We start from the raw sequence: 56,841 nt of genomic DNA on the forward strand, positions 1-56,841 counted from the left end.
CGCAACCAGCACGCCAGACCCGTCCGCGACTTCGCAGTCGGATCCAAGATCCGCCGACCGGATTACCTATCCAACGTTGCCTGACGCGGCACTAGGGCCTGTCCTCAAAGCCATATGAGCAGGGTGGCCAGGTCGAGCATGCCTCGGTAGGAGGTTGCTGTCTTGTCGTAGCGGGTGGCGATCGCTCGGTACTGTTTGAGCCGGTTGAAGCAGCGTTCGACCACGTTGCGGCGTCGATAGGCGATCGGGTCGAACACCGGTGGACGGCCACCGTTTCTGCCTCGGCGACGACGGTTGGCCTGCTGGTCGATGCGTTCGGGAATCGTCGCGGCAATACCGCGACCACGCAGGTGCTCGCGGATGGCGCGGGTGGAATAACCCTTGTCGGCCAGGACTCGCCGCGGCCGTGTCCAGGGCCGGCCTCGGCCAGGCCGCGGCATTCGGATACCGGCCAGCACCCGGGTAAACACGGTGCAGTCGTTGATGTTGCCCGCGGTCAGCACGACCGCCAGCGGGCGGCCCAGCCGATCGCAGGCCAGATGAATTTTCGTGGTCGGGCCACCGCGTGAGCGGCCGATGGCATGATCACCTGGTTCGGTGTGCCCTTCGCCGGATTGGTTGTCCCCCTGTGTGAACCACGCGTGCGCGCGCGCCGGCAGCGTGCTGGTGGGCACGCACGAGCGAGGAGTCCACCGATACCTCCCGGTCGAGTTCGTCGACCGCGTCGGCGATCACACGCACCTGCTCGACCAGCATGGCCAGGGTGCCGTTGCGGGTCCAGCGCCAGAACCGGTTGTAAACCGTCTGCCACGGCCCGTACCGGTCGGGCAGATCCCGCCAGGCCACACCGGTCTTGGCCTTGTACAGCATCGCGTTGATCACCCGCCGGTCATCCACGCGGGGGCGGCCTTTCGCTCCGGATACCGGCAGCAAGACCTCGATCGTCCGCCACTGCTGCTCGGTCAACTCGTGCCTGCGAACCACACGGGCAATCAAATCAGAACCGCTGCAGCAACTTTGCAGATCAGCAGAACTAGCTTTGAGGACACTACCTAGGGTGTCCTCATGGGGAGAGATGACATCCTTACCGGGTTCCGCCAGGAGGCGAAGGCACTGGTCCACGTGGCATCAGGGCTCTCCGAAATCGAATTCGCCAAGCCGACACCCTGCGCACCGTGGACGGTCACCGAGTTGCTCGCCCACGTGGTCACCGGGATCTAGCGCGTGACCGACGGCCTGACCGTCCCCGAACCGGCCACGGCTCCCCTCAACGCCGTCAACTACTACAACCCGCGAATCTTCGACGCGCAGGCCAATATCGAACGCGTGGCACTCGCCCAGCGGAGCGCCACCGCCTACCCCTCCGGCCTAGCCGTCGTCGCCGCACTCGACGCCGCCTGGCCGCTGGTCCACGACTCCGCCCGCCGCGAACCCGACGACCGCCGACTGATGACCCGCTGGAACATCGGCATGGGCCTCACCGACTTCCTCATCACCCGCGTGGCCGAACTCGCCCTCCACGGTCTGGACCTCGCTACCGCTCTCGACCGCACCCCCTGGACCACCCCGGAGGCCGCCGCCATCGTCACCACCCTGCTGCTGGTCTCCGGCAACCCCGACGACCTCGCTCCGCTGGGCTGGGACCCCATGACCTATCTCGCCAAGGCCAGTGGCCGCACGCCACTGACCGCGGACGAGGCGGCCCACATCGAACAGGTTGGCGTGGAATGGATTCCACTCGGCTGAGCCGCGCGTCCCCGCGTCAGCGGTCCCAGATGCGACTGCCGAGGAAGACGTCCCACTCGGAGCCGTCGAAGAACAGTTCCGGGCCACCGGGATTCTTCGAGTCGCGAACACCGACACGATCATCGTCCTGGTAGACCTCGACGCACTGGTTCGAGGTTTCACTTCGGGTGGACTTGTACCACTGCCGGACAGGCGGATTGTTCACGCCGCATACTCCTTCGCCACCTCGAGCACCATGGTCCTGGTGTCGTCCTCAGTCAACGCTACCGTTTGCAGAGCGGCGATCGCCTCGCGATAGCGGTCGATCACGTCGGTTCGATCGTGATAGAGGGCCCCTACAGCGCCCTCGAGGTAGACGACGGGCGGCTCGGGCAGGCGACTCTGAAGGCTGTCGAAATCCAGCAGGGTGAATGACTGCATCACAAGGCCTCGGTGGGGACCGATTCCGAATGGAATGACGCGGATACCAACGTTTTCCCGCTCGCTCACCTCCGCGAGCCAGCGCAGCTGAGCGGCCATCACGGCGGGTTCCGCGGGGCGATGCCGCAGGACCGCCTCCGACAGAAAGACCTTCAACTGGAAGGCTGGGTTATCGAGCCGGATCTGCCGACGCTCCATCAATTCGATCCGCCGCTCGGTATCGACAATCGACAGCTCCGGCGCATCCAGCTTGGCGACCGCCCGGCGATAATCAGCGGTCTGCAACAGACCGTGGACCAGCACGAGCTGATGTGTGGTCATGCGATCGGCTGCCGCTTCGAGCCGCAGGTAATGCGGAAAATGCGAAGGCAATTGATCCGCGTACGGCTGCCAGAAACCCTTCGAATTGCCTTGCAACTTATCGGCTTTTGCCTGCTCCCTGACTTCTCGCCAGAGACTCAGCGCCTCCGCCCGACTTGCCTCGTCTGCCTGATAGAAGGTGAGCAGACTTTCGAGCTGCATGGTGGTGATCTTCGTGAGCATGCCGTCTTCCAGCCGCACGATGGTCATGCGAGAGGTTTCAGCGTGCAGTCCAGCTGCCAGTGCAGTCTTCTTCGCCCCTTCCCGCATCTGACGCAAGAAGTTTCCAAATGCCCTGCGGGAGACCGTTGATCCGGCCATGTTAGTTAGCCTCGCAATCTACGGATTGCTCAGAACCGGTGCGCGCTCATGGTGAGCATGCACACCATGAGCGTGCACAGCCTGAGCGTGCACAGTGTGTGCACCCATCGTAATTCGCGTGCAGCACACTGTGAACGGCTCTCTTCGGCCATTCTGGGTGTACCGAGAACCGGCGCCGAGCGACAACGCCCGCGACGCTGTTCGGGAATCAGGCCATTCGGGAACCACGCAATTCGAGGGGATGCCGTAATGCTCTGGGACACATGGGCGCTGCTGTCGATTCTCGCTCTCTGCCTGGCCGTGATCGGCTGGAGCGTGTGGGGTTTCTACCGGGATGAGCATCCGGGTGGTGAGGCCCGGTTTCTCCGACTGTGTCTCGACGGTTCGAGGTATGTGGAGGCGCCGGCGAGCGGGCGGGCGGGGCACCGTCACCGCGGGCGGCATCGGACCGGGTCATGGCGTGGGGGTTCGTCGTTCCCCGCGTCGCGGACGTAGGGCGGTGAGGATGTTGTCCTGGACCACATCTCGCGTGAGCCATCACCGACTGCCGCTGACGCCGTCGATGCAGACTTCCGACAGCGTGAAGATCATGCTGTGGCCACATCGGCTGTGCACCGAAGGCGATGGCCACCGGCCCGGTTCGTGCAGCGCGCGCAGGCAGCTACTGGGAATCGCCCGCCAAGCCGGCTGGCCCTGGATCGACGACCTTCCGGACAACTCGCGAGTTCCTTCGATCCCGGGTAAGAGAGAGAAGGTGATCATGGATGAACCGGCGCAGATACTGGGTGTACAGGGAAACTATTCGTTGGTCAGGTGGGAAGGTCGCCGGTTTCCCGGTTTGAGCATCCAAGGCGACAGCCTCCATATCCTGCGAGGCGTGCTGGAGGAGGCGGAATCAGAGCTGACCTGCGGAAGTCTCGAGGACGCCCTGTTCGCGGTCAGGGAGGCGTTGGACACGGTTATCGCGATGGATCTCTCGTACCAGGAGATGATGGGGCAGCGAAACCTACCGCTGCCCTACTTCTACTGATGCCTCATGGTGCTATTCGCCGCCGAAGACTCTCTCCACCACCGTTTTCGCGCGGCGGGTGACGCGCATGTAGTGGTCGAGGAATTCGCTGCCGTCGTCGTTGGGCCAGCCCGCGACGCGGGCCACCGCCGACAGGAGGGTGCCCGGGCCGGGGAGTTGGTCGGCTGGTTTGCCGCGGACGAGGACCAGGGCGTTGCGGGCCTTGGTGGCGGTCAGCCAGGCGTCGCGGAGGAGTTCGGCGTCGGCGGTGTCGATGAGTTCGGCACGCTCGATGGCGTCGAGGGACTGGAGGGTGGAGGTGTTGTGGAGGTCGGGGACCTCGTGGGCGTGCAGCAGCTGGAGGAGCTGGACGGTCCATTCGATGTCGGCCAGTCCGCCGCGGCCCAGTTTGGTGTGGGTGGCGGGGTTGGCTCCGCGCGGGAGGCGTTCGGAGTCGACGCGGGCCTTGATGCGGCGGATCTCGCGGACACCCTCCGGTGACATGCCGCCCTCGGGGTAGCGGACCGGATCGATGGTGCGCAGGAAGCGGATTCCGAGTTCGGGGTCGCCCGCGACCTGGTGCGCGCGCAGCAGCGCCTGGACTTCCCACGGCTGCGCCCACTGCTGGTAGTAGGCGGCGTACGCGGCCAGGGTGCGGACCAGCGCGCCGTTGCGGCCCTCGGGGCGCAGTCCGGCGTCGACCTGCAGCGGCGGGTCGGTGCTGGGCGCGCCGAGCAGGCGCTGCACCTGTTCGGCTACGCCGACAGCCCATTTCACGGCGACGGTCTCATCCTCGCCGGGCCGCGGGTCGCAGACGAACAGCACGTCGGCGTCGGAGCCGTAGCCCAGTTCCATGCCGCCGAGCCTCCCCATGCCGATGACGGCGAAGTCCGCGGGCGCGGGTCTGCCGAGTTCGGCTTCACTGGCCCGGATCACGGCCTGCAGCGCGGCTTCCAGGGTCGCGATCCACACCGAGGACAGCGCCTCGCACACCTGCTGCACGTCGAGCATGCCGAGTACGTCGGCGGAGGCCACGCGGGCCAGTTCGTGCCGGCGCAGCGAGCGCGCCGTGGCGACCGCGCGCTTGGGATCGTCGTAACGCCGTGCCCCGGACAGGATTCCGCGCGCCACGTCCGAGGGCTTGGTGGCCAGCAGCAGCGGCCCGTTGGGGCCGTCGGCGTACATGCGGATGGTCTCGGGCGCGTTGATCAGCAGGTCCGGCAGGTACGCCGAGGAGCCGAGCACGATCATCAGCCGTTGCGCGATGGCCCCTTCGTCGCGCAGTTCGCGCAGGAACCAGATCTCGTTGTCGAGGCCCTCGGACACCCGCCGGTAGGCGAGCAGGCCCGCGTCGGGATTCGGTGTCTCGCCGAGCCATTCGAGCAGGGTGGGCAGCAGCAGCGCCTGGATGCGACCCTTGCGCCCGACCTCACCGGTCAGCGCCTTGAGGTGGCCGAGCGCGTTCTCCGGGGCGACGTAGCCCAGCGCGGCCAGCTGCCGCACGGCCGCCTCGGGGCTCAGGCGCAGCTGGGCGGCGTCCATGCGCGCCACCGAGTCCAGCAGCGGGCGGTAGAAGAGCTTGGCGTGCAGCCGCCGCACCCGCACCGCGTTGCGTTTGATCTCGCTGGTGAGCACCCCGACCGCGTCCTGGCGGCCGTCCGGACGCATGTGCGCGGCGCGCGCCAGCCAGCGCATGCCCTCCTCGTCCTCGGGGGCGGGCAGGGTGTGGGTGCGCTTGAGCTTCTGCAGCTGCAGCCGGTGTTCGAGCAGCCGCAGGAATTCGTAGGAGGCGGTGAGGTTGGCGGCGTCGTCGCGGCCCACGTAGCCGCCCGCGGCCAGCGCGCCCAGCGCCTCCACGGTGCTCTGCACGTGCAGCGACTCGTCGGCCTTGCCGTGCACCAATTGCAGCAGCTGGACGGCGAATTCGACATCGCGCAGACTGCCATGCCCGAGTTTGAGCTCGCGTTCGCGCAGATCGGCGGGCACCAGGTCCTCGACACGGCGGCGCATGGCCTGCACGTCGGCGACGAAGTCGGGTCGCTCGTTGGCCGCCCACACCATGGGCATGAGGGCCTTCTGGTATTCGCGACCGAGGTCGAGATCGCCGGTGGCGGGCCGCATCTTGAGCAGCGCCTGGAATTCCCAGGTACGCGCCCACCGCTTGTAGTACGCGATGTGCGAGTCCAGGGTGCGGACCAGCGCGCCCGCCTTGCCCTCGGGGCGCAGCGCGGCGTCGATCTCGAAGAACGCGGCGCTGCCCACGCTCATCATCTCCGCGGCGAGCCGGGTGGCGGTGGTATCGGCCGGTTCGGCGACGAAGATGACATCCACGTCGGAGACGTAGTTCAGTTCCCGCGCACCGCATTTGCCCATGGCGATGACGGCCAGGTGCACCGGCACCTCACGGTCCTGGCACACCCGCGCGACCGCGACCGACAGCGCCGCGGTGAGCGCGGCGTCGGCCAGATCGGTGAGGTGCTGACCCACCTGCTGGTACGGCAGCACCGGTTCGTTCTCGACGGTGGCGGCCAGGTCGATGGCGGCCAGCAGCATGAGCTGATCGCGATACCGCTTGCGCAGCAAGGCGATCGCTTCGGGCCCGGAGATCCCCGCCCGGTACATCATGGGCCCGGCCGCGGCCCCGTTCTCCGGGACGGCGTGCACGGCGTCCAGCAGATCCGCCAGCACTTCCGCGCGGCTGGGCAGTGTGGGCCGCCGCAGCAGCCGCCACGCGCCCGGATCGGCCACCAGGTGGTCGGCGAAGGCGCTGGAGGAGCCGATCAGTGCGAACAGCCGCCCGCGCAGCGCGGAGTCGCGGCGCAGTTCGGAATCCACGGCCGCCCAATCGCTCCCGAGTTGCTCGCGCAGCCGGATCAGCGTCAACAGCGCCAGATCGGCGTCGGGGGAACGCGACAGCGCCCACAGCAGGGGAACACTGTCCACGTTGTCCCACGCCAACTCTCGCAGAGAGGCGGCGGCCGACGGCTCGAGCAGACCGAGCCGCCCGACACCGGGCACAGCGGAACGAGCAGTCGGAGGCCGAACCATGTCCTTCAAATTACAGGTCGTGCCCACCAGACATGTCACCCATCCCGCCCAAACCAGACACTGTGTCCAATCCGCCTCCAGTCCGCGACGCCGCCGAGTGGCCGTGGTGACGTGCCGATCCGGGCATGAGAGTGGTGGGGGGGAGACACGAATAGGGCCGCAATCGCGAGGATTGCGGCCCGATTCGGGTGTTTCGCCGGGGTCAGAGACCCAGGTACTCCTTCAGCTCATAGGGCGTCACCTGGGCGCGGTAACCGGCCCATTCGCGGCGCTTGTTGCGCAGGAAGAAGTCGAAGACGTGCTCGCCCAGGGTCTCGGCGACCAGTTCGGACTTCTCCATCGCCTTGAGCGCCTCGTCCAGCGACGCGGGCAGCTCACGGAAGCCCATGGCGCGACGCTCGGCCGAGGTCAGCGACCACACGTCGTCCTCGGCCTCCGGCGGCAGCGTGTAGCCCTTCTCGATACCGCGCAGGCCCGCGGCCAGCAGCACCGCGAAGGCCAGGTACGGGTTGCAGGCGCTGTCAGGGCTGCGGATCTCGACGCGACGCGACGCCGACTTGTTCGGGGTGTACATCGGGACGCGCACCAGCGCAGAACGATTCGAGCGACCCCAGGAGGCGGCCGTGGGGGCCTCGCCGCCGTGGATGAGGCGCTTGTAGGAGTTCACCCACTGGTTGGTGATCGCGGAGATCTCGTGCGCGTGCTCGAGGATGCCCGCGATGAAGGCGCGCGCGGTCTCCGACAGGTTGTCCGGGTCGTCGGGGTCGGCGAAGGCGTTCTGCTCGCCCTCGAACAGCGACATGTGGGTGTGCATGGCCGAACCCGGGTGGTCGGCGAACGGCTTGGGCATGAAGCTCGCGCGCACGCCCTCGTCGATGGCCACTTCCTTGATCAGGTAGCGGAAGGTCATGACGTTGTCGGCCATCGACAGCGCGTCGGCGTAACGCAGGTCGATCTCCTGCTGGCCGGGCGCGCCCTCGTGGTGGCTGAACTCCACCGAGATGCCCATGGACTCCAGCGAGTCGATGGCGTGGCGGCGGAAGTTGGGGGCCTCGTCGTGCACGGCCTGGTCGAAGAAGCCGCCGTTGTCGGCCGGGATCGGCGAGGTGCCGTCGTGCGGGCCGGGCTTGAGCAGGAAGAACTCGATCTCGGGGTGCACGTAGCAGCTGAAGCCCAGGTCACCGGCCTTGTTGAGCTGACGCCGCAGCACGTGCCGGGGGTCGGCCCACGACGGCGAGCCGTCGGGCATGGCGATATCGCAGAACATGCGCGCCGAATGCTGGTGGCCCTTCGAGGTGGACCACGGCAGCACCTGGAAGGTGGACGGATCCGGCTTGGCCACCATGTCGGCCTCGGAGACCCGGGCAAACCCCTCGATGGCCGAACCGTCGAAGCCGATACCCTCCTCGAACGCACCCTCGAGCTCGGCGGGCGCGATCGCCACGGACTTGAGATATCCCAGGACATCGGTGAACCAGAGACGCACGAAACGGATGTCCCGCTCTTCGAGCGTCCGGAGCACGAATTCCTTCTGACGGTCCATGACCGCGAGCGTAGGGTCCCGGAGTTAAATCCGTGTTACATACGCCGACAGATTCAACTCTCGGAACTGTCAGCAGTGACGACCCCGAACCGCGCGGAGATTCCGGCGCGCGGCCCGGGCGTCAGCGATCAGCAGGTGAGGCCCTGGGCGGGCTGCTTCAGGTCCACGAGATAGTCGATGACGGGGTCGTCGACGCATTTCACACCGGACAGCGACACCGTGTGGCGTGTCCCGTTGAAGGTGATGAGCGAGGCGCCGAGCTGCTGGGCCAGGTTCACGCCCGCCTGATAGGGGGTGGCCGGATCCTCGGTCGTGGAGATCACCACGACCTTGGGCAGGTTCGGGATCGAAATCTTGTGCGGGGTGCTGGTATTGGGGACCGGCCAGATGGCGCACAGTTCCAGCGGGGCGGCATCGCTGCCGTGACCGTCGTCGAGGAAAGGCGCGACGCGGCGGTAGTCGGCGTCCTGCTTGGCGGCGACGGCGCGGTCGGTGACGGCCGGATCGTCCACGCAGCGGATGGAGTTGAAGGCGTCGGCGCTGTTGTCGTAGGTGCCGTCGTCGTGACGGCCGTCGTACATGTCGGCCAGCGCGAGCAGCGTGTCGCCGCTGCCCTGGGCCAGCTCGCGCAGGCCCTTGGTGAGGGCGGGCCACAAGCGGTTGGAGTACAGGGTCTGCTGGACGCCGGTGATGGCGTCGCCGTAGTGCAGGCCGCGACCGTCCTGGGTGGGCACCGGCTTGTCCCACAGCGGGTCGACGAGGGTGCGGAACTTCTTGGTGGCCTGACCCGGGTCGTCGCCGAGCGGGCAGTTGGTCTTCTCCTTGGCCGCGCAGTCCGCCGCGTAGGCGTCGAACGCCTTCTGGAAGCTGGCTGCCTGCGCCACCGACTCCTTGACCGGATCCTGTTCCGGATCCAGCGCGCCGTCGAGGACCAGGGCGCGCACCTTGTCGGGGAACTTCTCGGCGTAGGCGTAACCCAGGCGGGTGCCGTAGGAGTAGCCCACATAGCTGAGCTTGGGGTCGCCGAGCGCGGCCCGGATCACGTCCATGTCCTGCACGACCTCGCGGGTGCCGACGTGGCCGAGGAACTCCTTGCCGGTGCGCTCCACGCACTTGCCGGCGAAGTCCTTGTTCTCCGCCTCGAGCGCGGCGATGCCGGCGGGCGAGTTGTCCCAGTTCGGCTCGGCGCGCTGGGCGTCGTTCTCGGCGTCTGTCCGGCATTTGATCGCGGGCTGCGACGCGCCGATACCGCGCGGATCGAAGCCGATCCGGTCGAAGCGGTCGGCCAGCGCGGTACTGTCACCGAGGGCGACCATGCTCAGGCCGGTCACGCCCGGTCCGCCGGGGTTGAACAGCAGCGAACCGATCTTGTCGCCGCTCGCCTTCACCCGCGAGATGGCGATCTTGGCGGTGGTCCCGCCGGGATTGGCGTAGTCGACCGGCACGGTCACCCGGGTGCACTCGGCGTCGCGCGGCATCTGGTCTTCGCTGTACTCGCGGCAGCTGCCCCAGTTCAGGGTCTGGTTGTAGAAGGATTCCATCCCCACCGGTGCCGACGCGGTGGGATTGCCGTCCACCACACTGGTGCACGCAGCCGCGGTCATCGCCAACGCCGTCGCCATGAGCACGACCCGGCCGGTTCGCATCAACGCCATCCCACGATCGTGCCATGTCACGGTTTCGGCCATGGTGGAGGTTCGGTGCGGGTCCTCCCCGGTCCGTGGGTGTTCGCACGGAAAGTCCCCAGGCCGCTCTCAGAAACCGCATGCTTAATGGGAGAGAACCGGGGGGCTCTACGCACGAGGGGATGCCATGTCCGTACAACCACTTTCGCCGAATCGGTCCACCACCCGCTCATCCCGCCCCCGCGCGCTGCGTATCGCCGCGGCGGCGGCGGTCGCGCTGACCGCCACGCTGGGACTGGTCGCGTGCGGGCCCTCGACCCTGCCGGGTGCGCCGATCGCGGAATCGCCGGGCGGGGTGACGAAGAGCCAGCCCATCGACTTCACCACCGCGCCAGCCGATCTCGACGTGGCCGCGCGAAATGTGGTGCCGGGCATCGTGGATATCGACACCGAGCTGGGGCTGCAGAACGGCGAGGGCGCGGGGACCGGCATCGTGCTCGGCTCGGACGGCATCGTGCTCACCAACAATCACGTGGTGGAGGGCGCGACCAAGATCTCGGCGACCGATCTCGGGAACGGGCGGACCTACGAGGCCACCGTGGTCGGGTTCGACCGCAGCGAGGACATGGCCGTCATCAAACTGACCGGGGCGTCCGGATTGCAGACCGCGCCGCTCGGCGACTCCGACAAGGTGGCCGTCGGCGACCCCGTGGTGGGTGTCGGCAACGCCGGCGGCCGCGGCGAGCCCACTCCCGCCCAGGGCACGGTGACCGCGCTGAACCGGTCCATCACCGCCAGCGACGACGCCACCGGCAGCTCCGAGCAGCTGACCGGCCTCATCCAGGTCGCCGCGAGTATCGAACCCGGCGACTCCGGGGGCCCGCTCGTCGACGCGACCGGCAAGGTGATCGGCATGGACACCGCCGCGTCCAAGGGGTTCCGGTTCAGCATCGGCGGCGGTCAGGGCTTCGCCATCCCGATCAACAAGGCCGCCGGGGTGGCCAAGCAGATCCAGGCGGGCCAGGGCTCGGACCGCATCCACATCGGCGACACCGCCTTCATCGGCGTCTCCGTGACCTCCGCCGGGGGCGGCGCGCAGATCCGGGGCGTGGTCCAGGGCGGGCCCGCCGATCAGCTCGGGATGGTCGCCCGCGACGTCATCACCGGCCTCGACGACCACACCATTACCACGGCCACCGACCTCACCGCGACCATGGACCTACACCACCCGGGCGACACCGTCACATTGAAATGGACCGACGCGAGCGGGCAGAACCGGTCGGAGCGCGTCCAGCTGGCGAAGGGACCGGTCGGCTGAGATGTGAGCAATTGCATCGCTGGGGTGAGCGGCCGCAATGGCAGACTGAGGACGTCAGAACAACCCGGGGACCCGGCACGGGCCTCGAGGAACGACGAAAGGGACGATGATGTCCGTATCCGATGCGGAAACCCCTGTGTACGGTTCGGCGCCGACAACTCCCGCGCGGCGGAAGACGCGAGTGCAGCACCTGCAGCAGATGAAGCAGGCGGGCGAGCGCTGGTCCATGCTCACCGCCTACGACTACTCCACCGCTCGGCTCTTCGAAGAGGCCGGAATTCCGGTCCTGCTGGTCGGCGACTCGGCCGCCAATGTGGTGTACGGCTACGACACCACCGTGGCGATCACCGTCGACGAACTGATCCCGCTGGTGCGCGGCGTCGTGAAGGGCGCTCCGCACGCGCTGGTCGTGGCCGACCTGCCGTTCGGCAGCTACGAGTCCTCCCCCGAACAGGCGCTGGCCACGGCCGTGCGGTTCATGAAGGAGACCGGGGCGCACGCGGTGAAGCTGGAGGGCGGCGAGCGCGTGGCCGACACCATCCACACGCTGACCGCCGCCGGCATTCCGGTGATGGCGCACATCGGGTTCACCCCGCAGAGCGTCAACACGCTGGGCGGATTCCGGGTGCAGGGCCGCGGCGACGGGGCCGAGCAGCTCATCGCCGACGCCATCGCGGTGCAGGAGGCCGGGGCCTTCTCCGTCGTGATGGAGATGGTGCCCGCCGAGCTGGCCGGGCAGGTCACCCGCAAGCTGACCATTCCGACCGTCGGCATCGGCGCGGGCGTGGAATGCGATGCGCAGGTGCTGGTCTGGCAGGACATGGTGGGCTACACCGGCGGCAAGACCGCCAAGTTCGTCAAGCAGTTCGCGGATGTGGGCGGGCAATTGCGTACCGCCGCAGCCACTTACGCCGACGAGGTACGGCGCGGGGTGTTCCCCGGCCCGGAGCACAGCTACTGAGCGGTCCGGCCGCGCAGTGAACGGGAACGCCCCCGCGATGATCGCGGGGGCGTTTCGCCGCTCGGTGGGCCGATACGGAGATGCCGCGGGCCGACACGGCGACGCCGTGGACCGATGCCGGGACTCGAGGTCACCCACCGACGCCCTGCCCGGCACTTTTCATAGCTTCCGGCTATCCCCCAGCCTTCGGGGCCCGTCATCTCGGTCCACAGCCCGATTTTGGTGGCAGACTCGAAAGCCAACGAGCTGGAACGACCAAAGGGAATTCATGGATCGTGGAACTAGTCGCTGGATCCGCCGTACCTCGCTGCTGGGCGCGGCGTTGGCCGCCGTCGCGCTGACCGCCGCGTGCGGGGACAACACCTCCACCGGGTCGTCGCAGCCCAAGGGCTCCGGCTCATCGCTCACCTCCGCACCGTCGACCCCGCCGAGCACCGCCGCACAATTGAACATTTCCGAGGATCAGGCCAAGCAGCTGTGCGACATGCTGCGCCCGCAGCTGTCGGACTGGCGGGTGCAGGGTCCGACGCTGGGCAAGATCGCGTTCAACGCGACCGTCGCCCAGTGGGCGGTGCAGAACGGCCTGTTCATTCCCAGCGAGCGGGGCGTGGTCGACCGGGTCACCACCAAGAGCTGTGCGGATGTGCGCGATCAGACGCTGTCCGCGCTGGAGATCCCGAACATGGCCGCGGGCCTGGTGGCGGGCTGATGCGCACTCTGTACCCGGCGATCGAGCCCTACGAGCAGGGCAAGCTGGATGTCGGCGACGGTCAGTCGCTCTACTACGAGGTGAGCGGCAATCCGGACGGCAAGCCCGCCGTCTTCCTGCACGGCGGACCGGGCGGCGGCACCGCGCCCTACCACCGGCAGTTCTTCGATCCCGAGGCGTACCGGATCGTGCTGTTCGATCAGCGCGGGTGCGGGCAGTCGACGCCGCACATCGCCGACGCGGCGAGCCTCGAGCACAACACCACCTGGGACCTGGTCGCCGATATCGAAAGGCTGCGAACGCATCTGGGCATCGAGCAGTGGCTGGTGTTCGGCGGATCGTGGGGTTCGACGCTGGCGTTGAGCTACGCCCAGACCCACCCGGACCGGGTCACCGAGCTGGTGCTGCGCGGCATATTCCTGTTGCGGCGCAAGGAAATCGATTGGTACTACAATGGCTCCGCGGGGTACGTGTACCCCGACGAGTGGGAGAAGTTCCTGGCGCCGGTGCCGGAAGCCGACCGCGGGCGTGACCTCGTCGAGGTCTATCACCGCCTGCTGCACTCCCCCGATGCCGCTCTCGCCACCGACGCGGCCGTCGCGTGGTCCACCTGGGAGGGTGCCACGAGTTCCCTGCTGCCCCAGCCGGATCGGGTCGCCGAGACCGCCGATCCGCGCTTCGCGCTGGCGTTCGCGCGCATCGAGAACCACTACTTCGTCAATGGCGGCTTCCTCGACGAGGGACAGCTGCTGCGCGACATCGACCGCATCGCCCACATTCCCGGCGTCATCGTGCAGGGCCGCTACGACGTCGTGTGCCCGGCCACCAGCGCCTGGGATCTGCACCGGGCCTGGCCCGGCTCGGAACTGCACCTGGTGGCCGACGCCGGCCACGCGGCCCTCGAACCCGGCATCACCCACCACCTGGTGGAAGCCACCGACAAGTACAGGACGTAGATGAGCACCACAGCCGGTCCCGCCTTGGTCGACGCAGTAGCCGCCGATGTGGACCGGCTGTGTACGGCCGAACCCGATGTGCGCCAGGACCTTCCGGACTCGGTGCACAAGATGCGGGTGGCCACCCGGCGGCTGCGCAGCGTGCTGAAGTCCTACCGGCGGGTGCTGCGCCGCGCACCGGTCACCGAGATCACCGATGAATTGCGCTGGCTGGCGGGATTGCTGGGGGTGGCCCGGGACGCGGAGGTACGCGCCGAACGCTTCACCGAGCTGCTCGCCGCCACCGGGGCACCGCGCGAGCAGACGGTGCCGATGGACGAGAGACCCACTCACCACCAAGGTTTCGCCCAGCGGCTCATCGCCGAGGAGCGCAATACCTATGCCGGAGCCCACCGCGCGGTGGTCACCGCGTTCGGCGACCACCGCTACGCTTCGCTGATCCGCGGTCTGCAGGATTTACTCACCGACCCGCCGCTGAAGGACTCCCGCGCCGGCGAACCGGCGGAACCGGTCTTCACCAAGGTCCTGCGCCGTGACCTCCGGAAGCTGCGCCACCTCGTGCACGCCGAGCACGGCCTGTCCGGGGACGAGCGCATCGAGCGCCTGCACGATATTCGCAAGGCCGCCAAACGATTGCGCTACTCCGCCGAGGCCGCCACCGCCGTCCTCGGCAAACCCGCCGAGGACCTCGGCAAGAAGGCCAAACACCTACAGGGAGTGCTCGGCGACCACCGTGACGCCGTGGAAGCGCTCAACACGATCCGCACCCACGCCGTCGACGCCGACTACACCTACCAACACCTGTGTGACGCCGAGGCGGCAGCAGCCGCCCAGGCCCTCGACCAGTACCCCGACGCCGTCGAATTCGTCCACCACCACCCGCTGGGCTGACCCGGACGAGCGGTTCGCACCCGCGAAATGCAGTCAGAGCAAGTCGATCTCGGTGAGATCGATCTCCAGCTCGAACGGAACGGTCAGCCGAAGCCGATCATGGTGGATTCCGGTGAGCGCGTAGGCACCCGTGGCCGGGTCGAGCTCATAGACGTAGACAACCGGCCGCCCATCCGCATTCTCCACGCGCCAGAAATGCGATATTCCAGCCTTCGCGTAGAGCTGCGGTTTGCGTTCCCGATCTCGTGTTCGCGACTCGGGCGATACGACCTCGACAGCCAGCAGGACATCATCAGCCCGGTACGTCGTCAGTGCGGGACCGCCCGCGCGATCGGCACGCACGGCGATGACAGCTGGCTCGGGTCGCTGGTTGCGATCCAGCGTCACCGTCATCTCGCGCCGAATTCGAACGGTGGAGGGCGCGCAACGCCGCAACGCCGTTTCGAACATGCTGACTGCCAGCGCGTGAAACTGGGCTTGCGGGCTCACGAAGACGAGGCTCCCGTCGATCAGCTCGGTGTGCGGGGGCAGATCGGGCAGGCGATCGAGGTCCTCTGCGACGAAGCCGCCCGGCGGCGGGCGTAGCCACTGCGGAAACGGTTCGACGGTCATGACGTCGAGTATGGCATCGAAAGCGTAGGTCCAGTGGCGTAGCTGAAGGTGACGGTGCGGGTGACGGGGTCGGCCTCGGTGAGGCGGACCTGGACGTTCTCGCCTTCCGGCGGGGCGCCGGTGCATTTGGCCAACACCGGTGGGTCGGCGATGAAGATCTCGGCAGGGCGGGTGCCGTTGGCCTCGCGGAGCACGACGGCGTCGAAGTCGGTGTGCAGGCGCGGGGACAGGACGGTGGCCTCGGTGAGGTCCAGGCAGGCGCGTTCGACCTTGCCGGCGAGGGCGTCGGTGCGGCGCATGGTGTCGACGGCGATGGCCAGTTCGTCGATGACCCACTGCGGCACTGCGGTTTTCGCGCACAGGGCCAGGCAGATCTCGGTGGCGTAGCGGTCGGCCAGGCGACGCAGCGGGGCGGTCACGTGTGCGTACGGGGCCCCGATCGCGCTGTGCCGCAAGGTGTTCGGGTCCTGGCCGTTCAGGATGGTGTAGGAGGCGCCGCGCAGCAGGCCGGTGGCCTCCGACATGAGCACCAGGGCGGCGGGCGTATTGCAGTCCAGTTCGGCCAGCATGCGGCCCGCGGACTCCCCGGGCGGCCACGGCACCCCGACCGCGGCGGCGGTGCGGCGCATGGACTCGATGGCGGCCGGCGCGGGCGGCGGCATGGTGCGCAGCAGACCCGGCGGCTCGGGGTTGCCGGAGCCGTTCGAGTTATGTCCGTCGAGCATGATTCGGGCCGCGCACATTCCGGTCAGCAGGGAGATCTGCTCGTTCCAGTCGTTGGCGGCGGTGCGCGGTTCCAGCGCCAGCTGCCAGTGGTCGATCCCGGTTTGCTCGGCGTCGCGGACCACGGTCTGGTCGGGCAACCGCAGCGTGATCGCGCCGCGCTCGATGCCGGCCGCGATGCGCAGCCGCCCGAAGTCGGGCAGCGCCGCGATCGACGGGTGCAGGCGGCCGTTGTCGGCGTCGGCCTGCACGCCCTGATAGTCGAGGCGGGCGCGGGAGCGGACCAGCGCGCGGGTCACCGAGAACCGCACCGGTTCGGCGTGCGCGTCGCATTCGATAGTCCATAGCGCGGCCGGGCGGTCGACGTCGGGCAGCAGGCTGGCGAGGCCCTCGCTCAGCACCGGCGGGTGCAGCGGGACGGTGCCGTCGGGGAAGTAGAAGGTCTGGCCGCGGGCCAGGGACGCGCGGGCCAGCGGCCCGCCGGGGACGACCACCGCGGCCACATCGGCGATGGCGTAGTGGAGAAGGAATCCGCCGCTCGGGGTGCGTTCCAGGCAGACGGCCTGGTCCAGATCCAGGGCACCCGGGGGATCGATGGTGACCAGCGGGATCTCCCGCCGGTCGGCTCGGGCGCCCGCGAACGCGTCGACCGCGTCGCGGGCTTCCGAGACGGCCTCGGACGGGTAGTCCGAGGCCAGTCCGAACTCGGTTCGGACGGCGCCGAAGTCCACCGGCGCCGACACGATCCGTTGATGCAGTTCCACTGCGGAGACTGGCCCTACTGCAGGGCCAGCATCGTGCCGTTCAGCTCGTTGAACGGACCGTACACGGTGAACACCACGCGGCCACCCGGGTACTGCGACGACAGCGCCGCGGCCGAGTCCAGGGCTTCCCCGAACGACGCGGCCGACGGATGCGGCAGGCCGGCGATGACCTGTCCGAAGTGGTTCTGCGCCACCCACTGCGTGTCCGCCGCGGTGAGATCCACCTGAATCCCGCCCGGCAGCGGCGTCACGGCCACCGCGGAGGCAGAACCGGCACCCAGCACAGCGGAAGCGGCAGCGGCGAGAAACGCTCCCACTGCCAGTTTGCGAGCAATTCGCATTGAGACGAGACCTGCTTTCCGACGTTTGTTGAGCCCTTGTCCCGTCGCGGACCGCTACGGAACTTTCCAACGCGCAACACTTTATGACGTCGATCACGTTCGGTGCCAGTTCAAGGCCGATAACCCGCCCGACACGCCGAGCCGCGCCGGTACACACCGTGAGGCGCGCCGCCATTCTCATCCATGCGGAGGAGATGCGCGGGGAAACAGGCGAGCGGTGTCGATCACGCCGCCCGCCCGCCAGTTTTCCCGCGGCCGCACCGCTCGCCGCGCGGACCGCCTACCTACCGCGCAGTCCGCCCGGGAACTTGGCACTGAAGAGTTTGAATCCATACGCGATGGCGAACAGCACCACGATGGCCGCCGGTTGAACGACACCAGCCATGACTTACTCCCTCATCTCTTGCGACGCGTCGGGCTCCTCCGGCGCGGTCTCGGCCGGCGTCCGGCCGCTGCGTTCGAGGAAACGCAGCAGCTCCACCGGGAACGGCAACACCAGGGTCGAATTCTTCTCCGCCGCAACCTGAACCACGGTCTCCAGGAATCGCAGCTGCAATGCGGCGGGGGCGTCGGACATATTGGCGGCGGCCTGGGCCAGCTTCTGCGACGCCTGCAATTCGCCCTCCGCGGAGATGACGCGGGCGCGGCGTTCGCGTTCGGCCTCGGCCTGGCGGGACATGGAACGCTTCAGAGCGTCCGGCAAGGCGACGTCTTTGATCTCGACGCGGTCGATGTGCACGCCCCAGTTCAGAGCGGGCGAGTCGATGAGCAATTCCAGGCCCTTGTTGAGCTGCTCCCGATTCGACAGCAGATCGTCGAGTTCGCTCTTGCCGATGATCGAACGCAGCGACGTCTGCGCCACCTGCGCGACCGCGAACAGATAGTCCTGCACCTCGACGAGGGCGCGCATGGGATCGATGACCCGGAAGTAGACGACCGCGTCCACCCTGACGGTCACATTGTCGCGGGTGATGCCCTCCTGCGCGGGCACGGGCATCGTGATCACCTGCATGGAAATCTTGGACATCTTGTCCACTCCGGGAATCAGCAGCCGCAGTCCCGGCTCCCGCACCGCCCGCACCCGCCCGAGCCGGAACACCACGCCCCGCTCGAATTGCGTGACCACCCGTACCCCGGCCGCCAGGCCGATTCCGGCGATCACGACGATGGCGGCGAGCCATCCGATCAGCAGATACAGAACATCCATGGCGAGCTCCGCGAAAATATCTCCGCGCCACCGCGAATCCGGTGGTGTGCCTTCCATGATGGCACCGGGAGATCGCCCCCGCGACGCCAAATTCTCGCCGACAGATCACCCCCAGTTCGCGGCCGTCCCGATTCTGGACCGACGTAGCGGGGGAGCGAAGCGGAGGAGGGAAGAATCGGGACCACAGGCCGCGAACCCGCCCCGCAGCGAAGCGGAGGGGCAGAAAATACGGGCGGACGAGTCGGTCTGTAAGCCGGATCCTGTCCCCGACGTCGAAACGCCGGGTGGCGACCATCCATCTGGACACACCGTTGCCGGGTGCCTCGAGCGGTCCACCCGCAGGCTCGGGCGAGCAGCCCTCGAACACCTGCGCAGCCGCACTCTCGCGAGTGCGGCCTTCGACCTTGCTCCGGGCGGGGTTTACCTAGCCGCGCCGGTCACCCGGCGCGCTGGTGCGCTCTTACCGCACCGTTTCACCCTTACCGGCGGTGCACTTCTCGCGAAGTGCGGCCCGCCGGCGGTTTGTTTTCTGTGGCACTGTCCCGCGGGTTGCCCCGGGTTGCCGTTAACAACCGCCCTGCTCTCCGGAGTCCGGACTTTCCTCGGCGACAGGCTGCGGCACACGCGTTGCCCGTTCCTCTCGCCGCGGCCGCCCGACCGACTCGTCCGCGGCCACCAGGGTACGGTAGGGCGTCATGGAGCGTGTCGAGGTGGGGTTCCCTTCGGGTGTCGAACAGTGCGCCGGCTGGCTGTATCTCCCGGATGGACCGCCGCGTCCGCGCCCGCTGGTGGTCATGGGGCACGGGCTGGGGGCGGACCGGGAAATGGGGTTGGATCGGTACGCGCGACGTTTCGCGTCGGTGGGAATCGCGGCTCTGGCCTTCGACTATCGGCATTTCGGGGCCAGCGGGGGCGAGCCCCGGCAGGTGATCAATATCGCGCGGCAGCGTGAGGACTGGCATGCGGCGATCGCGTTCGCGCGCACCGTCCGGGGGATCGACGCGACGCGAATCGCATTGTGGGGCAGCTCTTTCGGCGGCGGGCATGTGCTCGCGGTGGCGCCGGACGACCACTACATCGCGGCGGTGGTGGCGCAGTGCCCGTTCACCAGCGGCTGGTCCTCGGCGCTGGCGAAGGGGCCGTTCAGCCTGATCAAGACCGGGACGCTGGCGGTGACGGATCAGGTGTTGGGGCCGATCATTCGGCGCCCGATCACCGCGCGGCTGGCGGGCAAGAAGCACTCCGCGGCGTTGATGAGCGCGGCCGACGTGCCCGCCGGATTCGGGCGGCTCGCCGAGGAGAGCGCGCAGTACCGGCCGAAGGTGGCGGCGCGGATCGGGCTGTCGACCCTGTTCGACAATCCGACGCGGCATGTCAAGGACATCAAAGCGCCTGTGCTGTACGCGATCTGCGACAACGACTCGGTGGCCCCGGCGGGGCCCACCGTGAAGGCGGCCGAACGGACCAAGCACGCCACCGTGAAGCGTTATCCGATCGGCCATTTCGACATCTACTTCGACGACTGGTTCGAGAAGGCCGTCTACGACCAGACCGAGTTCCTGATGGCGACCCTACGTCCGTGAACCGAACCCCCTGCGGCACAGGGGGTTACCAGTCTCCTCAGAGATACGACGTGTCGTTGACCAGGCGCACCGACGAGCCGCCGTCGGGATAGAACTCCGCGATCGACAGCGACGCCAGATCCAGGTGCAGCCGGTAGAGCAGCGACGGACCCACTCCGAGCGCCAGTTGCAGCAGCGTCTTGATCGGCGTGACGTGGCTGACCACAAGCACATTCGCGCCCGGATACAACGCCACCAGATCCCGCCGCACCGACTCGACCCGCTCACGCACCTGATCGAAGCTCTCACCGCCCGGCGCCGGGGTCGACGGATCGCCCAGCCACTGCTCGTGCAGCTCCGGATCCTGTTCGCGGGCTTCCAGGAATGTCTTTCCCTCCCAGGCCCCGAAGTCGGTCTCGGTCAATCCTTCCAGCACCCGCACCGGCAGCCCGAGCGCCTTCCCGGCCGCCTCCGCGGTCTCCCGCGCCCGACCCAGCGGCGAGCACACGATGGCCTCGATCCCGCCTTTGCGCGCGAGCATGGCCGCCGCGTTCGCGGCCTGCTGCCGGCCGAGTTCGGTCAGCGGCGGATTGCCGCGGCCCGAATACCGGCGCTCCACCGACAATTCCGTCTGCCCGTGCCGGAGCAGCAGCAGCCGGGTCGGCCGCCCCAGCGCCCCGGTCCAGCCGGGCGCGGGCGTGGCGGCGGATGCGGGACTGTCCACGACGCCGCCCGCCACCGCGGCGGCGACCTGCCCGAGCGTGCCCCGGTCGCTACCGGAATCGCGTTCGGCCGCCGTCGAATTCGATGCGCCTGATCCCAGTTCGGCCGGTCGGCCGAGTGCCTGGCCCGACTCCCGCAGCGCCGTACGGACCTCGGCGACGGTGTCGGCGTCGTCCATCGCCTCGTTCGCCAGCCGGTCGGCGTGCGAGTTCTCCTTGCGCGGAATCCACGCGAAGCTCACCCGCTCGAACCCGGCCACCAGCCGCCGCGCCCGATCGGCGAGCGGAATCATGGCCTCGTGCTTGACCTTCCAGCGCCCGGACATCTGCTCGACGACCAGCTTCGAGTCCATGCGCACCGACACCTCCCGCGCACCCAGCTCGGCGGCCGCCTCCAGACCCGCGATGAGGCCGCGGTATTCGGCGACATTGTTGGTGGCGACCCCGAGGAATTCCTTGCGCTCGGCCAGGACGCGCGCGCGATCGGCGTCCCAGACCACCGCGCCGTATCCGGCGGGGCCGGGATTGCCGCGCGAGCCGCCGTCCGCTTCCACAATCACCATGTCCACCAACGCTGTTCACCTTCCGTGCAGGTCCGAGAATCCGCCGGCGGGTCACGCCGCCGTGGCGTCGAGGTCCGCGCCGCGCGGCACCCGGTTCGCGGGTCGGCCGCCGCGCCGCCTCACCGTGTCCTCGCCTCGGGTATCCGGTGCGGGCCAGGCGTCGATCCTGTCGCGTCGCCGTGCTGGTTCGCGGTATTCGGGCTGTCGTGTCGTGTGCCGGTCCCCGCCGGGCGGCACGGGTGCCGCGCGCCGGTGAGCGCGCGGCGGTCCGGTCAGAGCCCGGAGTGCTTGGTGCGCACCAGGATCGCGCCGCATTCGGGGCAGCGGACCACGACGTCGGGGGCGGTCTGGGAGATGCGGGAGATCTCGCCGCGGTCCAGTTCGATGCGGCAGGCGCCGCAGCGGCGCGCCTGGAGCAGGGCCGCGCCGACGCCGTAGGTGGTGCGCTGCTTGTCGTAGGTGGCGATCAGGTCGGCGGGGAACGACCGGGTCAGGGCTTCGCGGTCGGAGTCGCAGCGCTGCTGGGCGACGTTGAGGTCGGCCAGGGCGCTGTCGCGCAGGCGCTCGGCGTCGACCAGTTCGGCCTCGGCCTGGTCCAGGTTGGCCCCGGCGTGGGCGTGCGCGGCGGCCGCGGCCTCGCGGCGCTCCATCACCTCGATCTCGTCGTCCTCGAGGACCTTGCGGCGGCGTTCCAGGCTGGTCAGCTCGTGCTGCAGTTCGGAGAGCTGCTTGGCTCCGACCGAACCGGCGGTGAGCAGGCCGCGGTCGCGCTCCTCGCGCTTGCGGACGGCCTCGATCTCGCCTTCCAGCTTGCGGATGTCGCGGTCGAGGTCGTCGATCAGGATCTCGGCCTTCACCGCCTCGTCCTTGCGGGTGGTGCGCTCCGCGGCCAGCCGATCCACGTCCTGCTGCTCGGGCAGCACCTTGCGGCGATGCTCGATCCGCGTCAGCTCGGCGTCGACGGCGGCGAGGTCGAGCAGCTTGGCCTGGATCGATGGTTCGGCATTCAACGCGAAGGTCTCCTGGACGCTATGGACGAAATTCAAGACTCCCACCGTACCGCCCCGGCGGGGCCCGCAACGCCAAGCCCGCCCCGAGCAGGACAAACGATCACGCGGACCGGGCCGAGCCGGAAAATCGCCGGGGGCGGCCGGGGCCGGCGACGTCGCGCGCGGACGGGCTCAGCAGTCGGACTCGCCGAGGGTCCAGGGGTCGGTGCGCAGGGCGGAGACGCGGGTCTCGAGGCCGGGCAGGGCGTGGCGGACCACACCCTCGGCCTGGCCGCACCAGGGGAACTCGGTGGCCCAGTGGGCGGCGTCGATCAGGGCCGGGCCGCCCGCGCGCAGGTGTTCGTCGGCGGGGTGGTGACGCAGGTCGGAGGTGACGTAGGCGTCCACGCCGAGGCGGGAGACCTTGCCCAGGAAGGAATCTCCCGCGCCGCCGCACACGGCGACGGTGCGGATGATCCGGTCCGGATCACCGGCGGCCCGAACACCCCAGGTGGTCGCGGGCAGGGCGGCGCGCACGCGAGCGGTGAACTCGCGCAGGGTTTCCGGGGCCGGCAGCTCGCCGACCCGGCCGATGCCCAGCCCGGACGGCAGTCCGGCGCGTTCGGTGACGTGATAGGCGGGTTCCTCGTAGGGGTGGGCCGCGCGCAGGGCGGCCAGGATCGCGGCCCGCCGCGACGGCGGGGCCACCACCTCGAGGCGATCCTCGGAGACCTCGTGCAACTCGCCGACCATTCCCAGCGCCGGGTTGGCTCCCTCGAGAGGCCGGAACTGGCCGGTGCCCGCGACCGTCCAGGCGGCGTCGGAGTAGGCGCCGATCCTGCCCGCGCCCGCCCCGAACAGGGCGTCCAGCACGGCGTCGCGGTGCGTGACCGGCACCTGTACCACCCACTTGTCCAGGGCGGTCAGCGGTTTCGGATCGAGCGGCCCGGTGACGGTGAGCCCAATCGCCGCCGCGAGCGCGTCGGAAACGCCCGGATCGGCGGAGTCGGCGTTGGTGTGCGCGCTGAACAGCGCGCAGCCGGAGCGGATGAGCCGGTGCAGCAGCGCGCCTTTCGGGGTGTCGGCCGCGACCGTGTCCACCCCGCGCAGCAACAGCGGATGGTGCACGACCAGCGCCTGCGCGCCCCACTCGATGGCCTCGTCCACGACCGCGGCCGTGGCGTCGACGGCGAACAGCACCCGCGAGACCGAGTCCCGCGGGTCACCGCACACCAAGCCCACCGAATCCCAGGACTCGGCCAGGCCGGGCGGGTACGCCGCTTCCAGCGCCGCGATGAGATCCGACAGCCGCACCGTCGTCACAACCGAACCTCCTTCTCGATCCTGCCTGCCACGATCACAACCCCACGTCGCGAATGGCCGCGACGAGCCGGTCCACCGCCCCCGCCGACCGCACCGCGACCCGCAGGAAGCCCGTTTCCAGCCCGGGGAACGTATCACCGCGGCGCACCGCGACGCCCTTGTCCGCGAGCCGCTTTCGCAACAATTCCGCGTCCGGCACCCGGATCAGCAGGAACGGGCCCGCCGCGGGCTCGTGCACCTCGACGCCCAGTTCCCGCAGCCGCGGGATCATGGCGACGCGATCGGCGGCGATGCGATCAGCCATCCGCCGCGCCTGCGCGACCGCGGCCGGTTCGCTCACCGCCGCAATGGCTTCCAGCTGCAAGGTGCCCAGCGGCCAGTGGGCGCGGCCGTGATTCAAGCGCGCCAGCACCTCCGGCGCGCCGAGCGCGTACCCGCAGCGCAGTCCGGCCAGCGCCCATGTCTTGGTCAAGCTACGGAACACCACGACATCCGGATGACTCTCTCCGGCAAGGGATTCCGACTCGCCCGGCACCGCGTCGGCGAACGCCTCGTCCACCACCACGATGCGTCCCGGCCGCCGCAGCGCCCGGATACTGTCCGCCGAGTGCAGCACGGAGGTCGGGTTCGTGGGATTGCCCACCACCACCAGATCCGCGTCCTCCGGCACCACGACACCGTCGAGCGAGTACGGCGGCTCCAGCACCACCCGCGCCACCGGCGCCCCCGCCTCGCGCAACGCCAGCTCCGGCTCGGTGAACGACGGATGGATCACCGCCGCCAGCCGGGACACCAGCCGTGGCAGCATCGCGAACCCCTCGGCCACCCCGGCCAGCAACAGCACCTCGTCGACCGACCGCCCGTGCCGCGCGGCCACCGCTGCCCGCGCCGCCCGCTCATCCGCCTCCCCCGGATACCGTCCCAGCTCCCCCAGCCGTCCCGCCAGCCGCTCCCGCAGCCATTCCGGCGGCGCGCTCCCCTGAACGTTCACCGCGAAATCCACCATGCCCGGGCGCGCGTCCACGTCCCCGTGGTGCCGCAGCCTGGCATGGTCGAAATCCTGGAACTCGGTGTCGTCCGGCACAGCCGTCCACCCTACGTGGCCGCCGTCCACGCCTACCGGCCAGAATGGCTGTCGTGGGCGACCTGCATGTGACGTTTATCTGCACCGGCAATATCTGCCGGTCCCCGATGGCCGAGAAGATCTTCGCCGCGCATCTCGAGCGCGCGGGATTGGCGGATCGGGTGCGGGTGAGCAGTGCCGGGACCGGGAACTGGCATGTCGGGGACGAGGCCGACTACCGGACCGATCGGGAGCTGAGCGCGCACGGGTATCCGACCGGGCACACTGCCGCGGTGATCGGGGCCGACCATCGCGACGCCGATCTGGTGGTGGCGCTCGACACCGGGCACGAGCGGGACCTGGCCCGGATGGGGGTGCCGTCGGACCGGCGGCGGCTGCTGCGCAGTTTCGACCCGGACGCGGACGGTCGCTCGGTGCCGGACCCGTACTACGGCGACCAGTCCGATTTCGCGTTGGTGCGCGAACAGATCGAGGCGGCCGTGCCGGGGATGCTGGACTGGGTGCGCGAACAGCTCGGCGAGGATCCGCGGGACGGAGGCCGGCACGCATGAGCGCACTGCTGCGTCGCCTCACCTTCCTGCTGCGCCCGAGCTGGCTGATCCTGGCCGTGGTGGTCGCCGGTTTCGCCTACCTGTGCTTCACCGTGCTCGCGCCCTGGCAGCTGGGCAAGAACACCCGCACCTCCGATCGCAACGACCGCATCGCCGCGTCGGTGCACGCCGACCCGGTGGACATCGCCGGGCTGCTGTCGGGTGACGGCAAGAACACCGAATGGCGGCGCGTCACCGCCATCGGCAGCTACGTCCCGAACTCGACGGTCCTGGTGCGCTTGCGCCACCTCGACGGGCAGCCCGCCTACACCGTGCTCGCCGCGTTCCGGCTCGACGACGGCCGCACCCTGCTGGTCGACCGCGGCCAGATCGCGGCCGCGCAGGGCGGCACCCGCCCGCCCGCCATCGCCGACCCGCCGACCGGGCCGCAGCACCTCGAGGCCCGTATCCGCGCCTCCGAGGGCGTCATCGAGAAGAAGCCGCCGACCACCGAGGACGGGTTCCGGCAGGTGTACACGACCGACACCGCCCAGGAGGCCACCGTCCTCGGCCTCCCCCTCACCCCCATCCCCACCGACGGCCTCGGCGGCTACCTCCAGCTCGACGCGGGCCAGCCGGGCGCCTTCACCCCCGACGCCCTCCCCCAGCTCGACGCCGGCCCCTACCTCTCCTACGGCCTGCAATGGCTGGCCTTCGGCGTCATGGCTCCCCTCGGCCTCGGCTACTTCGTCTGGGCCGAGATCCGCGCCCGCCGCCGCGAGAAGTCCGACGCCGGCGCCCAACCCGCCACCCCGGCCGAACAGGTCACCGAGGCGCCCGAGACCGCGACGACAGCCGACACCGCCGAATCGCCCACTCCCTCGCCGACGGCCAAACCCAACGATCCGGCCCCGATCAAGGCGAAGCCCACCGCCAACGAGGCCCGCCTCGCCGACCGCTACGGCGGCACCCGCCGCTGACTCCGGCCGAGCGCCGCCGACCGCGACCGCACCGCAGCCTCCCGAGACTCCTGAACTCCGCACGGTGTCCGAGCGCGCGAATCCGAGGGTGCACGGCCATCGGGGCGTCGGCACCTGGGCCATCGTCACGTTCGTGCTGGGCGCACCGATCTCCCGCCAGGACGGTCGCCTGACGGTGTGCGCGGCGGCCGGGGGCCGGGCGTGCCGTCGGCTCGGCTAGCCTCGCCGGGTGCGTATGGGGACTGCTAGTGCGGCCGGGTTGCTGCTCGGGTTCGGGCTGGATCGGGTGCTGGGCGATCCTCGGCGCGGGCATCCGGTGGCCGGGTTCGGTTCGGCGGCAATGCGGGTCGAGCAGGTCACCTATCGGGACAGCCGCGCCGCCGGCGTAGTGCACGAGATCGTGCTGGTCGGCGCCGCGACGGGGCTGGGAATCGGGTTGCGGCGCATGGCGTCCGGGCAGGCCGGCGCGGGGCGGCGGATCTCGCGAGGGCGTTCGGCGGGCCGGGGTGGGATCTCGCTCGGGCGGGCGGTGGCGGAGGTGGCGCTCACCGCGGCCGTGACCTGGACCGTGCTCGGCGGGACCACGCTCGCGAAGACCGGGCGGGATATGGCTGATCGGCTCGAGTCCGGGGACATCGATGGGGCGCGGGCGTTGCTGCCGTCGCTGTGCGGGCGGGATCCCGAGGCGCTCGACGCGGATGGGCTGGCGCGGGCCGCGCTCGAATCCATCGCCGAGAACACCTCGGACGCGACTGTCGCGCCGCTGTTCTGGGGCGCGGCGGCGGGTGTTCCGGGGCTGCTGGCCTATCGGGCGATCAATACCCTCGACGCGATGGTCGGCTATCGCAATGAGCGGTACGAGCGGTTCGGGTGGGCGGCGGCGCGGACCGATGATGTCGCGAACCTCGCGCCCGCGCGGGTGAGCGGGCTGCTCACGACCGCGCTCGCGCCGGTGATCGGTGGCCGCCCGGGTGATGCGTGGCGGGCCTGGCGGCGGGATGCCGCGAAGCATCCGAGTCCGAATGCCGGTGTGGCGGAGGCGTCCATGGCGGGGGCGCTCGGGGTGACGCTCGGCGGGCGCACCGAGTATCGGCACGGGATCGAGATGCGGCCCACGCTGGGCGACGGCCCGGTGCCACGGGTGCGCGATCTCCGCCGCGCGGTCCGGCTCTCGGAGGCCGTCCAGCTCGGCACGGCGCTGGCCGCGGCGGCGGCTGTGTACTGCCGCCAACGCTGACCCACGTCCTCAGGGCACGGCCCTGACGCCGGAACGGCCCCGCGCTTCGCGTCCGTTTCGGCGGTCGCTCCGACCGCAATCGCGAGACCGGACAGTCGGCTTGGCTAAGTTCATCGGGTGAATGTCACACTCCGATGAGCTGTGTCGTCGGTGCTGTGAACGGTTCGCCCAACAGGCGGGCGTAAGCGAAGGCGAGGGTGCGATGAGTGGTGGGCAGCGGCCGGACGGGCCCGATCAGGCCGAGCTGGCACGGCAGTTCGAGGAGCATCGCGGCTATCTGCGGCGGGTCGCGTACAGCACGCTCGGCAGTCTCAGCGACGCCGACGACGTGGTGCAGGAGGCGTGGCTGCGACTGGTCCGGTACTACGAGACCAGCCCCGAGGACGCGCAGATCGAGAACCTGCGCGCCTGGCTGACCACGGTCACCGGGCGGCTGGCCCTCGACTACCTGGGGTCCGCCCGGGCGCGGCGCGAACAGTATGTGGGCGAATGGCTTCCGGAGCCCGAGGTCACCACCTGGGACGACCCGGCGGACCGCATCTCGCAGGACGAGCGGGTCACCACCGCGCTGCTGGTGGTGCTGGAATCGCTGTCGCCCGCCGAGCGGACCGCGTTCGTACTGCAGGACGTCTTCGGCATGACCGGTCCGGAGGTGGCCGAAGTCGTGGGCCGCACCCCCGCCGCAGTGCGCCAATTGGCCTCGCGCGCCCGTAAACACGTGGAGAACGGCACTCCCCGCTTCCCCGCCAGCGCGGACGAGCACGAGAAGGTGGTGTCGGCGTTCGCGGTGGCGTGGCGTTCCGGCGACCTGAGCGCGCTACTGGGTGTGCTCGACACCAATGTCACCTTCACCTCCGACGGCGGCGGCAAGGTGCAGGCGTTCCTGCACCCGATGCACGGCGCGGACAAGGTCGCCGCGACGCTGCTCGGGTTCCTGGAGTTCGCGTCGAAGGTCGGCGGCGCGTGGGGTCGCCCGGTGCTGGTCAACGGCCGTCCCGGTCTGGTGGTGTTCGACGGCAAGAACACCGGCGTCTTCTCGTTCACCATCGACGAGGGCCGGATCACCAAGATCGACGTGGTGCGTAACCCGGACAAGCTGCGCGACCTCCCGGCCGACGGCGCGGGACCCGATTGGGCGCTGGGCTCATCCGAGTCCTGAGCGACGGACACCACGGGCCCGCAACCGGATTCCCCAGGTCGCGGGCCCGCCGCCGGGTCAGGACGAGGTGTAGGTCGCCGGCCCCAGGCCGTGCGCGGCCGCTACCTCCGGCGAGTAGAGCCGCCCGGCGTCGGCGGTGAGCCCTTGCGCGAGACCGGGATCCGCGGCGCACGCGCCCGACCAGCCCAGGTTCGCGATGGCGCGCGCGTACGGCAGCGTCACATTGGTGAGCGCCACGGTGGACGTGTGCGGGACCGCGCCCGGCATGTTCGCGACGCAGTAGAACAGCGTGTCCGCCACGTGGAACGTCGGCTTCGCGTGCGTGGTCGGATGCGAGCTCTCGAAGCAGCCGCCCTGATCGATGGCGATATCGACCAGCACCGCGCCGGACCGCATCCGCGCGACCAGACTGTCGGGCACCAGTTTCGGGGCCCGCGCACCCGGCACCAGCACCGACCCGATCACCAGATCGGCGGCCAGCACGGCCTTCTCGACCTCGGCGGTATTCGATCCGATGGTGGTGATCCGCCCGCCGAACCGGGCGTCCAGTTCCCGCAATCGCGCGATATTGGTGTCCAGCACCGTGACCCGCGCCCCCATGCCGACCGCGACGGTCGCCGCGTTGCTGCCCGCCACGCCCCCGCCCAGCACCACCGTGTCCGCGGGCCGCACGCCCGGCACCCCGCCGAGCAGCAGCCCGGACCCGCCCTGCGGCGCCATCAGGTGATACGCCCCGACCATGCCGCCGAGCTTGCCCGCCACCTCGCTCATGGGCGCGAGCAACGGCAGGGTGCCGTCGGCTGCGCGCACGGTCTCGTAGGCGATGGCGGTGATACCCGAGCGCAGGATGGCGTCGGTGCATTCCCGCGAGGCGGCCAGGTGCAGGAAGGTGAACAGCACCTGCCCCACCCGCATGCGCGAATACTCCTCGGCGATCGGCTCTTTCACCTTCAGCACCAGTTCGGCCGCGTCCCAGACGTCGTCGGCGGTGGGTGCGGTGCGGGCGCCCGCCGCGAGGTAGTCGGCATCGTGGAAGCCGGACCCGAGGCCCGCTCCGGCCTCGATCAGCACCTCGTGGCCGCCCCGCACCAGTTCCCCGGCGCCGGCCGGGGTGAGGGCGACGCGGTACTCCTGCTCCTTGACCTCCCGTGGAACCCCGATTCTCATACCGCCATCGTTCCCCGGCCGGGGCCGCGCCGCCATCAGCGCCACGGCCCGAATTCGGCGGCCGTTCTCAGCGCGCGACCGCGGCGGGGAGCTCGAGGGTCAGGGTCTCGCCGGGGCTCGGGATGCGCAGGCGGTCGGTCTGTCCCGCGAGCATGAAGCGGTGGGTCAGGTAGTCGAGGTGCTCGGAGAAGTGCGCCCAGCCCTCGGCGTGCACCGGCACGATCAGCGCGTCGCCGAGCGCGAGCGAGGCCTTGGCGGCGGTGCGGCCGTTGAGGGTCAGATCCAGATCGCCGAAGCGGTCGACGTTCGCCGCCCCCACATTGAGGATGGCGATGTCGATGCGCCCGAAGCGTTCTGCGATCCGCTGCACGTTCTCGACCGAGGCGTTGTCGCCGGAGACGTACACGGTCGGCAACCCGTCGGCCTGCAGGACGAACCCGGTGACCACACCGGTGAGCGGCTCGCAGCCCTCCGGTCCGTGCAGCGCGGGCACGCCGGTGACGGTCACCGCGCCGATCCGCACCGATTCCCAGTTCGCGAGTCCCCGAACGCCTTCCATGCGCTCGGCGGCGTCGGGGGTCGACAGCACGTGCTCGACGCTCGGCAGCAGCGCGCGACCGGCGGCGTCGAGGTTGTCGGCGTGCTGGTCGTGTGAGAGCAGCACCACGTCGATCGGGCCGATCTGCGCGACCGGGACGGCCGGTCCGGCCAGCTTGTAGAGGGTGACCGGGCCGGGGTAGTTGCCGGGCTCGTCGAAGGTCGGGTCGGTCAGGAAGGTCAGGTCGCCGTAGCCGAAACGCACGGTGGGACCGCCGATGTGGAGGATCTCGAGGGCGGCCGCGGTGTCGATCTTGTTCGTCATGGCATCGAGTTTCGTCCGCGGGACCGAGCGCCGACAGTGGCCCGAAGGCCGCGTATCGATAAGATCGGGCCATGCGTGCCGAGCACACCGTCGCCGTTCTGGCGCACGACGGGATCAGCCCCTTCCACCTGTCGGTCCCCACCCTGGTGTTCGGCCGGATCGGCGCGGGCGGCCCCGACCACAGTCCGTACCGCGTGGTGGTGTGCGCCGAGCAACCCGGAACCTTCGCCACGCCCGCGGGATTCGACATCGTCGTCGGCCACGGGCTGGAGGCGGCCGAGACCGCCGACACCTTCGTGATCCCCGCGTGGGACCGCGATCGCCCACTGCCCGAACCGGTTCGCGACGCCCTGCACCGGGCCCACGCCCGCGGCGCCCGGATCGTGGGCCTGTGCCTGGGCGCGTGGGCGGTGGCGGCCAGCGGCCTGGCCGACGGGCGCGAGATCACCACCCACTGGTCGGCGGCCACGGAACTGGCCCGCGCCTATCCGGCGGTGCGGGTGCGGGCCGACCGGTTGTGGACCGACGACGGCGATCTGATCACCTCCGCTGGCACGGCCGCGGCACTCGACTGCTGCCTGCATCTGGTGCGCACCGATCACGGCAGCAGAATGGCGGCCGAACTGGCGCGCAGTCTCGTACTGGCCCCGCATCGCAGTGGCTCACAGGCGCAGTACATTCCGGTCGCGGTGCCCGAATCGGTGGACGAGGATCCGATCGAGCACGCCATGGTCTGGGCCCGCACCCATCTCGACGAGCCCGTCGATCTGGACGGCTGGGCGCGCACGGCGCTCATGTCGCGGCGCACCTTCACCCGGCGATTCCGCGACCGCACCGGCGCGAGCCCGCAGCAGTGGCTGCTGCAGCAGCGCGTCGATCACGCCCGGCTGCTGCTGGAATCGACCGACGACACCATGGATCGCGTCGCCGCCGATTCCGGACTGGGCACCGGCGTCAATCTGCGCCATCACTTCCACCGGCTGCTGGGCACCACCCCCGCGGCCCACCGCGCCCTGTTCCGCCGCTAAGTTCGCCCCATGAGGATTCAGCTGGGTGAGCACGCGCCGCAGATCGACGAGACCGCGTGGATCGCGCCCAACGCCACCGTGGCCGGCCGGGTGCGGCTGGAAGACGAAGTGAGCGTCTGGTATTCGGCGGTGCTGCGCGGGGACATGGACCAGATCACCGTGGGCGCGCGCAGCAATATCCAGGACGGCTGCGTGCTGCACGCCGATCCCGGCTTCCCGTGCACCGTGGGCGAGGGTGTCTCGGTCGGGCACAACGCGATTCTGCACGGCTGCACCGTCGGCGATGACGTGCTGATCGGGATGGGCGCGACGGTGCTCAACGGCGCGGTGATCGGCGAGGGCAGTCTGATCGCGGCCAACGCGCTGGTGCCGGAGGGCGCGCAGATTCCGCCGGGGTCGCTGGTGGCGGGCGTCCCGGGCAAGGTGCGCCGGGAGCTGAGCGAGGCCGAGCGTGATCACATTCGCCTGAATGCGGCCGCATACCTGCACAACTCGGCGCTGCATCGCCAGGGTCAAGAGGCGTGACTGAAGGGGGCGTGTGAGAAGCCCCACACTGATCAAGTGACCAGTCAGTCCGCTGCTAGCATCGGCGGATGCGTTCCCGGCGGCCCGCGCTGTGCAGCCGCTAGCCGGGTGCGCGCTCGGGGCTAGCAGGAGGTTTCACGGTGTCGTACAAGCACGACGGTATGCACCGACAGCGCATCAGCGTGGCCGACATCGCCGCGCAGCCAGGGGGATTCGAGGCGCTGCAACGCCGAGTCCACGAACTGCGTTCCAGCGGCATCGATTTCGCGGCCAATGCCATCGAGAGCGAAATGGCCGCCCTCGACGTCCGCTGACCGGACCGGGCGTTCACTGATCGGACGGGGTACGAACCGCGACCCCGCGGCAATGAGATACTTTCGGATCGGCCTGTGCGCTACCGCGCCTCGGCCGTTCACCGCGCTGTCGCGGGGTCGTCCACCCGATCGACTGGAGACTCGATGCCGTCCGTTCCCACCATCCTGCAACGCATTCTCGAAAAGCCGCGGAGCGAAGGCGAACAGCTATTGGAAAGCGCGCTGTCGGCGTTCCTGGACTTCGGGATCAAGCGAACCAGCATGGGGGAAATCGCCCGTCGCGCCGGGATCAGCCCCGCCACCCTGTACCGGCGATTCGAATCCAAGAACGATCTGGTCGCCGCGGTCGGCGTGCGCGAGGCGCAGCTGTTCATCGCCGAGATCGACGAGCGGGTGCGGATCGCCGCGGGCGGCAAGTCCGGGCAGGCGCAGCTGGTGGAGGTATTTGCGGCGTTCATCATTCAGCTGGCCAACAACAAGCTGCTGCGGCGACTGCTGCGCACCGAGCCGGAGACCATCCTGCCGCGGCTGACCACCGAGGCCGGGCCGGTACTCGCGGTCGGGCGCACCTATCTGGCCGAGAAACTACGCGCGCTACAGGCTTCCGGGGACGTGCCGGACTTCGACGCCGATCTGGTGGCCGAGGTGTTCGCGCGGCTGGGGCAGTCGCTGGTGCTGACGCCGGACGGGCTGATCCCGCTCACCGACGAGACGGCGGCACGCGAGTTCGCGCGGCGCACGGTGCTGCCGATGATCGGCGTGCAGCCGGTCTGAGCCGGAACCCTCTTCGTCTCCACGGCACCGACACGGGCGAAAAGTCGTTCGATCGACGCGGGGAGTTCCGGCACACTGGCGACCATGCAGTTGCGTTCCGCTCTCCGCTCCGCCCGCGGCCGGGTCGCCACGTGGTTGCCGCTGCGGCGGGTGGTGAAGATCTGCGCCGTGATCGCGGTGCTGGGATTCACGGTGCTGGTCGCGTCGGATCTGTGGATCCGGATGGCGCACCGGAAGTACGAGTACAGCGTGGAGAGCGCCCCGTCCGCCGATGTCGCCATCGTGCTCGGCGCGGAGGTCAAGGCGAACGGGAAGCCGTCGGACTACCTGAAGGCCCGCCTGGACCTGGGCCGGCGGCTGCTGGAGGCCGGGAAGGTGAAGGCGCTGCTGCTCACCGGCGACAACGGCCGCTCCACCTACGACGAGCCGACCGCCATGCGCGCCTACCTGATCGAGCAGGGTGTGCCCGCCGCCAAGATCGCGCTCGACTACGCCGGATTCAGCACCCACGAATCGTGTGTGCGCGCCCACGACATCTTCGGCGTCACCTCCGCCATCGCGGTCACCCAGGATTTCAGCCTGCCCCGCACCATCGCGCTGTGCCGCGCGGCCGGGATCGATACGGTCGCGGTCGGTGACGACACCATGCCGCACACCACGGTCTATCGCCAGAATTGGCTGCGCGAGCAATTGGCCGACACCAAGGCCGTCTATTCCATTCTCCTGCACCCCGAGCCGACATTCCGTGGCGCACAGGAGAGTTCGGTCCGCGACGCGATGGCCGCGGACCCGCAGCCCTGACCGGTCAGATATTCCCGGCCAGCGATCCCGCACTACCCGCCGCACCCGCGGCCACCGCACTACCCGTCATGAGACCGACCGCGGCGAGAACCAGAGCCCACATATGTAGAACCTTTCGAGAGCGAAATTGAAGACGCCTCGAAAAGTAGTGCGGCCCACCATGTCCCGACGAGAGCCGAACCCGGATTCTGCGCCGACTCCATGGCGATACCCAGCACCTTCCCAGTACCCGATCGAGCCCCGATGTGGTAAGCGCGAATATCACGCGCTGCACCGCCGCCACAAGCGCTCCGACACACACAAACAGGATCTAATGCATGACCGTCGAGAAACGAGTTATGTGGCAGCATCCCGTTATGGGTTGCTCGTCGGTGACTGCGAGCGGGAATCGGCGATGAGCATGCAGTGGGAAGGCGGGCATCGGTGACCGGAGACGGCGACCGGCTGGCGGATGACATCTCGATTCCCAGCTTCGGCCAGGCCTTACGCCGCCTCCGCGACGAACGCGGCTTCTCCCGCGAACACCTGGCCTACTCCGCCGGCGTCAGCGCCAGCTACGTCACCCTGCTCGAGAAGGGCGAACGCGGCAACCCGACCCGATCCGTCGTCGAAGCCCTCCTGCGCTGCCTCGACACCAAGGCGCCGCTGACCCCCACCGACCGCCGCCACCTCTTCGACCTGGCGGGCCTGCGCGTGGACGACGCCCCCACCTCCGAGGACCTGTACGACTCCCTCACCCCCGACCAACGCGAGGCCCTGGCCCTGTTCCACCCCGCCCTCGCCGCCTACATCGCCCCTGGCGGCGACGTCCTCGACGCCAACGACGACTGGTACGCCGCCTTCCCCGGCCTCCGCGAGGACCGCAATATCTTCCACTGGCTCTTCGGCAACCCGATAGCCAAACTCGTTGAACCCGACTGGCAAACCGAGGCCCGCCTCTACGTCCAATGGCTCCGCATGACCGTCGGCCGCCTCCCCGACGATCCCTCCCTCACCACCCTGGTCGCCGATCTGGCCCGTTACCCCCACTTCCGCCAATACTGGTCCGAAGGCACGGTCGACTTCACCCCGCCCGTCCGCACCCTCCGCCTCCGAAACCCCAACTCCGGCACAATCCGCGAATACAACGTCCAAGTAGGCCCCATCCAAAGCGAAACCTACCCCGACCGAATAGTCCTATTGCTCTGTCTCCCCCTCTGAGGCGATTCAGCTCGCAGTCGACAACGAAGGCGGGGCAGGCGCCGATTGGCGCCTGCCCCGCCTTCGTTATGAGACCGGTTGTCCTACCGCGACTTACGCGGGGACTTCGCTGCGGTCGCCGCTCCACAGGGTGTGGTACTTGCCTTCGGCGTCGATGCGCTCGTAGGTGTGGGCGCCGAAGAAGTCGCGCTGGCCCTGGGTCAGGGCGGCCGGGAGGCGTTCGGCGCGGAGGCCGTCGTAGTAGGAGAGGGAGGAGGCGAAGGCCGGGACCGGGATGCCGAGCTGGGTGGCGACGACCACCACGCGGCGCCAGCTGTCGATGGCCGTCTCGATGGCCTCGCGGAAGTAGGGGGCGAGGATCAGGGACGGGAGGGCCGGGTCGGCTTCGTAGGCTTCCTTGATGCGGTTGAGGAAGCGGGCGCGGATGATGCAGCCGCCGCGCCAGATGGTGGCGAGGTCGCCGGGGTGCAGGTCCCAGTTGTATTCGGCGGAGCCGGCGGCGATCTGGTCGAAGCCCTGGGCGTAGGCGACGATCTTGGAGGCATAGAGGGCCTGGCGGATCGCCTCGGTGAATTCGGCGACGTCGGTGGGCTTCTCGCCCAGGACGCCGGAGGCGAGGCCCTTGGCTGCGGCGCGCTGGGTGCGGGAGCCGGACAGGGCGCGGGCGAAGACGGCCTCGGCGATACCGGTCACGGGGATGCCGAGGTCGAGGGCCGACTTGACGGTCCAGCGGCCGGTGCCCTTCTGCTCGGCGGCATCGACGATCACGTCGACCAGCGGCTTGCCGGTCTTGGCGTCGACCTGGTTCAGCACCTCGGCGGTGATCTCGACCAGGTAGCTCTCCAGGTCGCCGGAGTTCCACTGGGTGAAGACGTCGGCGATCTGCTTGGCATCGAAGCCCAGCGCGTCACGGAACAGGTTGTAGGCCTCGCCGATCAGCTGCATGTCGGCGTACTCGATGCCGTTGTGCACCATCTTCACGAAGTGGCCGGAACCGTCGGGGCCGATGTGGGTACAGCAGGGGACGCCGTCGACCTGGGCGGCGATCGACTCCAGCAGCGGGCCCAGCGACTCGTAGGACTCCTTCGGGCCGCCCGGCATGATGGCGGGGCCGTTCAGGGCGCCCTCCTCACCACCGGAGATGCCGGCGCCGACGAAGTTCAGGCCGCGCGCCTTCATCGCCGCCTCACGGCGGATGGTGTCGGTGTAGAGGGCGTTGCCGCCGTCGATGATGATGTCGCCGGGCTCCATGGCCTCGGCCAACTCCTCGATGACGGCGTCGGTGGCGTCGCCCGCCTTCACCATGATCAGCACGCGGCGCGGCTTCTCCAGCGCGGCCACGAACTCCTCGACGGTCTCGGTGCGCACGAAGTCGCCGTCACCGCCGTGCTCGGCGAGCAGGGCGTCGGTCTTGCCGATGCTGCGGTTGTGCAGGGCCACGGTGTAGCCGTGCCGGGCGAAGTTGCGGGCGATATTGCTACCCATGACCGCCAGGCCGGTCACGCCGATCTGGGCGCGCGCTTCCGAGGTCGCCATGAAACAGCCTCTCCGTTCAGATGTCGATGACCGCACGAAGTCTCCTCGGCGGCGGCATCAGCGGATGCGTCCACGACGCCATACCTTTTCTACCGCACGCCCGATTCCGGGCTGAGCGCGGCTTCGGGGCGCGCGGCCGCGAGCCGTGCGGCCCGGCGGGCCCGCGCAGCCGCGTACCCCGCCGCCCGCGCGCCACCGCATCGGGCACGGGTGCGGCCGGACTCGACGATCCGGATCCGGCGCCGGGCGCGGGCGAGCAGGAACGGGACCCGTACCCGACCGCGAAGTCGCAGCGGACTCACAGACCGCACAGTCCGCCACCACCGATGCGCGGGCCGAAAACGTCTGGCCGACAAGAACGATCCACCGATACAGTGCCCGAATGACACGTTTGAATCAGATTGTCGCCGTCGAGAAAGGGATCAAGTCCCGTACCTTCTCCGAGCTCACCGAGGCCCATCACAAGCTGGCCAAAAACCCGCTGCTGAGCGGCATTTCGCGCACCTACCGTCCCAAGGACGAGGAGGGCGAGCAGCTGCCGCCCGAATCGACGCGCGTCCAGGTGAGATCCGAGGAAGTCCTGCACACCACGGCGGAAATCCTGACCAAGCTGTTCGATGTGGTGGCCACCAAGGACTGGGCGAACTGCGCCGCCACCGCCGACGTGGTCGTCGACGGCCGCACCCTGGTCGAGAACGCGCCCATCACCTACCTGCTGTTCCTGGAGAAGCAGCTGGTCGACCTGCACACGTTCGTCCGCAAGCTGCCGGTGCTGGACGCCGCCGAGTCGTGGGAGTACGACGCCGCCGCGGACTGCTACGCGACCGAGCCGGTACAGACGGTGCGCACCAAGAAGATTCCGCGCAACCACGTGAAAGCCGAAGCGACGGACAAGCATCCGGCGCAGGTCGAGGTGTATCACGAGGATGTGGTGGTCGGCTATTGGCGGACCATCCGGTTCTCCGGCGCGCTGCCCGCCAAGCGCGTCAACGAGCTGACCGAGCGCGTCGAAAAGCTCCAGCACGCGGTGAAATTCGCGCGCGAGGAGGCCAACAACGCCGAAGTCACCCAGCGCAAGCTGGGCGAGAACGTCTTCGGATATTTGTTTGGCTGAGTAGCGCGGCTGCGGCTACAGTCGGCAGTGCGCAAGGAGCGCAAGCTGAAACAGAAGTTCAACTGTGACAGGCACAGCGGCCCAGTGGAGGTTCGAATCCTCCTCCCGCCATACACGGCGGGATAGCCCAACCGGCAGAGGCACCGCGCCTTCAAACTCACACTATCGCTCCAGTTTCAGTATTCGCCGCCGAACGCCGAATCGAAGGAACGGCTTGTCAGCGTGAAGGTTGCGGGTTCAACTCCTGCCGGCCCAGCCACCAATGGGCTGTAGCTCAATCGCAGAGCGTCACGTTAACTTCAGACTCAACCCGTTCTCAACCGTGTCGGCGTGCCGCAAATGGGCGGCCACCGAGACCCCGGGGCAGGCTAGGCCCCGGGGTTTCCCTAAAGCAGTGCGGGCGCGACCCACTTCGAGAGATAGTCGCGCAACTCCGCGCCCCGTCGCGGCGGGCAGCCCGGATCGATGACGAACGACTGCACGATGCGCAGCATGTGCTCGACGAGTTCGTCCAGATCATTGTCCGAGATCCCGGCGCCCACCCAATCCACCGAGAAGCGTTCCAGCAGTGAACGCCCGAAAGACTTTGCGGTATCGGAAGTTACGCCCGCCGAGAAGGCGCTGGCCCGCCCCGGACGCAGTAGCAGACCGAGGTATTTCTCCTCCAGCAGCCGTTCCAGGGTGTAGGCGATGCCCTCCACGACCGCGGTCGCCGGTTCACGAATCTCAATCAGCCGCTCGGCCAGCACGTCCAGGAAATGCTCCGTCTGCGCGATGGCCGTCGCCGTCAAAAGCGTTTCCGCGCTGGGGAAATAGCGGTACACCGTCTGCCGGGTGACGCCGAGGTCACGGGCCACCTCCGCGATACTGAACTCGTCGCCGGAGCGGTCGATGGCGCGGCGGGCGGCGGCCACGATGCGGTCGACCGCCTCCGCGTCGTCGGCGGGAGCTGATCCGGACCATCCATGCGTGCGCACACCTTGACCATACACCTGGTGCTGACTGTATGGTCGAGGGGCATGAAAGGAAGCCCATGACCACCACCCCGCCGCGGCCCCCGCAACTCGACTCCCCGGTCCTGCCCAAGATCTTCAAATACACCGGCCGCGCGCAGGTCTGGATCTACCGCCGCACCGGTGGCCGGATCGGCGGGAAATGGCGCATCGGCGCGGGCTTCCGCAAACCGGTGCCGACGCTGCTGCTCGAGCACCGCGGCCGCAAGTCCGGCACCGTCTACACGGTCCCGCTGCTGTACATCGGCGACGGCGCGGACACCATCGTGGTGGCCTCACAGGGCGGGCTGCCCAAGCACCCGCAGTGGTACCGCAATCTGTGCGCGAACCCGGACACCCACATCCAGATCGGCCGCGACCGGTTCGCGGTGCGCGCCCACACCGCCGACGCCGATCAGCGCGCCCGGCTCTGGCCGCGACTCGTGGAGGCCTACGCCGACTTCGACACCTACCAGGCGTGGACCGAGCGCGAGATCCCGGTCGTGATCCTGACCCCGATCAACTAGCCGAACCGGTGGGCAGCCCGACCGTGGCGACGATCAGGCCGGGATGCGCCACGGATTCCAGCATGCCCACCTGGATCCGGTACAGCTTCAGCTCGCCCGTGCCCCGATCACGCAACCGCATGGTCCGCACGGGCGGGGCGAACCCGACGTCACCGGTGGACCAGAAGCGCCGGAACTCCGCGAACTCGCCGAGCTCGCGCATGAGATCGCCGAACACGGTGGGGTCTGTCAGCGAGCCGACACTCCCGCGCAGCCAGCTCACCGACTTCCGCGCGTCGGCCTCCCAATCGGCCATCACCTGCCGGGCCGCCGGGTCGGCGAACATCCACCGGTACAGATTCCCGTTCTCGGCCAGTCCCGGAAACGCCTGCGCCCATTCGATGTTCCCGGCCAGCACATTGCCGCGGGTGTCGTAGAACGCCGCCAGCTTGGGCCGGTGCATGGCGAGGACGCGCAGCGCGTCGGCGCCGATCGATCTCTTCAACTCCGCGACCGTCGGATATCCCGAGCCGGTGAGCCCGGCCAAATCGTAGAGATATCGACGCTCGGTGTCCGACAACGGATTCCGCTGATTCATGCATCTGACGAGCGCGTCGACCACAGCCTGGGTGGGCTTGGCTTTCCCACCCTTCTCCAACTGCGTGACATAACTGGCGCTGACCCCGGCCGAGAATGCCAGCCGCTCCCGGGAAAGTCCGCGCTGGTCGCGCAACCGCCGCAACACATCACCGAATGTGGGCAGCGTGATGCCCTGATGTTCCCCGATATTCGTTGCCCGGATACTCATATCCGCCGGTTCCCTCCTGCCCTGTAGCGAATCGACGGCTCAGCGTCCGCGACCACTGCCAGAACTTCTCCCGGACGGAATACTCCCACATAATCGGCCTGGAGTCCGACCTGCCGGGCGGCGCGTCGATTGCTAGCAATGAGGAATCGGCTACCGGCCCGCGAATTAACCTCGGCGAAATCGGCGCGGCACAATGGAATTGGATTTCGCCCGCGCGCCGCTACGCCGGACAATGGGAACAGGTGTCAATTTATCCCATCCGTCCGGTTCTCGGCGTTTCCCGCGCAATCAGTCTCGAGACCGGCCCCCACCTTTGGTATGTTCTGCTCGACGTGCCGCCCCCGGCACCGACCATGCGGTGGAGAAATCGTCCGAACGATTCGAACAAGGGGTGTGGACTTTGTCCATTCGATTAACCCGAGCCTTCAGAACGGCGAGCAGCGCGCTCGCGGCGGTGGCGACCGCGGCCGGAATCCTCACGGCCACCGGCGCACCCGGCGTACAGGCCACGCCGGCGGATTGCCCCAACCTCAATGTGATCGCCGTCCCCGGCACCTGGGAAACCTCTGTCGACGATCCGAAACAGGGCATGCTCTCCCAAGTCACGCGCGGCCTGCCCGGCTCCGTGCGCACCGACTACGTCAGCTATCCGGCCACCGCCTTCCCCTGGGACGGCGAGGTCTACGGCCGCTCCAAGCACGAGGCCGTGAGCAATGCCCGCGGGCTCATCTCCGCCATGGCCGCCCGGTGCGCGGCAACACGTTTCGCGCTGATCGGCTACAGCCAGGGCGCGGACGCGGCGGGCGACCTGGCCTCCGAGATCGGCACCGGCCTCGGTGTCGTCCCGCCCGATCGGGTGGCCGCCGTCGGACTGGTCTCCGATCCGCGCCGCTCCCCCACCGACGCCCTGATCGGCCCCCACGTGGCCGGCACCGGCGCGGGCGGCGCGCGGGCGGGCGGCTTCGGCTGGCTCAGCCCGCGGGTCCGCACCTTCTGCGCGGCCGGCGACCTGTACTGCTCGGTCCCCACCGACGACCTGGCGGGCCGCTCGGCCGGGCTGCTCACCCAGCTCACCGCCCAGGACCCGGTCCAGATTCCCAGCTATGCGCTGACCTTCCAGTCCATCCTGTCCGAGGCCCTGGTCCAGGGCGGCACCGCCATCATCAACGCGCCGGGCGACAACCCGGCGGGCGAGCAGTGGATCAAACAGGTCCAGGACTTCCTGGACTCGGGCGTGCACCAGTCGTATCCGCGGTACGTCGTCGACAGCAACGGCACCACCGCCACCGTCTGGCTGCGCAACTGGCTGGCCGAGACCGCGGGCGAAACGCACTGATCCCTGGCCGTTCCGGTGGGCCGGACCACCTACTCCGGCCCACCACCCACCGATCGCTCCAACGCGCCGTGCAGCCATTGCTGCGCGGCGCCGGTCGTCAGGGCACCCGTCACCTCCGCGGTCAGGCTCCAGTAGCGCAGGACCCGCTCGTCGGAATCGATTGCGCCGGACAGTAGCCGCCGCCGGAAACCGGGACTGTCGCTTTCGCCGCGCGCCCGGGCGTGGACGTCGACGAACTGGTCGAGTTCCGGTCCCGGGCCCGGCGGCCGGTTCGCCACCACCTGCGGCCCGGCCGCCGCGCACGCCCACGCGACACCGTCGAGCAGCGCCCGCCGATGCGTGATGCGCTCCTGGTCCGCCCGCCACAGCTGCCGCGAAACCGCCTGATACAGGCCGGGATCCCCGACCGCGTTGACCAATTCCGCGAAGGCCAGCAGTTCCGCCGAGGTGGGATCGATCGGCTCCGGGACGTTCATATCGACGAACGCGTCGAACATCTCCGGTGTCAACGGCTCCAGGACCCGACGCCAGAACCGCACCACCGTGTCCGTGGCGCGTCCCCGATCCCGCACCACCGCAACCAATTCGAGCCGCCTCGCCCGCTCCCCCGGCGGCGCGTCCGCCACCGCCGCCAGCGCCGCCTGCCGCCACGTCAACGCGGCCAGTTCCGCCTCGACGACCCGCCGCTCGCCGAGCACCGCGTCCTCGACACTGCGCCGCCCGTCCACCACCGCGATGATCGCCGCGAGTCCCACCCCGACCGCCCGCAACCGCCGGACCAGCAACAACCGTTCGAGCGCACTCACGGGCTCGAACATCCGATGCCCGCCGGTACTACGCCGCGCCGCCAATACCCCTTCGTCGCAATAGAACCGGATGGTCCGGACCGGCACTCCCGATCGCCGCGCCAATTCGCCGATCCCGATCAGCCGCTCGTGTGTGTCGTGGGTCACGTTCACTTGAACCTCCACCCCGGTGGAATTCCTACGGTACGGGAATGACAACTCCCACCCTGACCACCGAACAGATCTGGCGGGCGGTCGCCGCCGAACGCATCAGCCTCCACGACCTGCTCGACTCGCTGTCGGAAGCCCAGTGGAATCATCAATCCCTGTGCGCGGATTGGCGAATCCGCGACGTGGTCGCGCACGTGGTCCTGTCCGCTCAGCCGAGCACCGCCGCCATCCTGATCGGCCTGGTCCGCGCGGGCGGCAACCTGCACACCATGATCCGCGACACCGCCATCCGCCACGCGGCGACCTCGACCACCACGCAACTGCTCGACGAACTGCGGGCCACCGTGCCCGCCCGGGCGACCGCCCTCGGCTCCACCCCCGCCGACCGCCTCATGGATCTGCTCGTGCACGGTCAGGACATCGCCATCCCCCTCGGCATCCCGCGCGACATCCCGATCGACGCGGCACGGGTATCGCTCGATCGGATCTGTGCGGCGGGGACTTTCGGGATTCGCGAGACTCTGGCCCGGCAACGGCTCATCGCGACCGACACCGAATGGGCTGCGGGGGGCGGCCTCCCGGTGCGAGCTCCGATCGGCGAGTTGCTGCTGCTGGCCACCGGCCGTTCGCGGCCATGAGTTTCTCGTTGGTCGTTCATTGGTAGCGGCCCGCATTCTCGGTGCATCCGCCCCCTCCGATAACGAAGGAACCGCACCGATGATCGCCACCCACGCCCGTACCGCCGCCCGCGCCGCGCTCGCAGCGGCCATCGTCGGTTCCGCCAGTTTCGGATTGTTCGGCAGCCTCACCGTCGCCAACGCGGGCGGCGACTACGGGCCCGACACCTGTCAGGAAGGCTACGTGTGGCGGGAGGCCAACTCGGCCGACCACGTGTGCGTCAGCCCCGGCACCCGGGATCAGGCGCGGGCCGACAATGCCGCGGCCGCGTCCCGGAAGGCGGGCGGCGGCGCGTACGGGCCCAATACCTGTGTGAACGGGTATGTCTGGCGGGAGGCCTACACCGGTGACGTCGTCTGCGTCACCCCGGCCGTGCGGCAGCAGGCCAAGGACGACAATGCCGCGGCGGCCGCCCGCAAGGCGTCGCTGCACATCTGGCTGACCACCTACACCGCGGGCAACAAATGCGACGGCGACGTGTGCACCTCGGTCTCCGATGCCGGAGCGCAGTTCAAGATCAACGGTGATCACTTCGACAATGGGACGGTCACGCTGATCGTGAATCGGAACAACGGCACGCGGCTGGCCACGTACACGGTGAAGGCCGGGCCGCACAACGGCTACGCGGGCGCCTCGTTCGGCTATCAGACCCCGATGTGGGATCCGAAGTCGGGCTTCCACGCGCCCTGCACGGGCGGCGACGACTCCTACATCCAGGCCTACGATCCGACCTCGCAGCGCTGGTCGGAGCGGCTGTCGTTCAAGCACGACTGCCACTGACCGGGGACGTGCGGGATCACCTCGGTGGTCCCGCACAGCAGTGAGCACACTCCGAAGAAATCGGAAACAAGTTCATTTAAAAACAGCCCGGCCGGTACCCCACTCGAGGTACTTTCCTGCCGAGTCCGTCACCGGACCGGAAGGGTTGAAACACGTGTTCATTGGGCAAATCGGGTCGACCGCGATCCTTGCGGCCGGAGATTCGGCCGACTCCTCCGGCTTCTCCGCCGGCAGCCTCCTGATCCCAGCGGCCGGCGTGGTCCTGCTGATCGTGGGGCTCGTACTGCGCAACCGGTCGAAGACGACCCCCGTCGCAGCGGAAGAGGGCGGCCTCCCCGCCAAGACCGCGTCATCCGGCCTGCCCAAGCACACGGGCACCATCGTCGCCGTCGCCGGCATCCTGGTCCTGGCGCTCGGCCTCGTCGCGGGCCTCACCAAGTCCGGCACCATCTCGGCCAAGGATCCCGAACTGGCCGTGGGCAACTGCGTCACCGCCACCGACTACCGCGGCGCCCAGATCGGCAAGATCAAGCCGACCGCCTGCGAGGACAACTCCGCGGTCTACGAACTGGCCGCCTCGGTGAAGAACGGCGCCACCTGCCCCGACGGCAAGCTGCGCGACGCGGGCTACTTCGTGCTCACCAATGGCAACAGCTCGCTGTGCTTCGCCCCCAACGTCAAGGTGGGCAGCTGCTACAGCATGCAGCCCGACGTCAACCAGATCGCGCCCATCGACTGCGCGGCCAAGAACGGCACCGCCATCACCGTCCAGATCGGCGGCCGCTTCGACGGCACCACCGACACCAACCAGTGCGCCATCCCGGCCGGCGCGACCGTGACCCCGCAGCCCGCCCGCGTGGTGTGCTGGCAGCCGGTCACACCGGTCAGCTAGTCGACACCCAGCGAAGGGCCCCGGCGGTCACACCGCCGGGGCCCTTCGTCACATCCGGGGACTAGCCCGCCGCGACCGCGACACTCTCCGCGCCCACGCGCGGGTAGGTCGGGTACTCGATGCCCGAGATGTACTGCACGGTCCGCACGACCTGGCACGAGTAGCCGAACTCGTTGTCGTACCAGAGGTAGAGGATCGCGGTGTCGCCGTCCACGATGGTGGCGTTGGCGTCCACGATCGACGCGGCGCGCGAGCCGATGAAGTCACTCGAGACCACATCGGTGGCCGCGGTGAAATCGAGGTTGCGGCTCAACGGACCCGACAGCGACATCTCGCGCAGGTACTCGAGCACCTCGTCCTTGGAGGTCGCGCGCTCGAGCTGCAGGTTCAGGATCGCCACCGAGACATCCGGGGTGGGAACGCGAATCGAGCTGCCGGTGATCTTGGCCGAGAAGTCCGGCATGGCCTTCTTGACCGCGGACTGCGCGCCGGTCTCGGTCAGCACCAGGTTGAACGGCGCGGAACGGCCGCGACGGTCGGAGCTGTGGTAGTTGTCCAGCAGGTTCTGGTCATTGGTGAACGAGTGCACCGTCTCCACGTGGCCGCGCACGATGCCGAACTCGTCCTCCATCGCCTTCAGCGGCGGGACGATCGCGTTGGTGGTGCAGGACGCGCAGGAGTAGACGGTCTGCGACAGGTCCAGCTCACGGTGGTTGACGCCGTGCACGATGTTCGGGACGTCGCCCTTGCCGGGCGCGGTCAGCACGACCTTCGAGATGCCCGGGCGCAGGTGCTGTTCCAGGCCCGCGCGGTCACGCCACTTGCCGGTGTTGTCGATCAGGATCGCGTTGTCGATCCCGTACTCGGTGTAGTCGATCGAGGTCGGGTCGTTGCTGTAGATGAACTTGATGGCGTTGCCGTTGGCGATGATCGTGTTGTTCTCGGCATCGACCTTGATGGTGCCGTTGAACTGGCCGTGCACCGAGTCGCGGCGCAGCAGCGACGCGCGCTTGACCAGGTCGTCCTCGCCGCCCTTGCGGACCACGACGGCCCGCAGGACCAGGCCGTTGCCGGAGCCGACCTTCTCGATGAGCAGGCGCGACACCAGGCGGCCGATGCGGCCGAAGCCGTACAGCACGACATCGCGCGGGCCCTGCGCCTCGGCCTTGTTGCCGTCGGTCACCTCGGCGAGCACGTCGGCGGTGAACTCGGGGACCGACAGGCCGCGCTCGTCGGCGCGGTAGGCCATCACCAGACGACCCAGGTCGATCTTGCTGGGGCCCAGGTCGAGCGAGCGCAGCGCCTCCAGGAAGGGCAGCGTCTCGTCGATCGACAGTTCCTCGCCCTCGATCTGCCGCGCGAACCGGTGGGTCCGCAGGATGCTGATCACCGACTTGTTCACCAGTGACCGGCTGTGCAGCAGAATCGTCACCCCCTTGTCCCGATACAAGCTGCCGATGATCGGAATCATCGCCTCCGCCGCAGCCTCGTGAGCGTTCCAGCGGTCAAGATGGTCGGTAGTCAACACAAGTCCTCGGGGTTTCCTCGATCTGCACGTGCTGTCGACTCTATCCAGCCCCGAAGTCGCACAATCCTCGGCTACCCGCATGTGAGATCCACGTCGCCCTCACGAGGGGAACGGTCGCCGTGACGCACGACGGCGGTCGCGGGGCCAGAACCGCCCTGCGACCGCCGTCGCGACTCCGACGCTAGTGCGAGGAGATGCCCGCCGAGAGGGTGCTGAGGACACCGTCCGCGTACCCGCCGCCGAACGCGCTGCCCAGGCTCGCGCCCAGCGCGGTCAGGCCCACCGACCCGGTGCCCACCGCGTTGCCGAGCTCCGAGGCCGAACCGGACGTGACGGGCAGGTCCACGGGGGCGGCCGGGGTCAGCGGAATCCCGTCCGCCGCAGCCGTTCCGATGCCGGCCCCGAGCAGCGCCGCCGACGCGATGCCCACAAGAATCGTTCGTTTCATAAACTGTCCCTCTTATCCAGGTTGTCGGAGCGGGACGCGGTCGTCCCACTCCGCGGGCCAGAGCATATGAAATATCGCTAATTCACATGAGTGTTTTGGACCGTTTGGTATCCCAGCCACAGTCGATCCCGGACCGCGGTTGTGAATAGTCCCGATTAGCGAATAAATCGCCGGGAAGCACTGGGGCGACACGATTTCCGTGAACCGAAGGGTTGTCGGTATGAAAACCCGACGCGGGATCTTTGCCGATGGCAACCGGCACGACCCCGGGCACGAAAAAACCCGGGCCTGGGCCCGGGTTTTTCGGAGTGGACTCGAACTCAGCGCGTCACGAGGGTCCTCAGCGCGTCACGATGGTCGCCGAACCGTGGCCGAACAGGCCCTGGTTCACCGCGATGCCGGCGCGGGCGTTCTCCACCTGACGGCCGTCGGCCTGCCCGCGCAACTGCCAGGTGAGCTCGCAGATCTGCGCGATGGCCTGGGCGGGGATGGCCTCGCCGAAGCAGGCCAGACCGCCGGAGGGGTTGACCGGGACGCGACCACCCAATGTGGTTGCGCCGCTGCGCAGCAGCGCCTCCGCGCCACCGACCTCGCACAGGCCGATGTCCTCGTACCAGTCCAGCTCCAGGGCGGTGGACAGGTCGTAGACCTCGGCCATCGACAGGTCCTCGGGGCCGATACCGGCCTCCTCGTACGCGGCGTGCGCGAGGGAGGACCGGAAGGTGTGCGGCGGCGGCTCGACGGCCAGGGCCGAGTCGGTCGCGAAGTCCGGCAGGTCGAGCACGGTCTTCGGGAAGACCGGGGTGACCGTCGACAGGGCGCTGATCCGGACCGGGTCGGCGATGCCGTGCTTGCGCGCGTAGTCCATCGAGGTGAGGACCAGGGCCGCGCCGCCGTCACTGGTGGCGCAGATGTCCAGCAGCCGTAGCGGATCCGAGACGATGGCCGAGGCGGCGATCTCCTCGACCGACACCTCCTTGCGGTAGCGCGCGTACGGGTTGTTCAGGCCATGGCGGGCGTTCTTCACCTTGACCGCGGCGAAGTCGTCGAGCGTGGCGCCGTGCAAGGCCATGCGGCGGCGGGCGTACAGCGCGAAGTAGATCGGGTTGGTCGCGCCGAGCAGGTGGAAGCGCAGCCAGTCCGGGTCGTCGCGGCGTTCGCCACCGACCGGCTGGAAGAAGCCCTTCGGGGTGGTGTCGGCGCCGATCACCAGCGCCACATCGGTGAGCCCGGCCAGGATCTGGGCGCGCGCGTTGGCGATGGCCTGCGCACCGGAGGCGCACGCGGCGTAGCTGCTCGAGATGCGCGCACCGGACCAGCCCAGCGCCTGGGCGAAGGTCGCGCCGGCGACGAAGCCCGGGTAGCCGTTGCGGATGGTGTCCGCGCCGGCGATGTAGCCGACGTCCTCGTGCTTGATTCCGGCGTCGGCGAGCGCGGCGCGGGCGGCGACCAGTCCGTATTCGACGAAGTTGCGTCCCCATTTGCCCCACGGGTGCATGCCCGCGCCGAGGACGGCGATATCGCGATTCGTGTCAGTCATTGACCGGCCTCCACTTCCACACCGTGTGCTCCGCCTCGTCGTCCTCGTACAGGGTGCCGATGGCGAGTTCGACGGGCATGCCCACGGCCAGGTCGTCGACGGTGAACCCGCGCACCACCTGTCCGAGAATGACCATCTTCTCGACCTCGAGCTCGACCGCCGCGATCACGTACGGTTCGAACGGGTCACCCGAGACGTACGGGGCGGGCGGCTTGTACCGGGCATCCGCGTACGACCAGATCCGGCCACGGGTGGAGAACAGGTAGTCCTCCAGCTCGGAGCCGTCTTTCGGGCCCGCGCACCGGGGGTTCCGGCAGGCGAGGGTGTTCTTCGGGAAATACGGTGTGCCGCACTCCTTGCAGCGGCTGCCGCGCAGCCGCGCCACACCGTCATCCGCAGTGAACCAGTCGGCCACGGCGGGGCGTTGTTCTTTCTGCACAAGCCCGACGGTATAGGAACACGTTCTACTTTGGGGGCGAATTCCCCACGCGCGATCCACCCCCGGAGGTACGGTGAACCCTCGGATTGAGGAGTAACCCACCGCGATGGCCACCAAAGCTATTGACCCGCAGTCGATCCGCAACGTGACGCTCATCGGCGACCCCGCCGACACCACCCGACTGCTGCACCGCCTGCACGGCTCCGCCCACCCCGGCCCCGAGCTGCGCTGGTCCGCCGACCGAGCCGATCACACGATCCGCCTGTCCGAGGTCTCCAGCCACGCCCCCATCCCGATCCTGCAACGCGCCATCCGCGTCGCCGACAGCGTCATCGCGGTCGTGAACGCCGCCGAAACCAACGCGCCCCGCCTGGAGACGATCCTCCAGATCGCCGACGACCACCAGGTCGCGCGCCTCTGCCTCGTCACCTCCCTCGACCACGCCGCCGCCAACTTCCCCCGCTGCCTCCGCACCATCGCCGACACCCGCGGCGCCATCCCGCTGCCCCTGCAACTCCCGCTGGGCGCCGGCCCCACCTTCGAAGGCGTCATCGACCTCCTCCCCCTCTGGGCCCTGGAACCCCTGGCCGCCGAAATCTACGGCCCCCATTGGAAGTCCGCCGAACACGGCTACCGCGCCCTGATCCGTACCCTCACCGAGGACACCGAGAACTCGACCCCCGCCGAACTCACCCTCGACCACCTGCACCACCGCATCCGCTCCCTCACCCGCCTCGGCGACGTGGTCCCCATCCTGTGCAGCGCCACCCCCCGAAGCAACGACACCGCCCCGCTCCTCGACGCGATCGTGCGCTACCTTCCCTCCCCGCTCGACGTCTGCCAACCGGAGCACGCGCTCGATTACTGATCCGGGTCACATCAGGCGGTGCGCCAGATCAGCGACCGCCTTGCCGTCGTAAGCCTCCAAGAGGCCGCGCAGGTTGGCGAGGGCTTTCCGATGCCGCTCCGGATCGATGCCGAGTCGCCTGACACCCTGCTGCCAGGCTTCGTCGTCATCGACGGCCTCGGCCAGGATCCGCAGGCCGTGCTGCTCGGCGTCGTGCCGGTTCAGAAATGGTTGCAGCGCAGGCCATCGGGCGATGATCTCGGCGAGCACCACGAGATGCCGGGCTCGATCGATGCGCGCCGCCGGATCGTCGATCGGGTCGCCCGCCGACAACACCCGCTCGTATAGCTGCCAGATATTGATGAGCCGCTTGGCTTCTCGAATCGATCGATCGGGCTGGGCAGCCAGGCGCTCGACCAGAAGACCGCGAACCCGGGGATGCTTTTCCATCAGCCGCCACGGCACCGTCTGAACGATCGTCCGGCCCGTGAACAAGGCGCGGGCCGGGGACGTGGATCGGGCCGGGGCGGAGGCGGAGGCGGATTGCGCCACGACCGGCTGCGGACTCTCACTCGTGGGTACCGCGGGTGTTCCGACCAGGGTTGCTTCGACCGAATTGAACTGTACTGCGAGGATCGCACCGACTTCACCGGTCGCCCGATCGACGAAGCTCGAAATCGCCTGGCTGGAAATCCTCGGCACGGTGACCGGCAGTTGTACCAGTTTCCGTAGGAACGCCCACCCGATGCTCGGGTCATCGCTCTGCGGTGCGATCCGATGGCTGCCGACCGTTTCGTATGCGCTGTCCAAATGTGCGGCGACCACCGCCGGGTCCACCCCGATCACGAACCGGGCGTGGTATCCACCCGACGTCAAGCCGGTCAGGAACAGATTCACCGCCTCGAAGACCTCGGAAATCGTTGCCGCCCTGCACCGATCCAGATCATCGATGAATACGATCAGGCTGTACCCGGCCGCAGTGACGTCCGCCATCATTTCACTGACATCGTGCTGATGCAGATACAACGAACCCTGCGCGGCCTGCCGCAGCGGATCGATCGGCCCGGCTTCCCCCGGCTCCACTGCCGTCGGAACCGACAGACCCGACATACTCACCGGCCCCGAAAACACGTCGTACGGCAAATAACCGACCGCCCACCCCCGGAAATACCGATACGCCGAATGCACCGCCCCCGCGAGCAATAACACCACCGCGGGCGTTACCGCCAGCACCGCCGCCACCGCAGAGTCCAGCAATCGGAACGACCGCCCCAGCTGCCCGATCGCCAAGGCCAAGGGCAATGCCACCGTCACCAGCGCCACACCCCACAGCGGCGAGACGATCCGCCGCCGCAGAGTCCGATACAACGCGTAGCGATCCAGCCGCACGATATTGTGCGCGAACCAATACCGTTCCCGCTCAGCCTCACTCGGATACAACGCGGGCTCAACCGCCTCCACGATCGCCTCGGTCAACCCCGCCCAGATCTGTTCACCGGACTGATGAGCCCACGGATTGAACCAAGCCGTCACCACGCCGCGCCGCAGCGTAGCCGCCCGCCCCGGCCCGGGTGGTGCCGGACGCTTCAACAGCTTCATCGCACCGTGTACGGTCAGCCGCCGTGTCCGAACCCCGTCGCGCGCGGCGTGATCCGAGCCCGCGCTGACCTTCTGCCGCACCAATTCCATCAAAGTGCTCTTGCCGCAACCCCAAGGGCCTTCGATCGTCACGATGGCGGGTCCGGCCGTATCGTTCTCGACGGACCCGATAGGCGGACTCACCTGATCCGCGATCGCGTTGACGAGGACCGTGCGATCGAGCAGGTCCTGCTGCGCGGGAGAGTCCGAGAGCCCCCAGATTCCGACCGCGCCGACCTCCACGGTCCGCAGTTCGATCCCGCGCTCGGGATCCCACATCTTGACGGTGCCGTCGTCGCCCGCCGAGGCCAGGCGCACCGATCCGTCGACGGTCTCCCAACTGGTCATGGTCCGCAGGCCTGCACGGTGGTTGGTCAGCGCCGCACCGATGGCGCGTGCGGCCGCGGGGTCCCAGACGCGAATTCCGTCGGAGCCCGCCGAGGCCAGCCTGGCGCGACCGTCCGGACGGACCCACGCGGTCAGTGCGCGAATCGTACCGATGTGCCCGCTGAGAACCGTCTCGGTGATCGGCGTGGAGTCGAGATCCCAGACGCGGATCATGCCGTCGTAGCCACCGAGAGCAATATGGGTACCCGCAGCGTCTTGCCAACTGCACAGTGAGTCCAGCCCGCGGGCCTGGTTGATCACTTCTTCTCGAATCAGCAGTCCGCTGTCCGGATCCCAGATCCGCACCGTACGATCCGCGATGGACACCATCGTCGTCGCTCCGTTCGCGGATTGCCAGCACCTCAGCACCATCACGCCGCCCGGATGCTGAATCGCCTCGCCCACCGAATCACCGGTGGCGAGATCCCACATCCGCACAACCGCCTCATCGCCGCCCGACGCGAGTCGCAACGTACCGTCGGGCTTGCGCCAGATCGCGAAGGCCGAGACCGAAGCGACGTGCGCCACGAACTCGGTACCGATCGGCGTGCAGGTCTCCGCGTCCCAGAATCGGACCCGACCGTCCAGAGTGCCTGAGCACAGACGTGTGCGGCCGTCCGGTTCTGACCATGTTGCGAGCGCCCAGATTCCGGGCCCGCGGTGTTCCGTTGAATCACAGAGCAGCCGACCGGAATCCGGGTCCCATACGCGAATGACACCGTCTGCACCCGCCGAAGCGAGCCGCGGCTGCCCGGCGGGGGTTTTCCAACTGACCACGCTCCACACCGAAGCCGTATGCCCGGTGGTGATTTCGTACGCAGCCGTGTCGCTGCCGATGTCCCAGCCACGGATCCGGCCGTCCGCCAGCCCGCTCGCAATTCGAATACCACCCTGCTGTGTCCGCCAGTGCGCCAACGCATTCACCGCCATCGGCGATCCGCGCAGTCGGACGCCGGTTTCCTTACCGGTGGCCACATCCCAGAGGGTGATGTATCCGCCCGAATCACCGGTCGCCAGCAGCCTGACTCCGTCCGCCCACGACGTCATCGCCCACAAGCCCCGGCCGACGTTGATCTGCACCGATGAGGAACCCGCTGTCGAGAGGTCCCAGATGTGCACGACACCGTTCTGACTACTGCCCGCGGCGAGGTACCGCGATCCCTCGGGCCCGGTCCACGTGCACAGGTCTTCGACGCCAGACCCGGAGTCGAGCGGCCCGCACACCAGCGACCCGTCCAGCGGATCCCACACCCGCACCGTCCCATCGTCGCCCGCGGACGCGACCAGCCATACCCCGTCCGCCACCTCCCAGCAGATCAGCTCCGCGACCGGCCCCGTATGCCCTTCGAACGGCTCTCCGATTCTCTTGCCGGTCAACGGATCCCAGATCCGTACCGTCGCGTCGTACCCACCGGTCGCGACCCGTACCCCCTCGGGCCCGGACCAGCACGCCAGCGACCGCACGCTGGTCAGGTGGTCGGTGTCGAACCGACCGATCAGGGCACCAGCATGCGGATCCCACACGCAGACAAACCCATCGGTGCCCGAAGACACCAGACGAACCCCCTCCCTCTCCCGCCAATACCCCAACGTGAACACCGCGTGGACGTGTCCGACGAGCGGCCGCCCCACCGACTCACCGCTCGCCCCGTCGAAGACCTTGACCGTCCCGTCGGATCCCGCTGACGCGAAATACGCAGTCCCGTCCCCTAGTTCCCACGCCAACAGGTCCTTGATCCCCCCGGGCTGCGCAGGCAACCACTGGTCCGAGTCCGCGCCACTCATCGCCGGCCCCCATCTGCCCCGCGACCGTTGTGCCCACCAGATTACCGATCCCCAACCCCTCCGGGGACCCCGAATTCACCACCAAACCGGTCGGATCATTTTTGCGTAAGCTGAAGTCGGATTCGCCGTGTACGAGGAAGTACGACTATGCGTAGAGCAACGGCGCTCCTCGCCGGACTGCTGATGACCATCCTCTTCCCCACCGCCCCCGCGATGATTCCCCAGGCTGGCGCGGACAGCTGTACCGGGACCTGGACGATCGGAATCGGTGGTGGCGACAGTGTCCAGTCGGCATTCGCCCCCTATACCGACCGGGTCATCACCTACAGTTCCGCCGCCCCGGCAGCGGCGCTCGACGAAGTCGACCGGCTCTTCTGGTCGCACCGTGCAGAATGCCCGGGCGACCATATTCGCTTGATTGGACACAGTCAGGGCGCGGCCATATTGCACGCGTGGATTACGGCGCACCCGAACGCCGCCAACACGAACGCCATTCTCCTGGCCGACCCCAAGCGTGCCCCTGGTCCCGGCGAAGGCGGGGTGTCCGCGACGCCCGGCAATTCGCTCGTCGGCTACCCCCTCTCCGGCGTGGACGATTGGTTCGGGAGCGTCCCGGTTCTCAGCGTCTGCAACCACGACGACCCGATCTGCGACACCGCGGCCGATTGGCAGGGTTACGCCGCGGGCGCCCACATCCGCTACGACTTCGACGTCCACGACTACGGCGACTGGGATTCCGGAGTCTGGTACCGGTAGCCGACGGGCTCCGACGGCCGTGCCGAGGAAAAGGTGGGCCCCCGTTTCGGGGCGATACCGATTAACCTCGCTGGCGCACAACGGTTCGGCTCAGAAGGTGGCACTAAGTGATCGGTACGCGGGCGAAGCTCGATGAACTGGCCAAGATCCTGGAGATCGCGGCGGAACCGGCGGGGGAAGCCGGGATCGTCAAACGGGAGAAGAAGGGAATTCCGAGCGTTCGGCAGCGGGTGCACATGCTGCTCGATCCCGGGACGTTCATCGAGACCGGGGCGCTGGCTCGCCAGCCGGGTCAAGCGGACGCACTGTACGGTGACGGGCTGGTGACCGGCCGCGGCCTGATCGGGGGCCGTCCGGTGGTGGTGATCTCGCATGATCAGACCGTGTACGGCGGGTCGGTCGGGGTGACGTCGGCGCAGAAGTTCATGCGGGCATTGCAATTCGCGTTCGACACCGCGTGCCCGGTGGTGACGATCAACGATTCCGGCGGTGCGCGCATCCAGGACGCGGTGGGTTCCATCGCCTCGTTCGGCGATATCTCCCGGGTGCTGGAGAAGCTGTCCGGCTATGTGCCGCAGGTGTCGATCATTCTGGGGAAATGCGCCGCCGGTTCGGTGTACGGGCCCATCAATACCGACGTGCTCATCGGCACCAAGGATTCCTACATGTTCGTCACCGGGCCGGACGTGATCAAAGCCGTCAATGGCGAGGACGTGAGCGCCGAAGAACTCGGCGGCGCGGAAGTGCAGGCCAAACGCGGCACCCTGCACCACGTCGCCGACACCGAGGACGAGGCCTACCGATGGGCCCGCGACTACCTGAGCTATATGCCGACCAGCTGCCTCGAGCAGCCGCCGATCGTGAATCCCGGCCTGGAGCCGGAGATTACGGCGCACGACCTGGAACTCGACACGATCATCCCGGATTCCGATCGCGCCGGTTACGACATGCACGAGATTCTGCTGCGCCTCTTCGACGACGGCGAATTCCATGAAATCCGTGCGGCATTCGCGCCGAATCTCATCACCGGATTCGCCCGCGTCGACGGCTATCCGGTCGGTGTGATCGCCAATCAGCCTCTGGTGCTGGGCGGTTCGATCGACGCGGCCTGCTCGGACAAGTCGACCTACTTCATCCGGCTGTGCGACGCGTTCAACATCCCGCTGGTGTTCGTCGCCGACACCCCGGGCGTGCTGCCGGGTCTCGCGGAGGAGGCGGCCGGCGTGATCATCCGCGGCGGTCGCACGCCCCGGGCGATCATCGAGGCCACCGTCCCGATCATCAACCTGGTGGTGCGCAAGTCCTACGGCGGCGCCTACGGCATGATGGCGGCCCGGCAGGTCGGCGCGGATATCAGCCTCGCGTGGCCGACCGCCCGCATCGCGGTGATCGGCGCCGACAGCGCGGTCGACCTGCTCGGCAAACGCCAGTTGGCGGCGATGCCGGAGGAACACCGCGCCGCCGCCCGCGAATTCATGGTCAACCAGTACAACGAGACGATCGCCACGCCGTGGATCGCCGCCGAACGCGGCTACATCGACGCGGTGATCGAACCGTCCCGGACCCGCCTGGAAATCCGCCACGCCCTCCGGCTGCTACGCGACAAGCCGAGGGTGAAGCCGGAATTCAACCCGCGCAAGCACGCCATCTACCCGATGTGAGCCGAGGCGGCCCGGTCAGGCGGTCAGTCCTCGCCGGGTCAGCAGGGGTTCGATGATCGGCGGGCGGCCTCGGAACGATTCGAAGGCCGCCATCGGGTCGACCGCGCCGCCGCGGGAGAGCAGTTCCCGGCGGAACGCCTCACCCTTGTCGCGGATGGACGCGGCCTCGTCCTCGAACCAGGTGACGGTGTCGGCGTCGAGCACCTCGCTCCAGATGTAGGAGTAGTAGCCGGCGCCGTAACCACCCGCGAAGATGTGCGAGAAGTAGGCGGTGCGGTAGCGCGGCGGGATCGCGGGCAGGGCGACGCCCGCCTTGCCGAGGGCTTCGGCCTCGAAGGCTTCGGCGTCGACGCCGTCGGTGGCCCCGGCGGGCAGGCGATGCCAGGCCCAGTCCAGCAGCGCGGCCGCCAGGTATTCGACCGTCCGGAAGCCTTCACCGAACTGGCCCGCCTCGAGCATGCGCTCGACCAGCTCGGCGGGCATCGGCTCCCCGGTCTCGACATGCTTGGCGTAGTTGGCCAGCACCTCCGGGCGCGACATCCACATCTCGTTCACCTGCGACGGGAACTCGACGAAATCGCGGGGCACCGCCGTCCCGGAGAAGAACGGGTACCGCACACTCGAGAACAGCCCGTGCAGCGCGTGACCGAACTCGTGGAACAGGGTGCGCACATTGTCCCAGGTGAGCAGGGCAGGTTCGCCCTCCGGCGGCTTCACGATATTGAGGTTGTTGACGACGACCGGGCGCGTGCCCAGCAGGGTCGACTGACCGACCAGGCTGTTCATCCACGCGCCGCCCCGCTTGGACGGGCGAGCGAAGAAGTCGCCGAGGAACAAACC

Annotated in this window: 53 protein-coding genes, 1 other RNA gene and 2 pseudogenes (1 of these 56 only partly in view); 28 read left to right on the forward strand and 28 right to left on the reverse strand. The window is 68.8% G+C overall.

All coding sequences use genetic code 11. The annotated features are described in order from the left end of the window. Positions 1–104 precede the first annotated feature (104 nt). Positions 105–996: pseudogene (locus ABZ412_RS08855) on the reverse strand (IS5 family transposase). Between the two features lie 69 nt (positions 997–1,065). Here ABZ412_RS08855 and ABZ412_RS08860 point away from each other — a divergent pair. Continuing rightward, positions 1,066–1,746: pseudogene (locus ABZ412_RS08860) on the forward strand (maleylpyruvate isomerase N-terminal domain-containing protein). A 16-nt stretch (positions 1,747–1,762) separates the two neighbouring features. Here the strand turns inward: ABZ412_RS08860 and ABZ412_RS08865 are convergent. Beyond that, the gene (locus tag ABZ412_RS08865) at positions 1,763–1,951 is read right to left on the reverse strand and encodes a DUF397 domain-containing protein (RefSeq protein ID WP_357278189.1); all 189 of its coding nucleotides are present in this window, start codon (positions 1,949–1,951) and stop codon (positions 1,763–1,765) included. Beyond that, positions 1,948–2,847 (reverse strand): helix-turn-helix transcriptional regulator, encoded by a 900-nt coding sequence (locus ABZ412_RS08870; RefSeq protein WP_357278192.1) that lies wholly within the window; start codon positions 2,845–2,847, stop codon positions 1,948–1,950. The genes ABZ412_RS08865 and ABZ412_RS08870 overlap by 4 nt, the downstream gene beginning before the upstream one ends. Before the next feature lie 529 nt (positions 2,848–3,376). On the opposite strand from ABZ412_RS08870, the gene ABZ412_RS08875 reads away from it, so the two are divergent. Continuing rightward, the gene (locus tag ABZ412_RS08875) at positions 3,377–3,877 is read left to right on the forward strand and encodes a hypothetical protein (protein WP_357278194.1); all 501 of its coding nucleotides are present in this window, start codon (positions 3,377–3,379) and stop codon (positions 3,875–3,877) included. 12 nt (positions 3,878–3,889) lie between these two features. On the opposite strand, the gene ABZ412_RS08880 is transcribed toward ABZ412_RS08875, so the two are convergent. From ABZ412_RS08880 to ABZ412_RS08890, 3 genes are all read right to left on the reverse strand, one after another. After that, positions 3,890–6,904, reverse strand: a complete 3,015-nt coding sequence (locus tag ABZ412_RS08880) for a bifunctional [glutamine synthetase] adenylyltransferase/[glutamine synthetase]-adenylyl-L-tyrosine phosphorylase (RefSeq protein WP_357278197.1) — start codon at positions 6,902–6,904, stop codon at positions 3,890–3,892. A gap of 202 nt (positions 6,905–7,106) precedes the next feature. Next, a complete protein-coding gene (locus ABZ412_RS08885) occupies positions 7,107–8,447 on the reverse strand; it encodes a glutamine synthetase family protein (protein ID WP_357278199.1) in 1,341 nt (446 codons plus the stop codon). Positions 8,448–8,575: 128 nt separating this feature from the next. Further along, positions 8,576–10,051, reverse strand: a complete 1,476-nt coding sequence (locus ABZ412_RS08890) for an alpha/beta hydrolase (RefSeq protein WP_357278995.1) — start codon at positions 10,049–10,051, stop codon at positions 8,576–8,578. A gap of 208 nt (positions 10,052–10,259) precedes the next feature. Between ABZ412_RS08890 and ABZ412_RS08895 the strand changes: the two genes are divergently transcribed. From ABZ412_RS08895 to ABZ412_RS08915, 5 genes are all read left to right on the forward strand, one after another. Next, positions 10,260–11,390, forward strand: coding sequence for a trypsin-like peptidase domain-containing protein (locus ABZ412_RS08895; protein ID WP_357278202.1), 1,131 nt, complete (start codon positions 10,260–10,262; stop codon positions 11,388–11,390). Between the two features lie 109 nt (positions 11,391–11,499). Next, entirely contained in the window at positions 11,500–12,351 is an 852-nt protein-coding gene (panB, locus tag ABZ412_RS08900) for a 3-methyl-2-oxobutanoate hydroxymethyltransferase (RefSeq protein ID WP_357278204.1), read from the forward strand. Between the two features lie 268 nt (positions 12,352–12,619). Then, entirely contained in the window at positions 12,620–13,060 is a 441-nt protein-coding gene (locus tag ABZ412_RS08905) for a hypothetical protein (RefSeq protein ID WP_357278207.1), read from the forward strand. Further along, positions 13,060–14,016: a prolyl aminopeptidase gene (pip, locus tag ABZ412_RS08910; RefSeq protein WP_357278210.1), complete on the forward strand. Its 957-nt coding sequence runs from the start codon at positions 13,060–13,062 to the stop codon at positions 14,014–14,016. The genes ABZ412_RS08905 and pip overlap by 1 nt, the downstream gene beginning before the upstream one ends. Further along, positions 14,017–14,907: a CHAD domain-containing protein gene (locus tag ABZ412_RS08915; protein WP_357278212.1), complete on the forward strand. Its 891-nt coding sequence runs from the start codon at positions 14,017–14,019 to the stop codon at positions 14,905–14,907. 33 nt (positions 14,908–14,940) lie between these two features. Here the strand turns inward: ABZ412_RS08915 and ABZ412_RS08920 are convergent, their stop codons facing one another. The 5 genes from ABZ412_RS08920 to rnpB form a co-directional block, all read right to left on the reverse strand. Then, on the reverse strand, positions 14,941–15,519 hold the full coding sequence (locus ABZ412_RS08920; protein ID WP_357278215.1) for a Uma2 family endonuclease: 579 nt from the start codon (positions 15,517–15,519) through the stop codon (positions 14,941–14,943). Continuing rightward, positions 15,516–17,006, reverse strand: coding sequence for an RNB domain-containing ribonuclease (locus tag ABZ412_RS08925; RefSeq protein WP_357278217.1), 1,491 nt, complete (start codon positions 17,004–17,006; stop codon positions 15,516–15,518). Before ABZ412_RS08925 ends, ABZ412_RS08920 begins: the two co-directional genes overlap by 4 nt. A 14-nt stretch (positions 17,007–17,020) precedes the next feature. Beyond that, the gene (locus ABZ412_RS08930; protein ID WP_357278219.1) at positions 17,021–17,347 is read right to left on the reverse strand and encodes a hypothetical protein; all 327 of its coding nucleotides are present in this window, start codon (positions 17,345–17,347) and stop codon (positions 17,021–17,023) included. A gap of 388 nt (positions 17,348–17,735) precedes the next feature. Then, positions 17,736–18,554 carry a slipin family protein gene (locus ABZ412_RS08935; protein WP_357278221.1) on the reverse strand — a complete coding sequence of 273 codons (819 nt, stop codon included), beginning with the start codon at positions 18,552–18,554 and terminating at the stop codon, positions 17,736–17,738. A 233-nt stretch (positions 18,555–18,787) separates the two neighbouring features. Then, positions 18,788–19,219: RNase P RNA component class A (gene rnpB / locus ABZ412_RS08940), an RNA gene on the reverse strand. 30 nt (positions 19,220–19,249) lie between these two features. On the opposite strand from rnpB, the gene ABZ412_RS08945 reads away from it, so the two are divergent. Further along, entirely contained in the window at positions 19,250–20,137 is an 888-nt protein-coding gene (locus ABZ412_RS08945; RefSeq protein WP_357278223.1) for an alpha/beta fold hydrolase, read from the forward strand. Positions 20,138–20,174: 37 nt separating this feature from the next. Here the strand turns inward: ABZ412_RS08945 and ABZ412_RS08950 are convergent, their stop codons facing one another. The 4 genes from ABZ412_RS08950 to cobC all read right to left on the reverse strand — a co-directional run bounded on the left by ABZ412_RS08950 (position 20,175) and on the right by cobC (position 24,797). After that, positions 20,175–21,407, reverse strand: coding sequence for a bifunctional RNase H/acid phosphatase (locus ABZ412_RS08950; protein WP_357278225.1), 1,233 nt, complete (start codon positions 21,405–21,407; stop codon positions 20,175–20,177). A 266-nt stretch (positions 21,408–21,673) separates the two neighbouring features. Then, positions 21,674–22,411 (reverse strand): C4-type zinc ribbon domain-containing protein, encoded by a 738-nt coding sequence (locus ABZ412_RS08955; protein WP_357278998.1) that lies wholly within the window; start codon positions 22,409–22,411, stop codon positions 21,674–21,676. A 171-nt stretch (positions 22,412–22,582) separates the two neighbouring features. Continuing rightward, entirely contained in the window at positions 22,583–23,713 is a 1,131-nt protein-coding gene (locus ABZ412_RS08960; protein WP_357278228.1) for a Nif3-like dinuclear metal center hexameric protein, read from the reverse strand. A gap of 34 nt (positions 23,714–23,747) precedes the next feature. Further along, the gene (gene cobC / locus ABZ412_RS08965) at positions 23,748–24,797 is read right to left on the reverse strand and encodes an Rv2231c family pyridoxal phosphate-dependent protein CobC (RefSeq protein WP_357278230.1); all 1,050 of its coding nucleotides are present in this window, start codon (positions 24,795–24,797) and stop codon (positions 23,748–23,750) included. Positions 24,798–24,841: 44 nt separating this feature from the next. Between cobC and ABZ412_RS08970 the strand changes: the two genes are divergently transcribed. The 5 genes from ABZ412_RS08970 to sigJ all read left to right on the forward strand — a co-directional run bounded on the left by ABZ412_RS08970 (position 24,842) and on the right by sigJ (position 28,703). Then, positions 24,842–25,348, forward strand: coding sequence for a low molecular weight protein-tyrosine-phosphatase (locus ABZ412_RS08970; RefSeq protein WP_357278232.1), 507 nt, complete (start codon positions 24,842–24,844; stop codon positions 25,346–25,348). A gap of 8 nt (positions 25,349–25,356) precedes the next feature. Beyond that, positions 25,357–26,307, forward strand: a complete 951-nt coding sequence (locus ABZ412_RS08975) for an SURF1 family cytochrome oxidase biogenesis protein (protein WP_357279000.1) — start codon at positions 25,357–25,359, stop codon at positions 26,305–26,307. A gap of 64 nt (positions 26,308–26,371) precedes the next feature. After that, the gene (locus ABZ412_RS08980; RefSeq protein WP_357278234.1) at positions 26,372–26,527 is read left to right on the forward strand and encodes a hypothetical protein; all 156 of its coding nucleotides are present in this window, start codon (positions 26,372–26,374) and stop codon (positions 26,525–26,527) included. A gap of 15 nt (positions 26,528–26,542) precedes the next feature. Continuing rightward, a complete protein-coding gene (locus ABZ412_RS08985; RefSeq protein ID WP_357279002.1) occupies positions 26,543–27,544 on the forward strand; it encodes a cobalamin biosynthesis protein in 1,002 nt (333 codons plus the stop codon). Positions 27,545–27,746: 202 nt separating this feature from the next. Then, positions 27,747–28,703 (forward strand): RNA polymerase sigma factor SigJ, encoded by a 957-nt coding sequence (sigJ, locus tag ABZ412_RS08990; protein ID WP_357278237.1) that lies wholly within the window; start codon positions 27,747–27,749, stop codon positions 28,701–28,703. A gap of 57 nt (positions 28,704–28,760) precedes the next feature. On the opposite strand, the gene ald is transcribed toward sigJ, so the two are convergent. Next, a complete protein-coding gene (gene ald, locus ABZ412_RS08995) occupies positions 28,761–29,870 on the reverse strand; it encodes an alanine dehydrogenase (protein ID WP_357278239.1) in 1,110 nt (369 codons plus the stop codon). 67 nt (positions 29,871–29,937) lie between these two features. Further along, complete coding sequence (locus ABZ412_RS09000; protein ID WP_357278241.1) at positions 29,938–30,732, reverse strand: MBL fold metallo-hydrolase; 795 nt, start codon at positions 30,730–30,732, stop codon at positions 29,938–29,940. Positions 30,733–30,803: 71 nt separating this feature from the next. Here ABZ412_RS09000 and ABZ412_RS09005 point away from each other — a divergent pair, with 71 nt between their 5' ends. The 6 genes from ABZ412_RS09005 (at position 30,804) to ABZ412_RS09030 (ending at position 35,374) form a co-directional block, all read left to right on the forward strand. After that, positions 30,804–31,760 (forward strand): helix-turn-helix domain-containing protein, encoded by a 957-nt coding sequence (locus ABZ412_RS09005; RefSeq protein ID WP_357278243.1) that lies wholly within the window; start codon positions 30,804–30,806, stop codon positions 31,758–31,760. 9 nt (positions 31,761–31,769) lie between these two features. Then, positions 31,770–32,285, forward strand: a complete 516-nt coding sequence (locus tag ABZ412_RS09010; RefSeq protein WP_357278245.1) for a gamma carbonic anhydrase family protein — start codon at positions 31,770–31,772, stop codon at positions 32,283–32,285. A 140-nt stretch (positions 32,286–32,425) separates the two neighbouring features. Next, on the forward strand, positions 32,426–32,599 hold the full coding sequence (locus tag ABZ412_RS09015) for a hypothetical protein (protein WP_213560258.1): 174 nt from the start codon (positions 32,426–32,428) through the stop codon (positions 32,597–32,599). Between the two features lie 144 nt (positions 32,600–32,743). After that, positions 32,744–33,373, forward strand: coding sequence for a TetR/AcrR family transcriptional regulator (locus ABZ412_RS09020; RefSeq protein WP_357278248.1), 630 nt, complete (start codon positions 32,744–32,746; stop codon positions 33,371–33,373). Positions 33,374–33,457: 84 nt separating this feature from the next. Continuing rightward, entirely contained in the window at positions 33,458–34,174 is a 717-nt protein-coding gene (locus ABZ412_RS09025) for an ElyC/SanA/YdcF family protein (RefSeq protein WP_357278251.1), read from the forward strand. A gap of 423 nt (positions 34,175–34,597) precedes the next feature. After that, on the forward strand, positions 34,598–35,374 hold the full coding sequence (locus ABZ412_RS09030; RefSeq protein ID WP_357278253.1) for a helix-turn-helix transcriptional regulator: 777 nt from the start codon (positions 34,598–34,600) through the stop codon (positions 35,372–35,374). A gap of 93 nt (positions 35,375–35,467) precedes the next feature. Here the strand turns inward: ABZ412_RS09030 and gndA are convergent, their stop codons facing one another. Next, positions 35,468–36,910, reverse strand: a complete 1,443-nt coding sequence (gene gndA / locus ABZ412_RS09035) for an NADP-dependent phosphogluconate dehydrogenase (RefSeq protein WP_357278256.1) — start codon at positions 36,908–36,910, stop codon at positions 35,468–35,470. A gap of 89 nt (positions 36,911–36,999) precedes the next feature. Beyond that, the gene (locus ABZ412_RS09040; RefSeq protein ID WP_357278259.1) at positions 37,000–37,212 is read right to left on the reverse strand and encodes a hypothetical protein; all 213 of its coding nucleotides are present in this window, start codon (positions 37,210–37,212) and stop codon (positions 37,000–37,002) included. An 80-nt stretch (positions 37,213–37,292) separates the two neighbouring features. Between ABZ412_RS09040 and ABZ412_RS09045 the strand changes: the two genes are divergently transcribed. After that, entirely contained in the window at positions 37,293–38,024 is a 732-nt protein-coding gene (locus ABZ412_RS09045) for a hypothetical protein (protein ID WP_357278261.1), read from the forward strand. A 386-nt stretch (positions 38,025–38,410) separates the two neighbouring features. Here the strand turns inward: ABZ412_RS09045 and ABZ412_RS09050 are convergent, their stop codons facing one another. Next, positions 38,411–39,001 carry a TetR/AcrR family transcriptional regulator gene (locus ABZ412_RS09050; RefSeq protein WP_357278263.1) on the reverse strand — a complete coding sequence of 197 codons (591 nt, stop codon included), beginning with the start codon at positions 38,999–39,001 and terminating at the stop codon, positions 38,411–38,413. 56 nt (positions 39,002–39,057) lie between these two features. On the opposite strand from ABZ412_RS09050, the gene ABZ412_RS09055 reads away from it, so the two are divergent. Next, on the forward strand, positions 39,058–39,543 hold the full coding sequence (locus tag ABZ412_RS09055; protein ID WP_357278265.1) for a nitroreductase family deazaflavin-dependent oxidoreductase: 486 nt from the start codon (positions 39,058–39,060) through the stop codon (positions 39,541–39,543). Here the strand turns inward: ABZ412_RS09055 and ABZ412_RS09060 are convergent. Next, complete coding sequence (locus ABZ412_RS09060) at positions 39,536–40,330, reverse strand: helix-turn-helix domain-containing protein (protein WP_357278267.1); 795 nt, start codon at positions 40,328–40,330, stop codon at positions 39,536–39,538. The two genes, ABZ412_RS09055 and ABZ412_RS09060, sit on opposite strands and share 8 nt — an antisense overlap. 400 nt (positions 40,331–40,730) lie before the next feature. On the opposite strand from ABZ412_RS09060, the gene ABZ412_RS09065 reads away from it, so the two are divergent. Further along, on the forward strand, positions 40,731–41,666 hold the full coding sequence (locus tag ABZ412_RS09065; RefSeq protein WP_357278270.1) for a cutinase family protein: 936 nt from the start codon (positions 40,731–40,733) through the stop codon (positions 41,664–41,666). Between the two features lie 29 nt (positions 41,667–41,695). Here the strand turns inward: ABZ412_RS09065 and ABZ412_RS09070 are convergent, their stop codons facing one another. Next, complete coding sequence (locus ABZ412_RS09070) at positions 41,696–42,619, reverse strand: MerR family transcriptional regulator (RefSeq protein ID WP_357278272.1); 924 nt, start codon at positions 42,617–42,619, stop codon at positions 41,696–41,698. Between the two features lie 44 nt (positions 42,620–42,663). Between ABZ412_RS09070 and ABZ412_RS09075 the strand changes: the two genes are divergently transcribed. The 3 genes from ABZ412_RS09075 (at position 42,664) to ABZ412_RS09085 (ending at position 44,972) form a co-directional block, all read left to right on the forward strand. After that, the gene (locus ABZ412_RS09075; RefSeq protein WP_357278275.1) at positions 42,664–43,260 is read left to right on the forward strand and encodes a maleylpyruvate isomerase family mycothiol-dependent enzyme; all 597 of its coding nucleotides are present in this window, start codon (positions 42,664–42,666) and stop codon (positions 43,258–43,260) included. Between the two features lie 79 nt (positions 43,261–43,339). Then, entirely contained in the window at positions 43,340–44,080 is a 741-nt protein-coding gene (locus tag ABZ412_RS09080) for a hypothetical protein (protein ID WP_357278277.1), read from the forward strand. Between the two features lie 154 nt (positions 44,081–44,234). Next, positions 44,235–44,972: a hypothetical protein gene (locus ABZ412_RS09085; RefSeq protein ID WP_357278280.1), complete on the forward strand. Its 738-nt coding sequence runs from the start codon at positions 44,235–44,237 to the stop codon at positions 44,970–44,972. A 61-nt stretch (positions 44,973–45,033) separates the two neighbouring features. On the opposite strand, the gene ABZ412_RS09090 is transcribed toward ABZ412_RS09085, so the two are convergent. From ABZ412_RS09090 to ABZ412_RS09105, 4 genes are all read right to left on the reverse strand, one after another. Continuing rightward, positions 45,034–46,497, reverse strand: a complete 1,464-nt coding sequence (locus ABZ412_RS09090) for a glyceraldehyde-3-phosphate dehydrogenase (protein WP_357278282.1) — start codon at positions 46,495–46,497, stop codon at positions 45,034–45,036. 184 nt (positions 46,498–46,681) lie between these two features. Further along, a complete protein-coding gene (locus ABZ412_RS09095; protein ID WP_357278285.1) occupies positions 46,682–46,948 on the reverse strand; it encodes a hypothetical protein in 267 nt (88 codons plus the stop codon). Positions 46,949–47,288: 340 nt separating this feature from the next. Next, a complete protein-coding gene (locus ABZ412_RS09100) occupies positions 47,289–48,488 on the reverse strand; it encodes a lipid-transfer protein (protein WP_357278287.1) in 1,200 nt (399 codons plus the stop codon). Further along, positions 48,481–48,903, reverse strand: a complete 423-nt coding sequence (locus ABZ412_RS09105; protein WP_357098208.1) for an OB-fold domain-containing protein — start codon at positions 48,901–48,903, stop codon at positions 48,481–48,483. The genes ABZ412_RS09100 and ABZ412_RS09105 overlap by 8 nt, the downstream gene beginning before the upstream one ends. A gap of 130 nt (positions 48,904–49,033) precedes the next feature. Between ABZ412_RS09105 and ABZ412_RS09110 the strand changes: the two genes are divergently transcribed. Next, positions 49,034–49,795: a GTP-binding protein gene (locus ABZ412_RS09110; protein ID WP_357278290.1), complete on the forward strand. Its 762-nt coding sequence runs from the start codon at positions 49,034–49,036 to the stop codon at positions 49,793–49,795. 6 nt (positions 49,796–49,801) lie between these two features. On the opposite strand, the gene ABZ412_RS09115 is transcribed toward ABZ412_RS09110, so the two are convergent. Then, entirely contained in the window at positions 49,802–53,353 is a 3,552-nt protein-coding gene (locus ABZ412_RS09115) for a P-loop NTPase fold protein (RefSeq protein ID WP_357278293.1), read from the reverse strand. Positions 53,354–53,731: 378 nt separating this feature from the next. Between ABZ412_RS09115 and ABZ412_RS09120 the strand changes: the two genes are divergently transcribed. Next, the gene (locus ABZ412_RS09120; RefSeq protein WP_357278295.1) at positions 53,732–54,340 is read left to right on the forward strand and encodes a cutinase family protein; all 609 of its coding nucleotides are present in this window, start codon (positions 53,732–53,734) and stop codon (positions 54,338–54,340) included. 107 nt (positions 54,341–54,447) lie between these two features. After that, on the forward strand, positions 54,448–56,001 hold the full coding sequence (locus ABZ412_RS09125; RefSeq protein WP_357278297.1) for an acyl-CoA carboxylase subunit beta: 1,554 nt from the start codon (positions 54,448–54,450) through the stop codon (positions 55,999–56,001). A 15-nt stretch (positions 56,002–56,016) separates the two neighbouring features. Here ABZ412_RS09125 and ABZ412_RS09130 read toward each other — a convergent pair whose 3' ends face one another. Continuing rightward, on the reverse strand, positions 56,017–56,841 hold the 3' portion of the coding sequence (locus tag ABZ412_RS09130) for a M3 family metallopeptidase (protein WP_357278300.1). It continues 1,215 nt past the right edge of the window; the window shows 825 of its 2,040 coding nt (coding positions 1,216–2,040); its start codon lies off the right edge, out of view — the gene reads right to left on this strand; its stop codon occupies positions 56,017–56,019.

The sequence above is a fragment of the Nocardia sp. NPDC005746 genome (assembly GCF_040630785.1).
GTDB lineage: Bacteria > Actinomycetota > Actinomycetes > Mycobacteriales > Mycobacteriaceae > Nocardia.

Excerpts from the sequence above, each read along its gene's own strand:
- ABZ412_RS08870 (WP_357278192.1), bottom strand. The coding sequence starts at position 2,847 with ATGGCCGGATCAACGGTCTCCCGCAGGGCATTTGGAAACTTCTTGCGT.
- ABZ412_RS08880 (WP_357278197.1), bottom strand. The coding sequence starts at position 6,904 with ATGGTTCGGCCTCCGACTGCTCGTTCCGCTGTGCCCGGTGTCGGGCGG.
- ABZ412_RS08885 (WP_357278199.1), bottom strand. The coding sequence starts at position 8,447 with ATGGACCGTCAGAAGGAATTCGTGCTCCGGACGCTCGAAGAGCGGGAC.
- ABZ412_RS08890 (WP_357278995.1), bottom strand. The coding sequence starts at position 10,051 with ATGACCGCGGCTGCGTGCACCAGTGTGGTGGACGGCAATCCCACCGCG.
- ABZ412_RS08895 (WP_357278202.1), top strand. The coding sequence starts at position 10,260 with ATGTCCGTACAACCACTTTCGCCGAATCGGTCCACCACCCGCTCATCC.
- panB (WP_357278204.1), top strand. The coding sequence starts at position 11,500 with ATGTCCGTATCCGATGCGGAAACCCCTGTGTACGGTTCGGCGCCGACA.
- ABZ412_RS08905 (WP_357278207.1), top strand. The coding sequence starts at position 12,620 with ATGGATCGTGGAACTAGTCGCTGGATCCGCCGTACCTCGCTGCTGGGC.
- pip (WP_357278210.1), top strand. The coding sequence starts at position 13,060 with ATGCGCACTCTGTACCCGGCGATCGAGCCCTACGAGCAGGGCAAGCTG.
- ABZ412_RS08915 (WP_357278212.1), top strand. The coding sequence starts at position 14,017 with ATGAGCACCACAGCCGGTCCCGCCTTGGTCGACGCAGTAGCCGCCGAT.
- ABZ412_RS08920 (WP_357278215.1), bottom strand. The coding sequence starts at position 15,519 with ATGACCGTCGAACCGTTTCCGCAGTGGCTACGCCCGCCGCCGGGCGGC.
- ABZ412_RS08930 (WP_357278219.1), bottom strand. The coding sequence starts at position 17,347 with ATGCGAATTGCTCGCAAACTGGCAGTGGGAGCGTTTCTCGCCGCTGCC.
- ABZ412_RS08935 (WP_357278221.1), bottom strand. The coding sequence starts at position 18,554 with ATGGATGTTCTGTATCTGCTGATCGGATGGCTCGCCGCCATCGTCGTG.
- ABZ412_RS08945 (WP_357278223.1), top strand. The coding sequence starts at position 19,250 with ATGGAGCGTGTCGAGGTGGGGTTCCCTTCGGGTGTCGAACAGTGCGCC.
- ABZ412_RS08970 (WP_357278232.1), top strand. The coding sequence starts at position 24,842 with ATGGCTGTCGTGGGCGACCTGCATGTGACGTTTATCTGCACCGGCAAT.
- ABZ412_RS08985 (WP_357279002.1), top strand. The coding sequence starts at position 26,543 with ATGGGGACTGCTAGTGCGGCCGGGTTGCTGCTCGGGTTCGGGCTGGAT.
- sigJ (WP_357278237.1), top strand. The coding sequence starts at position 27,747 with ATGAGTGGTGGGCAGCGGCCGGACGGGCCCGATCAGGCCGAGCTGGCA.
- ald (WP_357278239.1), bottom strand. The coding sequence starts at position 29,870 with ATGAGAATCGGGGTTCCACGGGAGGTCAAGGAGCAGGAGTACCGCGTC.
- ABZ412_RS09000 (WP_357278241.1), bottom strand. The coding sequence starts at position 30,732 with ATGACGAACAAGATCGACACCGCGGCCGCCCTCGAGATCCTCCACATC.
- ABZ412_RS09005 (WP_357278243.1), top strand. The coding sequence starts at position 30,804 with ATGCGTGCCGAGCACACCGTCGCCGTTCTGGCGCACGACGGGATCAGC.
- ABZ412_RS09010 (WP_357278245.1), top strand. The coding sequence starts at position 31,770 with ATGAGGATTCAGCTGGGTGAGCACGCGCCGCAGATCGACGAGACCGCG.
- ABZ412_RS09020 (WP_357278248.1), top strand. The coding sequence starts at position 32,744 with ATGCCGTCCGTTCCCACCATCCTGCAACGCATTCTCGAAAAGCCGCGG.
- ABZ412_RS09025 (WP_357278251.1), top strand. The coding sequence starts at position 33,458 with ATGCAGTTGCGTTCCGCTCTCCGCTCCGCCCGCGGCCGGGTCGCCACG.
- gndA (WP_357278256.1), bottom strand. The coding sequence starts at position 36,910 with ATGGCGACCTCGGAAGCGCGCGCCCAGATCGGCGTGACCGGCCTGGCG.
- ABZ412_RS09045 (WP_357278261.1), top strand. The coding sequence starts at position 37,293 with ATGACACGTTTGAATCAGATTGTCGCCGTCGAGAAAGGGATCAAGTCC.
- ABZ412_RS09055 (WP_357278265.1), top strand. The coding sequence starts at position 39,058 with ATGACCACCACCCCGCCGCGGCCCCCGCAACTCGACTCCCCGGTCCTG.
- ABZ412_RS09060 (WP_357278267.1), bottom strand. The coding sequence starts at position 40,330 with ATGAGTATCCGGGCAACGAATATCGGGGAACATCAGGGCATCACGCTG.
- ABZ412_RS09075 (WP_357278275.1), top strand. The coding sequence starts at position 42,664 with ATGACAACTCCCACCCTGACCACCGAACAGATCTGGCGGGCGGTCGCC.
- ABZ412_RS09080 (WP_357278277.1), top strand. The coding sequence starts at position 43,340 with ATGATCGCCACCCACGCCCGTACCGCCGCCCGCGCCGCGCTCGCAGCG.
- ABZ412_RS09095 (WP_357278285.1), bottom strand. The coding sequence starts at position 46,948 with ATGAAACGAACGATTCTTGTGGGCATCGCGTCGGCGGCGCTGCTCGGG.
- ABZ412_RS09100 (WP_357278287.1), bottom strand. The coding sequence starts at position 48,488 with ATGACTGACACGAATCGCGATATCGCCGTCCTCGGCGCGGGCATGCAC.
- ABZ412_RS09110 (WP_357278290.1), top strand. The coding sequence starts at position 49,034 with ATGGCCACCAAAGCTATTGACCCGCAGTCGATCCGCAACGTGACGCTC.
- ABZ412_RS09120 (WP_357278295.1), top strand. The coding sequence starts at position 53,732 with ATGCGTAGAGCAACGGCGCTCCTCGCCGGACTGCTGATGACCATCCTC.